Source organism: Streptomyces soli (assembly GCF_003999195.1).
Classification (GTDB): Bacteria; Actinomycetota; Actinomycetes; order Streptomycetales; family Streptomycetaceae; genus Actinacidiphila; species Actinacidiphila soli.
In genome coordinates, this window is record NZ_RJVR01000266.1 from 1 (window position 1) to 54939 (window position 54939).

Consider the following 54939-nt stretch of genomic DNA (forward strand, 5'->3'; position numbering starts at 1 on the left):
CATCGCCGATCGGGCAGCCGCCGAGGAAGTGCGCGGTGAGCGGGGTGCCCATCAACTCACCGACATTGCTGCCCGCGAAGCCGTTGATCTCCTCGGCGAGGAGGCGGGCGGCCTCGGCGCCCTCGGGGATGAAGGCGGGGTTGGGCGCGCCGTGGCCCTGGCGGGCGGTGAGCAGGCCCTTCCCGAGGCCCTTCTCCTTGCGGTAGGTGGTCAGGGAGTTGTCCAGGGACTGCATGACCAGGCCGATGATCGAGCGCTCGGACCAGCGGTAGTTGGACATCGAGCGCATCGTCAGCACCGGATGGCGGGCGGAGTTGACCAGGAAGGCCAGGCCGCGCGGCAGGCGTCCGCCGTGCGGGACCTGGAGGATGGCCAGGCCGCCCATCGCGTTGGAGCCCTTGCCGTAGCGGACGGGCTCGATGTGGGTGTTGTCGTTGGGGTGGATCGAGGACGTGATGGCCACGCCCTTGGTGAAGTCCGCCCGCTTCTGCCCGGTGCGCTTGCGGTAGCGGCGGTCGATGGTCTGCGCACCGACCAGTGCCTCGGAGTTCGTACGCGTCAGTTCGCCGAGGCGGGCCGAGATGCCGGGGAGGCGGCCCGCGTCGCGCATGGCGTGCAGCAGAGTCTGTGTGCCGTAGGTCCCGGCGGCGACGACGACGTACTGGGCGCGCAGGACGTGCGGCCTGGCCTTCTTCTTACGGTCGGTGGGGACGGTCGCGACGTCGTAGCCGCCCTCCGGATTCTCCGAGAGGCCGGTGACGGTCGTCATGGGGTGGATGACCGCGCCGGCCTTCTCGGCGAGGTGGAGATAGTTCTCGTTCAGCGTGTTCTTCGCCCCGTGCCGGCAGCCCGTCATGCACTCCCCGCACTCGGTGCAGGCCTTGCGGGACGGCCCCGCGCCGCCGAAGTACGGGTCCGGGACCTCGCCACCGGGGGCGGCCTTCGCGTCCCCCTCGGCGTCCTTCCCGTCACCGAAGAAGACGCCGACCGGTGCGAGGTGGAAGGAATCGCCGACGCCCATCTTCTCGGCGGTGGCTTTGAGGTGGACGTCGGAGGGGGTCATGGTCGGGTTGAGCCGGACGCCCAGCATCCGCTGCGCCTGGTCGTAGTAGGGCTTCAACTCCTCCTGCCAGTCGGTGATGTGGCCCCACTGTCGGTCCTCGAAGAAGGCCTTGGGCGGTACGTAGAGGGTGTTGGCGTAGTTGAGCGAGCCGCCGCCGACGCCCGCGCCGGCCAGGATCATCACGTTGTTGAGCAGGTGGATGCGCTGGATGCCGTACAGGCCAAGGGCCGGTGCCCAGAGGTAGTTGCGGATGTCCCAGGAGTTCTTGGGGAGGGTCTCGCGGGTGAAGCGACGGCCCGCCTCCAGGACGCCGACCTTGTAGCCCTTCTCGGTCAGGCGCAGAGCGCTCACGGCTCCGCCGAACCCGGATCCGATCACGATCACGTCAAAGTCGTACTCGTGTGACACCGGCTTGTTCCTTTCAGCGGAGGCGCAGGGCCTTCATCACGCGGAGACTGCGGCTCATGAAGGCCGCGTACTGCTCGTCGGTCATGCCCAGCGAGGGCGCCATCGGCAGCAGCCGCTGGGTGGCGACGGTCTGGGCCTCGGTGTACTTGAGGATGCCCTCGGAACCGTTGCGGCGGCCGATGCCGGACTCGCCCATGCCGCCCAACGGGGCCTGGACGCTGCCGTAGGCGGAGGCGTAGCCCTCGTTGACGTTGACGGTGCCGGAGTGCAGGCGGGCGGCGACCTGGGCGCCGCGCCGGGTGTCCTTAGTCCAGACGGCTGCGTTGAGGCCGTACGGGGTCGCGTTGGCGCGCTCGACCGCTTCGTCCTCGTCGGTGAAGCGGTAGATGGAAACGACCGGGCCGAAGGTCTCCTCGGCGCAGACGGCCATCGGGGACTCGACGCCGTCAAGGATGGTCGGCTCGTAGAAGTACGGGCCGACGTCCGGGCGGGGGCGGCCGCCGGCGAGCACCGTGGCGCCCTTGTCCACCGCCTCGTCGACATGGCGGGTGACGGTCTCCAGCTGCCGGGTGCCGGCCAGCGAGCCCATTCCGGCGCCGTACGCGAGGCCGGTGCCGAGCTTGAGGGCCTTGGTGCGGGCGACGAAGCGCTCCAGGAAGGCTTCGGCGACCGATTCGTGGACGTACATCCGCTCCATGGACTCGCACAGCTGCCCGGCGGAGGCGAAGCAGGCCCGTACGGCGCCTTCGGCGGCCTTGTCGAGGTCGGCGTCCTTGAGGACGAGCATGGCGTTCTTGCCGCCGAGCTCGAGGGAGAAACCGACGAGTCGGTCGGCGGCCCGCTTCGCCACGTCGCGGCCGGTGCGGCTGGAGCCGGTGAAGGAGACGTAGTCCGCGTGCTCGACGACGGCAGGGCCGACGACCGGGCCCTCGCCGATCACGATCTGCCAGACGTCCTCCGGCAGCCCGGCCTCGATGAGCTGTTCCCGGGCCCACAGCAGCGTCAGGGCGGTCTGGGTGTCCGGCTTCATGACGACCGCGTTGCCCGCGGCGAAGGCGGGTAGCGCGTCGCCCGCGCCCAGCGCGAAGGGGTAGTTCCACGGCACGATGAAGCCGACCGTGCCCTTGGGCTGGCGCAACTCGGCGACCTTCGTCAGGACCGGGATGGCGCCGGTGTGGCGGCGCCGACGGAGGTAGGCGGGGGCCTTGCGGCCGTAGTGGCGGGCGGTGACGGCGACCAGTTGCACCTCTTCGTGCGCGTGCATCCTGGTCTTGCCGGTCTCCAGCTGGATCAGGTCCAGGATTTCCGCCTGCCGGGCGAGGAGCAGGTCGTGGAAGCGCAGCAGCACGGCGGCCCGCTGCCGCGCGGGCGTCGCCGCCCACGCCTTCCGGGCCTCCCTGGCCCTCTCGTACGCGGCGGCCACGTCCTGCGGCGTCGACTCCGGCAGGTCCGCCAGCTTCTCCCCGGTCAGCGGGCTCTGGTTCGCCGTCCGGCCGCTGCCCGGGATCCCACGCGTGAGCCGCGCTACCAGCTCCGGGGTCACCACATCGGCCGCGGTCCGCGTGCCCGCTGGGGCTACCGGGTTACCGCCAGTAGTTGTGTCCGTCATAGCGCGAGGTTACGGCTGACAGCCGCCTTCTGCATACCCACCGTTGACGTCCTCCCCCTCGTGAACGAACGAGGGGGATTTGCTCCCTGGCGTCCGCCGTGGCGGCTCGCCTTGAGATGGGTTCCTGTTTCATCGGGGCTTGCCTTCCGCTAGGCGGCAGGGCTTACGGCCCCTCCGCAGGCGTTTACGGTCTCCGCCCGTCCGGCGGCGACCTTGTGTCCTTCGGTCCTGATGTTGAGTGCGGCGTTGATGTCGCGGTCATGGACCGTCCCGCAGTTGGCGCATGTCCACTCGCGTACTGCCAGGGGCTTGTGGCCGTCCTTGAAGCCGCATGCTGAGCAGAGTTGCGAGGAGGGGAAGAACCGGTCCACCTTCGCGAAGGTGCGCCCGTACCGGGCTGCCTTGTACTCCAGCATGCTCACGAACGCGGACCATCCGGCGTCGTGCACGGACTTGGCGAGGCGGGTGCGGGCGAGTCCCTTCACGCACAAGTCCTCCACGCTGATCGCTTGGTTCTCGCGGATCAGCTGGGTGGAGAGCTGGTGGTGGAACTCGCGGCGCGCGTCGGCGACCCGCGCGTGTGCGCGGGCGACCTTGAGGCGGGCCTTGGCCCGGTTCGCGGAGCCCTTCTGCTTGCGGGAGAGGGCCTGCTGTGTGCGCTTGAGCTTCTTCTCGGCCCGGCGCAGAAACCGGGGCGAGCTGATCTTCCGGCCATCGGACATGACCGCGAAGTGGGTGAGGCCGAGATCGATGCCTATCTCGCCCGCCATGTCCGGCAATGCCTCGTCGGGGCCGGTCTCCACGACGAACGACGCGAAGTACCGCCCCGCACTGTCCTTGACCACCGTCACCGTGGACGGCCGCGAGGGCAGGGCACGCGACCACTTCACCGACACATCGCCGATCTTCGGCAGGGACAGCTTCCCGCCCGGCGTGATCTTCCAGCGGGCATTCGCGGTGAACCGGACCGACTGCCGCGTGTCCCGCTTGGACATGAAACGGGGCGCGCCCATGCGCGGGCGCCTGCCCTTCAGGCCGTCGAAGAAGTTCCGATACGCGGTGTCCAGGTCCCGGAGGGACTGCTGGAGCACGACGGACGACACCTCGCCCAGCCATGCCCGCTCCGGGGTGTTCTTCGCCTCGGTGATCAGGGTCTTGGACAGGTCCCCGGTCTTCGGGAACGGCAGCCCCTCGGAGCGGGCGGTCTCCCGCGCCCTGAGGGCGTCGTTGTAGACCACCCGCGCACACCCGAACGCCCTCGCCAACGACGAACGCTGACCGGCGCTCGGGTAGAGGCGGAAGCTGTACCGAAGCTGCACGCCGACCATGATACACAGTTGGTTTATGGGTATCGATGAGAACGTTCGTACAGGTCGTCACTGTGACTTCCGCCTTCACGTCCACTTGGTTTTCGTGACGAAGTACCGGCACTCCGTCTTCGCCGACCGGCACCTGACGCGGTGCGAGGAGATCATGCGCAGCGTGTGCGAGGACTTCGAGGCCGAGCTGGTCGAGTTCAACGGCGAGGCCAACCACGTCCACCTGCTCGTGAACTTCCCCCCGAAGGTCGCCGTCTCCAAGCTGGTGAACTCCCTCAAGGGCGTCAGCTCGCGCAGGCTCCGCCAGGAGTTCCCCGACCTCGTCCGCCACTACTGGCGGGCACAACGCCTATGGTCCGGCTCCTACTTCGCCGGATCCGTCGGCGGCGCCCCGCTCAGCATCGTCAAGCAGTACATCGAGCAGCAGAACCAGCCGCTCTGACACGGGCTGAGGCCAACAGTGCGGATCTGCGCCCACAGCTGAGGACAGAGCAGTCTTGAGATTCGCTTCACCACCGGGCTGAAGATATCCAGGGAAGACTCGCCGCATCGCGGCTCGCACGCAGGTCGGGGTGCTGATGACATCGCACCAACGAACGACCGCCTTCGTGCGTGCGGCCTGCTGGCCTGCGGCTTTCTCGTTGATGAGGGTTGCTCACCGAATGGCATCTACGAGGCCGACGCCCCTCGTTGTTGACGTTGATGAGGCCCGTTGCCGTCCCGGTGATAACTGAAGCCCGGTGCACTGCGAATAGACCCGGTAGCCGGTTTTCACCTCACGAGCACAATCGTGCCAGTGCGCACTGGCATGCTGCGCGTTGCCGCATCTCAGTTCTGGTTCTGGTCCGGCTGGAAGGTGTCGCGGGCGGAGTCGAAGTACTCCCGCCCCAGTTCCGCCTTCGCGACCGGCGACGACACCCACACGTCGTACTGCCGGCCGCCCTCGGTCCAGCACAGGTCGTACGTGCGGCGGGCGCCGCCGCCGTCCCCGAAGCCGTCCCAGGTGAACTCCCACAACGCGGCCGGATTGCCCGCCCGGGTGGTCTCGGTGACGAATCCGTCGCGATACCCCTTGAACGTGCCGGGGCCGTCCACGTGCTGGGCCTTCATGACGGCGAGCGGGCCGCCGTGACCCGGGGCGGCCGTGCGGATGCCGATGCGGAATACCTCGCCCGGCGAGAAGTAGAAGACCCGCGGCGGCTGGTAGGACCGCGTGAAGCCGTCGGGCACCGCGAGCGAGAAACCCTTGGTGTCGACGACGAGCCGATAGCCCGCCGGGACGGGCTTCGCGGTGGAACCGGCAGTCGCCGTGGCCGGGCTCCGGCTGGGGCTTGGGCTTGGGTTGGTGGTCTTCGCCGTCGCACCGGCGGCGCGGCCCGGGGCCGTCGCGGCCAGGGCGGGGCTGTTGCCCGCGTTGTGGTGCTGTACGAGCGCCACGGCGCCGAGAGCACCCACCACGAGGATGCTCAGCGCGGCGAGGATCAGCGGCGTACGGCGACGCGGCTTCGTGGGCACGGCAGGCGCGGTCGGCGGGGGTTTCGTTGGCGCGGGTATGTCGTTCGGCAGGGTCGACACGTTCGACGGGTCCGCGTAGCCGCGCAGCCGTTCCTCCGCCTCCGGTGCGCTCATCCGGCGCTCCGGGTCGCGCTCCAACAGGGCGGTCACCACGGGCAGCAGAGGTCCCAACTCCACGGGCGGCCGGATCTCGTCGAACACGACCGCGTGCAGGACCCCGCCCAGGGAGTCGCGGCGGAACGGCGACTGGCCCCGTACGGCCGCGCACAGCAGCACCCCCAGCGACCACATGTCGGACGCCGGGCCCGCCGATTGCCCCGACATCCGTTCCGGCGCGGTGTACTCGGGCGAGCCGACGAAGGCGCCCGCCTCGGTCAGGGTCGTACTGCCCAGCACGCGGGCGATGCCGAAGTCGGTGAGTACGACCCGGCCGGTGCCGTTCTCGATCAGGACGTTGGCGGGCTTGATGTCCCGGTGCAGCACGCCGTGCGCGTGGGCGGCATGCAGCGCGCCGGTGACCGCGGCCCCGATCCTGGCGGCCTCGCGCGGCGGGACGGGACCGTCCTTCGCCAGGATCTCGGCGAGCGAACGGCCGTCGACCAGCTCCATGACGATCCACGGGCTGCCGTCCTGCTCCACGACGTCGTGCAGCACGATCACATGCGGATGCTTGATCCGTGCCGCCGTCCGCGCCTCGCGCAGCGCGCGCTCCCTGCGCCCCCGCCGCTCGTCGTCCGGCATGCCGTCGTCCAGGAGCAGTTCCTTCACGGCGACCTGACGGCCCAGCAGTTCGTCCTCAGCCCGCCATACGGTGCCCATCCCGCCACGGCCGAGCCGACCCGTGATGCGGTAGCGGCCGACGATCACCCCGGGTGGGGAAGGGTCCGGAAAGGCCGCGTATCCCCCGTCGCTTGCCATGCGCCCATCATGCCGTAAGGCCGGGCCCGGGGCTCAGGACGAAGTGCTGTACGTCTCGGCGGCCTTGTCGAAGTAGCGCTTGAGCTCGGCGGTGTGGGCGGTGGGGCCGACGAAGAGGACGACGTGGTAGCCGCTGCCGCGGAGCATGACGAGGTTGGTGGCGTAGACCTCGCGGTTGGAGGAGTCGCGGTAGGTGTACTCGCCTTCGGCGGCGGAGACGCCGTTGAGGTCGAGGCTGCGGGCGCCGAAGGCGGAGGACCAGGCGGAGGAGCGGAAGGCGTCGAGTTCGGCTTCGCCGTCGGACTGGTAGGCGAGGGGGTCGCTGCCGAAGTCGGCGACGGAGTCGCGGCCGGGGACGACGATGAGCTCCATGTCGCCGCCGGTGTAGCGGACCTGGCCCTTGGAGTTCTTGCCCTGCCGCTGCCAGCCGGTGGGGACGGCGACGGTGAAGCCGGCCGAGTCGGTGCGGAGCTTGAAGTCGCTGCCGAGATCGCTCGCCGTCACGGTCGTGGACGGGACTGAGGGCGTGGCCGACGGTGAGGGTGAGTGGGAGGGCGCCTTGCTGGTGGCCGGGGCCGTCGACGGCTTCGGTTTGCCGTCGGAGACCTGCGCGGGCACCGTCTGCGAGGTGTCGGCGGAGCCGTTCGTACTGCCGTTGCGCGGCATGAAGAGCACGGCATACGCCACGGTCGCCACGAGCAGCAGGACGACGGCCAGGAGCAGCGTGAGGCCGAGGCTGCGCGGTGCCCGGGACCGTTTCTTGGCCTTGGCGCGCTTGTGGCGGCCGTGCGAGGGGTGGAGCGGCACCGGGTCGGCGGCTTGCCTGCGCTTGCGAACGAGCTCGCCGCGGCGCCGTACGATCGGCAGCTTGTGCGGGTCGTCCGCAGGGACGCGCACGGTCTGCAGCCCGAGGTCGGGTTCGGGCGCGGATCGGACCAGGGACCGCAGCCAGCCGCGCAGCTCCTCGACGTCGGGGCGCTCGGAGGGGTCCTGGCGGAGCAGGGACTCGACGATGGGCCGCAGGGCCCCGCATTCCTCGGCGTAGGCGGGCGGTTCGGCGCAGACGAGCTGGACGAGCTCGGCGGTGCTCTCCTCGGGGAAGGGCGGGTGGCCCTGGACGCTGCGGAAGAGTAGGGAGCCGAGCGCCCAGAGGTCGACGGTGGGACCGACCGGCGGGGCCAGTTGCCAGTTCTCGTGCACCGGCGTGGCCTGCTCGGGCGCCCAGCGCTCGGTGACCGGCCCGACGAGGTGCATCCGGGCCTGCCGGGCGCGCTCCAGCTCCAGCGCGGAGTCGGGCCCTTCCCAGCTCCCGCTGCCCCCGGACCCGCCCGCCAGGGCCCGTACCGGCACCGGGTTGTAGCCGGCCAGCGCCTCCTGCGCGGCCCCGGCGGCGAGCCCGGAGAGCATGGCGCGGCCGTCGTCGCAGACCAGCACGGTGCCGGCGGTGACATTGCGGTGGGTCCAGCCGTGGGCGTGCAGCGCGAGCAGCGCGGTGAGTACGTCGGAGGCGATCTCGGCGGCGCGGTAGGGGCTGAGCCGCTTGTCGGCGAGGAGCGCGGCGAGCGGACGGGCGGGGACCAGCTCACTGACGATCCAGAGGCTGCCACCGTCGGTGAATATGTCGAAGACCTGCACCAGGCGTGGGTGATCGGGTATTGCCCCTGCCGCACGCGCCGCTTCGAGCGCCCGGCTCGCGCTGTCGCTGCCCGGCCCCGGGTCGTCACCACCGTCGCCCGGTTCGGCGCTCACCACCTCCGGCAGGAGGATCTGCCGTACGAGCACTTCCTGTCCGCTGTACGTGTCGAAGGCGCGCGTCTCGACCAGCTCGTACTCATCGGCGGGCGGCCGGGGCAGGCGGTAGCGCTCGGCGAGCACACGTCCCGCGTAGTCGTCCACGACGCCTCCCCAAAGCGTCAGATCCGGTCCTCAACCGGAGCTTTCTGTCCGCAAGGACTCACGATACGTGCTGGTGCTGTGTCAGCTTGCCGGTTTGAACGTCTTGAAGAAGGTCTGCAACGTCGCCTTGGAGGTGGCACCGTCCCAGTCCGCGTCGCGGGCGGTGTACATGATTCCGTAACCGAGCTTGCTGTTGACCACCGTGCCCCGGTCGACGGTGTGGAAACGGGTGCCGCCATCGGTGTACGTGAACTCCCAGTCGGCGGTGTCCCAGCCCCGGTAGGTGACGGCCCTTATGTGCACCCGCTGGTAGTTGGCGCGGATCATGCTCTTCTCGAGGTTCTTCCAGTCGGCGACCGGGTCGTCCTTCGGAGCGGTCGTCCAACCAACCAGCAGCTTCTGGCCGTTGGGGCCGGTGAAGCGGGCTCCGGCGGTGTCGGTCTTGGAGTACGTCCAGCCCTTGGGCAGGCCGATGGAGAAGCCCTGGGCGGCCCTGTACGTCGTCGTGTCGACGGTGCCGCTGTTCGATGCGGAGGCGGTGACGGAAGCAGCGTCGGTTGCGGAACCGGTCCCGGACGGGCTTCGGGACGACTTGGTCCGGTCCTGCTCGGCGCCGGTCGAGCCACTCGAACTCGGGCTGACCGACTGGCTGTTCTTCGAGTCCGTCGGCTTCTTCGAGCCGTCGTTGTTGTCGCCGTTGTGGGCGGCGGTGTAGAAGCCGATGACCGTGCCCAGTATGGCCAGCGCGATCCCGGTCGCCACGATGATCAGCACCCGCTTGCGCCGCCCGTCCTCCCCGGCGGGGACCGGCGCGGCCGTGGTGGGCTCCGCCACCGGCGACGCGGGGGCCGACTTCACCTTCCGGACGCTGCTCAGCGCTCGGCGCAGCCGGGCCTGGTCGGCGGCGGCCTTGCGGGTGGCGGGCGGGGCGTCGGTGGGGGTGGGCTGCGGGTCGGCGGGAAGCGGCATGGTGCGGGTGGCGTCGGAGGCCGGGGCGACGGGGGCGTCCGGGGCGTTGACGACCTCGGTCAACAGGGGGCGTACGGATTCGTCGTCGAGCCGCTGGTCCGGGTTCTTGATGAGCAGGCCGTGGATGGCATCGGCCAGCGGACCTGCGTTGGCCGGGGTCTTAAGCGGCTCGGTCATGACGGCGGTGAGGGTGGCGATGGCCGAGCCCTTGTCGTACGGCGGACGGCCCTCGACGCAGGCGTACAGCAGCGCCCCCAGCGACCAGAGGTCGGCGGGCGGGCCGGGCTTCTGGCCACGGGCACGCTCGGGCGAGATGTACGAGGGAGCGCCGACGAGCATGCCGGTGGAGGTGACGGAGGGGTCGCCGTCGATCTGGGCGATGCCGAAGTCGCTGAGCACGGCGCGGCCGTCGTCGGCGATGAGGACGTTGGACGGCTTGACGTCGCGGTGGAGGATGCCCTCCTTGTGGGCCGCCCTGAGGACATCGAGGACGGTCAGGCCCACCTCGGCGGCGCGCTTGGGGGTGAGGGGACCGTCCTCGCGTATCGCGTCGGACAGCGAGCGGCCCTCGACCAGCTCCATCACGATCCAGGGCCGGTCGTCCTCCTCGACGACGTCGAAGACGGTGACGGCACCGGTGTTGCGGATCCGGGCGGTCGCCTTGGCCTCGCGGAGAGTGCGGGTGACGAGGCGTCGCTTGTCGTCCTCGTCGATGTTGTGCGGGAAGCGCAGCTCCTTCACCGCGACGGTGCGGCCGAGGGTCTCGTCCAGCCCCCGCCACACCGTGCCCATGCCGCCCTTGCCGAGGACCTCACCGAGCCGGTACCGGCCGGCGAGCAGACGTCCATCGGTGCGGTCGGTGTCGCCGGTACCGCCGCCGGTGCCGCCGCCCGTGCCTTGCGCCTGGCCCATGAAATCCCTCTGCAGTCACTGAAGATGGTGCGACCGGCAAGGGGCTCAGCCGCTACCTGGCCCCCGCTGTTCTCGATGAGGCACCATCATCCCTGACTCCAACGCGCGATCTTGCGCACCCCCTGCCCGGCGCGTTACCCGGCGAGCCGGAATCCGGCGACGGCGTTGTCGAAGACCGGTTTGTATGTGGTCCATTGCTCGTCCGGCGCCGAGAGGTAGATCGCGTACTCGGTGCCACCCTCCTGGCCGAAGCTCAGATCGATGGCGTGCCACGCGCGGGCCTTGCCCTGGAAGGTGAACTCCCAGACGGCGGCGGGCTGTGCGCGCCAGAGGGTGCTGTTCATCCGCAGCCGCTTGTAGGTGGCGCCGACTTGTCCTGCGGTCTCGGGCTCGAGTTCCTTCCAGTGCTGGAGGGGGCTGGAGCCGGCGAAGTCGAGGTTGCTGACCTTGAGGTCGACCTTTTTGGTGGGGTCGATGAAGTCGATGTCGTGGCCGTTGGCGTTGACCTGGCGGGTCCAGCCGTCGGGGACGGGGACGGAGTAGCCACGGTCGGTCTCGTCGGAGAGCGCGTAGCCCTCCGGAACGGGTGCGGCGGCGGCCTTCGACGCGGGGGGCGACGGCGTGGGGGGCGACGGCGTGGGATGGGGATGCCTCGTCGGCCGGATGTTGCTCTGCACGGACGGGCCGCTCCCGGCGGTGTGGGTGCGGGTCGCCAGATACGTCCCGCCTCCCGCGACCGCCAGGACGACGGCCGCCGCGGTGAGCCAGACCGCGGTGCGGCGGCGCTTGGGCTTCGCCCCGGGTCCGGACCTGCGCAGCGGGGTGGTGAACTCCGTCGAGGCGGGCGCCCGGGGCGGTACGGCTCCCGCGGCCGCCAGGTCGCGCCGGTCCGCCAGGTCGCGCCGGTCCGCCAGGTCGCGCCGGTCCACCAGGTCACGCCGGTCCACCCGGGCCGTCTCCGGCTCCGCCGCCGGGCCCCGCATCAGCCGCTCCGCCGCCTCCGCGGACAGCCGCTCCTGCGGATCCCGCGCCATCAGCCCGGCGATCACCGGCGCCAACGGCCCGGCGTTGGGGGCCTCGGGCACCTCGTCCGTCGCGATCGCGTACGCCGTCTCGATCGCGGTGTCCCGGCGGAACGGCGACTTTCCCTCCACCGCCTGGTACAGCGTCGCGCCCAGCGCCCACAGGTCCGCCTCAGGGCCGGGGGCGCGGCCGGTCAGGCGTTCGGGGGCGAGGAAGTCGATCGAGCCGATCAGTTCACCCGTCCGGGTGAGTGTGGACGTGCCGGACGCCTGTGCGATACCGAAGTCGGTGAGCACGACACGGCCTCCCCCGGACTCCGTCCGGGAGGTGCCCCCGGCCCCGAGCAGTACGTTTCCGGGCTTGACGTCCCGGTGCAGGACGCCTGCGGCGTGCGCGGCTCGCAGGGCGGCGATCATCCCGCGCCCGATGCGGGCGGCCTCTGCGGGGGCGACCGGGCCGTTCTTCTTGATCAGCTCCGCGAGGGTCGTCGACGGCACGTACTCCATGACGATCGTCGGCAGGCCCTCGTCCTCCAGGACATCGTGCACCACGATCACATTCGGGTGGCTGATCCGCGCCGCCGCCCGGGCCTCCCGTCGCGTCCGCTCGAACAGCGTCGCCAGCTCATCCTCATGCAGGTGCGCCTGCGGCGGATGCAGCCTCTTCACCGCCACCTCGCGGCCCAGCAGCTCGTCCTCCGCCCGCCACACCGTGCCCATCCCGCCGCGGCCTATCCGCTCCACGAGCCGGTACCTCCCGGCCACCAGCCGTCCCTCGTCCGCCACGGTCCGCCCCTTTCCCTCGTGCCGCAAACGATATCCGGCCACCGCTTGGGCCCTTCAGCCCGTCCGGCGTTTGAGGACCTGGGGGTAACCCCTCTGAGGGAGGGTCAGGGGCTCCGCCCCCTGGTCTCAGGAAGGGGCGGGGTGGGGGAGGATCCGCCCCGGCTGGTCAGAGGGGGACGATGTCGGGGGCGCCCAGGCGGGCGGCGTCGGCGGTGAGGTCGTCGGGTTGGCGCTGGGATTCGCGTTCGGCTTCGACCCGCTTCTCGTAGTGCTCGACCTCCTTCTCGATGTGCTCCTTGTCCCAGCCGAGGACGGGCGCCATGAGCTCCGCCGCCTCCCGCGCACTGCGCGTGCCCCGGTCGAAGGTCTCGATCGAGATGCGGGTCCGCCGCGTGAGGACGTCGTCCAGGTGCCGGGCACCTTCGTGGCTCGCGCCGTAGACGATCTCGGCCCGCAGATAGTCGTCGGCGGCGGCGAGCGGCTCGCCGAGCGACGCATCGGCGCGGATGAGCTGGAGGATCTCGTCGGTGAGGGCGCCGTAGCGGTTGAGGAGGTGCTCGATGCGGACCACGTGGAGGCCGGCGTCGGCGGCGAGGTGGGCGCGGGCGTTCCAGAGGGCGTGGTAGCCCTCGGCTCCGACGAGGGGGACCTCCTCGGTGACGCAGTCGGCGACGCGGTGGGCGAGGCCGTGGACGGCCTCGTCGACGGCGTCCTTGGCCATGACGCGGTACGTGGTGTATTTGCCGCCGGCGACAACCACGAGCCCCGGCACCGGATGCGCGACCGTGTGTTCACGGGAGAGCTTGCTGGTGGCTTCGCTCTCGCCCGCCAGCAGGGGCCGCAGGCCGGCGTAGACGCCTTCTACGTCGTCCCGGGTCAGCGGGACGGCCAGCACCGAGTTGACGTGCTCGAGCAGGTAGTCGATGTCGGCGCTGGATGCCGCCGGGTGGGCCTTGTCGAGGTCCCAGTCGGTGTCCGTGGTGCCGATGATCCAGTGCCGGCCCCAGGGGATGACGAACAGGACGCTCTTCTCCGTACGGAGGATGAGGCCGCTGGTGGAGTGGATGCGGTCCCTGGGGACGACCAGGTGGATGCCCTTGGAGGCCCGCACATGGAACTGGCCGCGCTCGCCGATGAGGGCCTGGGTGTCGTCGGTCCAGACGCCGGTTGCGTTGACGATCTGCTTGGCATGGACCTCGTACTCCCCGCCGCCCTCTACATCCCGCACCCGCGCGCCGACGACCCGCTCGCCCTCCCGCAGGAAGCCGACGACCCGGGCCCGGTTCGCGGCCAGAGCGCCGTACGCCGCCGCCGTCTTGACCAGCGTGGCGACGTACCGGGCGTCGTCCACCTGGGCGTCGTAGTACTGCAGGGCGCCGACCAGGGCGTCCTTCTTCAGGCTGGGCGCGATCCGCAGCGCGTGCCGACGCGAGAGGTGCCGGTGGTGCGGGAGGCCGCGGCCGTGCCCGGAGGAGATGGCCATGGCGTCGTAGAGGGCGACGCCGGAGCCCGTGTAGAGCCGCTCCCAGCCGCGGTGCTGCAAGGGATACAGAAAAGGCACCGGCTTCACCAGATGCGGGGCGAGCCGCTGCGTGAGCAGGCCGCGTTCCTTGAGCGCCTCGCGTACGAGGCCGAAGTCGAGCATCTCCAGGTAGCGCAGGCCGCCGTGGATGAGCTTGCTGGAACGGCTGGAGGTACCGGAGGCCCAGTCGCGGGCCTCGACGATTCCGGTGGACAGGCCTCGGGTCGCCGCGTCCAGCGCGGTGCCGGCACCGACGACGCCGCCGCCCACGACGAGGATGTCGAGTTCCTTCTCCGCCATTCCCGCGAGCGCGGCGGTCCGCTCCGCCGGTCCGAGTGTCGCCGTACGCATTCGTTGCCTCCCGTGGTGGGGGTCCCCGTCCATCCAGGGTCACCCGTCAGCGGTCGGACGGCCAGCCTTGCCTGTCCGGCATATCGCTATATCGGCGCGGCGAGCAGTCATATCACCTATCTGTCTGGTTAGCCTGTTTTGGAGCCATTCGGCTCGCGTACGAACGTACGGGAACGTACGGAGAGGGACCGCCCCATGCCCGCAGACCTCGCTGTCATCGGACTCGGCCACACCGGACTCCCCCTCGCGCAGGCGGCCACCGCCGCCGGGCTCGCCGTGATCGGCCACGACACCGACGAGCGCACCGTCGCCGCCGTCAACGCCGGCCGCGTCCCCTCCGGCGCCCTGCCCGCCGCCGACGTACGCCGCATGCTGGCCGGCGGCTTCCGCGCCACCGCCGACCCGGTGGCGCTGGGCCGGGTCCGTACCGCCGTGATCTGCGCGCCGGCGCCGCTGGGCGAGGACGGCGTGCTGGACCTGTCGGCGGTCGGGGCCGCCGCCCGTACGCTCGCCGCGCAGCTGCGCCCGCACACCACCGTCGTCCTGGAGTCGGCGGTCTACCCAGGCACCACGGAGGAATTCCTGCAGCCGATCCTGGAGGAGGGCTCCGGACTGCGGGCGGGCCGCGACTTCCACCTCGCCTACTCCCCCGGCCGCGCCGACCCCGGCAACCGGGACTTCACCCTCGCCAACACCCCCAAGGTGATCGGCGGCCTCACCTCCACCTGCACCGAGGCCGCCGCCGCCTTCTACGGCCGCTTCACCGAGCGCGTCGTACGGGCCCGCGGACTGCGCGAGGCCGAGACCGTCAAGCTCCTGGAGTCCAACTTCCGGCACGTCAACATCGCGCTCGCCAATGAGATGGCCGTCTTCTGCCACGACGTCGGCGTCGACATCTGGGACGTCATCCGCTGCGCCGAGACCAAGCCCTTCGGCTTCCACGCCTTCCGCCCCGGCCCCGGCGTCGGCGGCCACGGGGTGCCGCTCGACCCCAACTACCTCTCCTACCAGGGCCGCGTCCTCGGCCACCCGCTGCGCATGGTCGAGCTGGCCCAGGAGGTCAACACCCGCATGCCCCGCTACGTCGTCCAGCGCGCCGCCGCCCTGCTCAACGAACACGGCAAGTCCCTGCGCGGCGCCCGCGTCCTGCTGCTCGGCGTCACCTACAAAGCCGACCTCGCGGACCAGCAGGGCGCTCCGGCCCGCGAGATCGCCACCCGGCTCATCGAGCTGGGCGCCCAGATCGGCTACCACGACCCCTACGCCCCCGAGTGGCGCGTCCTGGACCGCCCGGTGCCGCGCGCCGACTCACTGTGGGAGGCGGCGGCCGACGCCGATCTGACGGTGCTGCTGCAGCATCACCGTACGTACGATCTCCAGGGCCTGGCGGTGAAGGCCCAGCTGCTGCTGGACACCCGCGGCGCGACGCCCGTGGGCGCGGCGGCGCGGCTGTAGGTGTGTTGTCCGGGGACGTTGGTGCCGGGCCCCGCAGACGCGGGGCGGGCGGGACACCTGTCGGCGCCCCGCCCGCTTGCGTTCCGTTCCCGGACCCGGCTCAGCCGGTCCAGTAACCGAGCACCACGCCGAACACCGCGACGCTCTTCGACCCGTTGTTACGCAGGTCGATCCTGCCGTTCGAGGTCAGCGGAACCACGGCCAGGTTCGTGGTAAGACGGCCGCCGACGTTCCAGTACACGCTGGCCGGGGAGGGCTGGCTCGATCCGTCCGTCCATGCGGTCAGCGAGCCGCCACCGCTGCTGGACACGGTCCCCAGCTCGACCAGCACCGCCGTCGCTCCCTTGGGGACGACGCCCTTGCCCGCCACCTGCAGCTTCAGGACGCCGTGACTGGCCAGGGGTGACGTGCCACTGCGCCCGATCCCGGAGCGGGTGTCCAGGACGGTGGACGAAGCCGTGGCGACGAATGACTTGCCCGTCGTGGTGGCGTAGTAGCCCACCGCGCTGGCCAGCACATTCACGCTGCCGCTGCCCGAGTTGTAGAAGTCGACCCGCCCGGTACTGCCGATGGGAACCGTCACCAGGTTCGACATCCGGTCCCCGTGCGCGTCCCAGGTGAGCACCGACGACCCGGGACGAGTCGCTCCATGCGCCCAGACTGTGAGGCCGCCCTTGGTGCCCGGGCTCCCGATCGCGAGATTGAGCACCACCGAGGTGGCGTTGGTCGGCACCCCGGCCTTGCCGCGCACCAGCACGCTGACTGTCTTCTTGGCCCCGAGCGCGGCCTTCGTGGACTGACCCACGCCCTGAGCGGTGTTCAGCACATAAGCCGGGCGGACCGACTTGAGCAGCTTCCCGGTCTTCGGCGCGTAGTAGCCCAGCACGTCCACATACGTGGGCGCGCTCTTGGAGCTGCTGTTGTAGACGTCCAGCGCGCCCTTGCTGAGCCGCACCACAGCGGAGTGCACCACGGACTGGGTCGAGGTGTTCCAGTAGACGGTCCCGTACTTGGGCACAGCCGAGCCGTGCGGCTCGACCATCACGCTGCCCTTGCTCGCCTTGGTCCCGTTGACCCCGACATCGACCAGCACCGAGGTGGCATTGGCCGGGATCTTGTTGTGGCCGGCCAGCGTGACGCTGACCTTGCCGTGCGCCGCGATCGAGCGCGTCGCAAGGACCCGTGCCGGCCCGACCGGCGTGTAACCGGTCCAGGTCGGGGTCGGCGTCGGGGTCGGCGTCGGGGTCGGGGTCGGCGTCGGGGTCGGGGTCGGCGTCGGCGTCGGGGTGACCGGCGGCGAGGGGTCGGAGGTCGCTACGCCGCTGATGACCAGGCCGCTCACCGTATGCGCGTCACCACCCCCGCCCGTCGCCGCGGAGAAGGCCACCAGCGCGTTGGTCGTCAACGTGGGTGTGGCGTCCAGTTCCTGCGTCCCGTCGACCCAGACATAGACATGGCCGCCGGCCACCTGGACATCCACCTGGTGCGTGCCCTGGCGCAGGGAGGTGCTGAGTTTGGCCACCGACTGGTAGTCGATCGTCGACGAGCCGGAAGTGCTGTAGCCGACACCGACGAAGTTCTGCATCTGAAGTGTGCTGTTATAGCCGGTGTTGAGGGCGACCACCACGCCCGGCTGCCCCGCGATACCTAGGCTGCCCCCCTGCGCCAGCGCCGAGGCAGAGTTCTGTGCCGGGTCCAGCAGCGAAAGGGTCAAGCCGTTGCCGCTGGCCCCGGGACCGAACTGCGCGGTGAAGGTCGCCCGCAAGCCGTCGGTGCTGAGCGGCTTGGTGTAGACCGCCGTGCCCGCCCGGTAACTGGCGGCCGGGGTCAGCTGGATGCTGCCGTCGTCAGCCAGCACCGTCGTGCCGTTGGCCTGCCACAGCCCGTCCTTCGCGGAGGTAGTCGTCGCCGTGCCGGTGCCGGTTCCCGTAATAGGCACGTACATGGCGCCCTGGGCGCTGCCGTCCGCGTTGACCCCGGTGCCACTGACCTCGTAGAAAGCGCTCGAATCCACAGCCGAACGCGGAGTGAACGTCACGCTCTGCACGGCGGTCTGGTCCGGACCGATGGTCAAGCCCTCGGACAGCTGCACCGGGCTGTTGAAGTCACCCGTCGGCGCCTTGGCCTTGGTTACCGTCACGGGGATGTTGCCGGTGTTCGTGATGGTGAACGAGAGCGACTTCGAGCTGCCAATCGGGACCGAGCCGAAGTCCAGCGAGCTCGTGGAGAACGCCAGGTGCCCTTGGCCGGTGATGGCCGTGCCGCTGACCAGCACGTTCAGGGTGTGCGAGCCGCCTCCGCTGCTGCTGGTGATCACCAGTGAGTTGCTGTCTGCCTGGCTGCCGACCGGCGTATACGTAACCGAGGCCACGAACGAACCACCAACGGGCACGACCGTGCCCGCAGCCGGCAGCCCGGAGGCGACGAATGAACCGGAGGGCGGGGTGATGGAGTCGATTGTCTCCGCTTGAGTACCGGTGTTGGTGATCTGCAGGTTCAGCGTCGAGGTGGTGCCGGTGGACACTTCCCCGAAGTCCAGGGCGCCCGGCGCTGCCCCAAGACCGGGTTTGGTGCCCACGCCGTGGAGCGCGAACACCAGTTTCTGACCGTCCGAGAGATTCGCTGTCAGCGTCCCGTTGATGCCGCCGGTGGTCGTGGGAGTGAAGCTGATCGGTACATCCAGTGTGGCGTCCGTCGCCAGCGCCGTGGGCTGCCCGGCCGTGGGCATGGCGGACGCGGGCGTGGTGACCGAGAACGCGCCGGAGGCCGTGAGCCCGGTGATGCTGACGTCCTGCGTGGCCGTCAAAGTCATGCTGGCCGAGCCGCTGCTGCCGACGCCGACCTGGCCGAAGTCGAGGGATGCCGCGGTCAGGGCGGTCCTGGCCGGGCTGCCGAAGCCGTACAGCACGCCGTCCCGGGTGCCCACGTAGACCTTGCCGCCGCTAGCGGTCGGAGTGCTGAACTTGGTCGCGGTGCCGATCGGCGCGGACCACTGCAGTGGCAGCAGGCCGTTGCCGTCGGGAACGGGACTGTAGGCGCGCAGGGCGCCGTTGACCCCGGAGGAGCCACTCGCGGAGACCATCCACACCAGGGCACTGGACTCGTCCATGCCGTTGGATGTGACGAGGGGCGAGCCGCTGGTATAGCCGAAAGTGTCCTGGCTCTGGCCGGTGAGCGTGAGCGCGGGAGTGCCGCCGCTGCTCACGCCGTACTTCAGCGCGCGCAGCGGACCGTAGTTGCCGACGATATAGACATAGCCGCCGGCGCCGCCCCAGAACGCGGGGTGGCCCCATAGCCCCTGGTAGGGACCGGACACGTTCACCGCGGCGTCGCCGCCCGAGGCTCCCTGGCCCATGCCGCCCAGGTTGTCGCGGTCGAGGAGGAACACCCGGCCATCCTTGCCCTGCTGGACCAACAGGTGCGGGTGCGCGCTGGTGCCGAAGCCGTCGGGCAACGCCATCGGAGCGCCTGAGGAGATGTCCTGGTCGTTCACGTCCAGGGTGGCGGCGTTGCTCGGGCTGAAGAAGTCGGCCGTGCTCAGGCTCTTGTCCGCATTGACCTGTAGGCGGACCACGGACTCGGCCAGGGTGCCCTGCACGGCCTTGCCGGAGCCAGGAGCCGGGCTAATGCCGTTTCCGGTACTGAAGAAGATCCGGCCCGAACCGTCGGAGACCAGGCCGCCGCCCGCCTGCCAGATGCCGGCGCCGCTGACACTGGCACCTGTCTCGGTGGCCCACATCGAATTGATGCTGTGCTCGGTGGTGCTCACGCCGACTACGTAGCCGCGGTACGGCCACGCGTCGCAGTGACCGCCAAAGCCCGCGTAGACGACGCCGTCCATCAGCAGCAGGCCGGGGCGCTGCTGCTCGTAGTAGGCATCGAAACTGAGGCTCGGGTCATTACTTGGGCTGCCACTGATGGTGACCGGCCACCCGGGGAGCTCGGTCCCGGAGGTCGGGTCCACCGCGTGCATCAGCCACTGCGGGTGGCGGTGCGTGGACGTGCCGTCGTCGACCTTGGTGGTGAAGTAGAGGGCGTTGGTGGCGGAGTCGTAGACGGGGGTCGCGGTCGCCCCCACATTGGGCGTCAGGTCACCGCAGCCGATCGCCGAGGCAGGCCACGCGGATCCGTAGTTCTTGCTCCAATCGATCGCACCAGTGGTGCGGTTGAGGAGGTACACGGTGTTGCTCTCGGTGACCGCGATCACCTCGTCACCCACCACCAGCGGCTGGGCGTATATCTGCCCGTCGAGCTTGGTGGCGAAGAGCTGGCCAAAGGCGGAGGACTGGACGACCGCCGGGGAGAGCCCGGATTCGTTCTGGTCCCAGTTGGTGCGCAGGTTGTCCACGCCCTGGGTGCTCGCGTCGGCCTGGGCCAACGATCCCACCAGAGCGATCATCGTCCCGATCAGGGCCGCACTGGCCACGGCGGAGATGGCGGACAGCCGCGTACGCCTCCGGCGTTGCCCGTCGCGATGGCGGCCGAGACGTGAAGGCATGAAAAACCTGGCCAAGCCGGACCTCCCGAGATTCGGGCCCGGAAGGGTCACAGGCCGGCACAAGTCACGAAGTCGAAGGAGTTGTTCGTATCATCCGCTGACTTGTTCGCGCATCACTCGAACAGCCTTCGTTCCACGATCGTCATCTGACGGTGGGGGGTGCGGAGGGCGGACTTCGCGCCCCGCGGCTTCCGCGGTTCGGTCCGGGTGGCCGCCGGAGTCCGTGAAAACCCACGTACGGTAAGACCAGAAACGGAACAGTGTCGCGATACCGATGCCGACGAACTTGCACACGTTGTTGGCAAATGTGCTGTCCCAGCCGAATCCGTAGGTGGCCGCGTAGAGCACTGAGTTCTCGATCACCAGGCCGACCGCGCTGAAGAAGAGGAAAAGACCCATCTCCCGCTTGCCGTCATCCCGGCCGCGGTCCCGGTACGCGAAATGGCGCAGGCCGAGATAATTGCCCATGATGGCGCAGACCGTCGCCAGCACACTTGCCCTGACCGTCTGCCAGTGGGCAACGTTTCTCATCAGGTTGAAGACCGCGAGATTGACCACGAATCCCGAGAGCCCCACCACACCGAACTTCGCGATTTCGCTATACACATTTCCCAGCCGCGAAGGAAGGGCGTGCCGTCCGCTCATGGTGAAGTCACGTTCCTTTTCTCGGCGGCCTCAGGGCTCAGGGATCCATTCGTCGCGCCGCCGTCCCTGCCACCGGCCGGACGGGGTGCAGGTTCCACCTGGCCGTCTCGGGCCGGGTGGGGACGGCTTGCGGAAGGCGGTCAGCCGCGGCGGTTGCGCAGCCGCAGCCTCAGTGGCACCAGCGCCGACTCCATCTGCGTCGCAAGGGTCATCTTCGACACGCCTTCGGTGCGCTCCTCGAAACGGATCGGGATCTCCACCCCGTTGTGACCCTTGCGCGCCGCCAGGAACTTCAGCTCCACCTGGAAGCTGTAGCCGGCACTGTCCAGCGTCCTGAGGTCCACGTCGAGCAACGTGCTCGCCCGCCAGAGGTTGAAGCCGGCGGTGATGTCACGGATCTTGGTGTCCAGGACGGCACGCGCGTAGCGGTTGGCGAAGCGCGAGAGCAACTGCCGGTGCTTCCCCCATTCCTCGTCCAGGGACCCCCCGTCCACGTACCTGCTGCCCACGACGAAACCCGCCCCCGTGGCCAGCGCGGTTCCCAGCATCTGCGGGATGACATGGGCCGGGTGGCTGCCGTCGGCGTCCATCTGGACCACGAATTCGGCGCCTTCGTCGAGCGCGGCGGACATGCCCGCCGCGTAGGCGCGACCAAGGCCGTCCTTGGCGGTGCGGTGCAGGACGCTCATGCGGTTGCGGCCGCCGGTGTTGGCCTTCTCGGCGAGCTCCTCGGCGATGCGGCCGGTGCCGTCGGGGCTGTTGTCGTCGACGATCTTCAGGTGCAGGCCCGGGAGCGGGAGGGCGAGCACGATCTCGGCGATGCGCGGCAGATTGGCCGCTTCGTTGTAGGTCGGCATGACGACCGTGACCGGTACGTCCCCCCAGGGCGCGTAGATCCGCGCCGCCGTGTCCGGTGTGTTCACTGTCTCTCCTCGGTTCGAGGGGCCGGCGTATGCGGGCGGCCCAGTGCGTGGAAGGACCAGCCGGCGGCCGTCCAGCGCTTCTCGTCGAGGGCCCCCCGGCCGTCGACGATCCGCTGCCGGGCGGTGCTGTGGGCCAGCTCCGCCGGGTCCAGGTCCCGGAATTCCTGCCATTCGGTCAGGTGCAGTACGACATCGGCCCCGTGCACCGCGTCCTTCGCGGATGCCGCGTACCCGAGCACCGGGTACGCCTTGCGGGCGTTGTCCATGGCTTTGGGGTCGTACACCGCGACCTCGGCGCCCTCCAGATGGATGCGGGCGGCCACATCGAGGGCCGGCGAGTCCCGGATGTCGTCGGAGTCGGGCTTGAAGGCCGCGCCGAGCACCGCCACCCGCAGTCCGGCCAGCGATCCGCCGCACAGCTCCCGCGCCAGGTCGACGACCCGGTCCCGGCGCCGCAGGTTGATCGCGTCGACCTCGCGCAGGAAGGCCAACGACTCGCCGGCGCCCAGTTCCTCCGCCCGGGCGGCGAAGGCGCGGATGTCCTTGGGGAGGCAGCCCCCGCCGAAGCCGACCCCGGCCCGCAGGAAGCGGGCGCCGATGCGGTCGTCGTGGCCGATGGCGCGGGCCAGTACGGAGACGTCGCCGCCGGAGGCCTCGCAGACCTCCGCCATTGCGTTGATGAAGGAGATCTTGGTGGCCAGGAAGGCATTGGCGGCGGTCTTCACCAGCTCGGCGGTCGGGAAGTCCGCCGTCACCACCGGAGTCCCGGCCTCGATCACGGCCGCGTACACCTCGCGCAGAAGCGTTTCTGCAGACGCGCTCTCCAGCCCCAGCACCAGCCGGTCCGGGCTCAGCGTGTCCCGCACCGCGAACCCCTCCCGCAGAAACTCCGGGTTCCACGCCAGCTCCGCCCCCGCCGGCAGCCGCCCCGCCAGCCGCTGGGCCGTCCCCACCGGAACCGTCGACTTGCCGACCACCAGCGCGCCCTCGCCCAGATGCGCGGCGAGCGCCTCGACCGCCCCGTCCACGTAACTCATGTCCGCGGCACCGGAGTCGGTGTCCTTGCGCTGCGGCGTGCCGACGCACACGAAGTGCACCCGGCCGAAGGCCGCCGCCTCCTCGTACGAGGTGGTGAACCGCAGCCGCCCGGAAGCGGTGTGCCGGGCCAGCAGTTCCTCGAGCCCCGGCTCATGGAAGGGCACCCGCCCGGCGCCGAGCGCGGCGACCTTGTCGGGGTCGACGTCGACGCCGAGCACCTCGTGCCCGAGCTCCGCCATGCAGGCGGCGTGGGTGGCACCGAGGTAGCCGGTGCCGATGACTGTGAGCCGCATGGTGGCGGCACCTCCTAGCGGATGACAGGCGGGACTACTGCTTGACGTAGACCCGGTACGTCCCGGACCCGCCGGAGACGTGATAGGGGAGCTGGGCGATCAGCCGGTAACGGGCGCTGGAGCGGATGGCCGTGGTGAGAGCCGTCGTGACGGCCTTGTCCTCGGTGGCGGTCGGCCCGCTGTCGAGGACAATCAGGCCGAAGTAGCCCTTCTTGACGGCGGCGGCGGTGCCGGCCGCACCCAGGGCCCGGACCGAAGTCCACTGAGTGGGGGCGGTGACGTCGCGAAGGTAGTACTGCGGGACGCCTTCCACTTCGCTGAGGTAGTGGCCCTTTGCGCTGACATGAGCGCGCAGGACGCCGACCAGGGGGGTGGAGTCCGGCCAGCTCTCGAATCGCAGGGTCGACTGGGAAATGCCGAGAGCCAGCATCAGGACCCACACCAGGATGCCCAGCTGAGGCTGACGGAAGTGGGCACCGACCATTCGGGTGATGCCGACCCCGGCCAGGGGGGCGGCGAAGAGCAGACCGAGGCCGATGTGCCGGAACATCGCCGCCGACGTGTGCAGTTGGGCCTGGAGGAGCGGAACGAGCACCGCCGTCGCACACAGGGTCAGGCCCAGCGCGGCGCGGCGCAGCGGCGCGCTGTCGACGATCTTCGCGTCGACCACCTCGTACATGCGTGCACGCCGGAGATAAGCCACCGCCCCGCCGCAGGCGACCAATAGGAACAGGCCGCTCCACTGGGCGGAGGTGGTGAGGATGGCAAGGGCGCTCTCGGTCCCCTGGCCCCGCGCGAACGTGCCGTTCCGGATGCTGCTGAGGGCACCGGTCACCGTCAGCAGGCCGAGGGTTCCCGCACCCAGCAGGAGACCGCGCAACAAGCCCTTCGTAGGCAGCGGCCACGAGGTGAGCACGGCCAGGAGTAGGAGGGTCGGGAGTACGAGCACCGCTGCGTGCTCGACCGCCGCCGCGAGGGCGGCGACCGGCGCGGCGGCGAGCACGGCAGCCACCGGGGCACGGTTGGTGTACACGACGATCCACACCGCGAACGCGACCAGCAGGATCGCGAGTGCATCTGGGGACACGTAGTAGCCCACGACGACGGTGGACTGCAGGACGGCGTAGGCTCCGGCGCCGCAGATCGCCACACGTTCGTTGAACAGGCGGCGGGTCAGGGAGTAGACCAGCGCGGTTGCGGCCAGTGCGAAAAGCAGGCTGAGCAGCCGGGCCCCGGTCAGCCCGTAGACCTTCTCGGCGGCCCCGGCCAGCACTGGGTACAGCGAGGGCGAGCCGGGGTACCCATGGACCAGGTCGGTGGTGACCGCGAGCCCGTTGAGCAGGTGATCGAGTTCCTGGCGGCCGAGGACCAGCGAAGCCGCCTCGGCGAAATCCGCCGTATTGCCCAGACTCAGCGAAAGCGCCGCCTGAATGAGCAGCACGCCGGCGAGCACGATCCGGCCGATCCAGCGTCGCCGCCGGCTCGGGGCCCCGGACCATCCGGTCTCGGGCGTCTCGGGTATCTCGTACGCCGCCTTTTCCTCGGCCGGTTCGGCCTCGTACGGGTCGGGCAGGTACTGATCGGGCAGGTACTGATCCGGCTCGTAACGGTCGGGCACCACGGGAGGTGCGACCTGGACGTGGACCGGCGCTGGCGGGTAGTAAGGGACCGGACCGCCGTGCTCGTCGACCCATGCGGGCGGCGGGCTGGTCGGGCTGAACCAGGAGTCAGCTTCTCTGTTCATCACTGCTTCCTGATGTCGAAGCCGAAGCGGGAGTCGGCTGCGCGCTTCTTGAACTCCGCAAGGGCTATCGGGCTGATCTCGATGCGCCAGTCCGCGCGCTTCGGGATGTTGAACCAGATGAATCCGATGACGTCAGCGTGGTCGGTCACGCCGGTGAAGAGGCTGTCGACATCCGCGCTGCGGCGCTGCCCCTCCTGGGACGCGGTCTCGGCGATGAAGAACGGCTTCTTGGTGAAGGTACGGATCTGACGCATCGTCGGCCCGTAGAGGGTGTCGAATGTCTTCGCCCCGGTGAGGGTGTAGTAGCCGATCATCCCGGCCCAGTCCACGTAGGCGTCGCCGGGGTAGTACGGCTTGAGTTTGACGTTGGGCATCGGGTTGATGACGTTGGGGGACCACACCCAGATCACATTGCTCGCGCCGGCGTTCTCGAAGACGTCGTGGATATGGCGCCAGGCCCGTACATAATCGGCGGCGCTGTTCTTCGTGCGGCCCCAGGAGTACCAGTCACCGTTCATCTCGTGCCCGAAGCTGATGGCGATGGGGAGGTTGAGCGCGACGATGTCCTTCGCCATGGTTTTGATGTAGGCGTCGGACTTGCCGCTCGCGATGGACGCGAGGGAGGGCTTGAAGGGCTCCCAGGCCATGAACGGCAGCGCACCGGCGTTGTAGATGCGGCGGACGCCGCTGGTGTCGAAACCGTCGCCCCAGGCCGCGTAGTACTCCAGGACGTTGGGCTGCTTGCCGGTGTTGGCGGTGTACTTGCTGAGCGCCGCCAGGGACCGGGGCACGCCGGCCAGCGCGGCTCCCAGGTACTTGTGGCTCGGCTTGAGCAGCGGCGTGACGTCATAGGGGGTGACCGGGGCCGCCTCGCTCGCCCCGCCGGTCGAGGCCCCGTTGTGCGTCCCTCCTTCCGTGGCCGTACCGGAACTGCCGTCCAGACCACACGCGGTCAGCAGCATCAGGCAGGCCGACAGGAGTGCCAGCAGCGGAAGCGCGCGCCGGGAGACGACGCCGCGATGGTTTGTAGACAGGAGAATCACACAACTTCACTGTTACGCGGCTGAACGAGAACTCGCCCCACGACCACGGCGTAGAACAGACCGGAGGCGAGCACAAGGGCGAAGTCCAGCGGCTGCATGGTGAGCATCCGCCAGGTCGCGGCGCCCACCCAGACCGCGGCCGTGCCGCCGCTCCAGAAGATCATGCCGAGCCAGAAGCGCCTGGTCTTGTTCTTCTTGGCGCCGCTCGACCCGGTCGGCTGCCAGGCCATGCGGTTGCGGCGGAGGATGTCCCAGATGGCGAAGACGTGGGCCCAGCCGTACATCATCCGGGCCGCCCACGCCTCGAGACGGTACGGGTTGCGGTGCCAGAGAGGGAAGATCAGCGTCGTGTAGACCAGGCTGGGTATGACCAGTCCCATGTTCGCGATCTGCAGCTTGTCCGGCATCACCAGCAGAAGCACGATCGGGATGATAGGTGAGGCGAAGGTGAACAGCGCCGTGTGAATGTAGTAGAAGAATCCCGACATGTAGCACATCCGCGACTCCGGCCGGAGGTTGGCCTGCCAGAACTTCTTGCTACCCAGCAGACTCATCGACCCCGAGCACCAGCGGTACTGCTGATTGAAGAACGCCCCCGCGGTGTCCGGGCAGACGCCAGTGGACAGGGCCACGGGCACATAGCGCAGGTCCCACCCGAGTCCGCGCAGGTCGAATCCGGTGTGCACGTCCTCGGAGTGCTCGATCAGCGTGGTCCCACCGTTGGTCTCCAGGGCGGCCCGCCGGTAGACGGCGCAGCTACCCACGCAGATCGCACCGTCGTTGCTCTGCCGGGAAACCTGGACGGAGCGATAGAAGAGCTCCTGTACCGCTCCCGCGCCGCGCTCGATCCAGTTCTGGGAATCGAGAATCCGGAAGAACTGGGGGGATTGGACTATCCCGACATCCGGGTCTTTCTCCATATAGGGGAGCAGTTCCTCGAGGAGATCGTCCCGAGGGGCGAAGTCGGCGTCGAGGATGAGGATGTACTCACCGTCGGAGTTCTGGAATCCGAAGTGCAGGTTGCCGGCCTTCTTGAACCAACCCCGCTTGTGCCGACTGCCGTACACGAAGCCGAAATCCACGGCCATCGAGGCGAGTGCGGGGCTCGCCCCGTCGTCCAGGACATACGGCGTCACCACTCCGGGATACCGGTCCCGCAGCCGCGCGACATGGGTCCAGGTGTTGTGCAGCACCTCGATCGGCTCGCCACACACGGGCAGGAACACGTCGACTGTCGGGTAGCGCTCCGGGCGCCAAGCCCGCACCAGCGCGCGGTGCCCCTTCAGGTCGAAGTCCTTGGTGAAGCCGTTTACCTTGAGGGAAACCAGGTAGTACACCACCGTGAACAACAGGAACGGCATGTACACCCACAGCCAGGGACTCGACCCTGCGAGCGCGACCTGACTCACCAGCAAGCAGCAGAAGCTGACGATTGAGCAGAGGGTGAGAATCCACAGGTTGCGGCTTGTGTAGGAGTACTTCTCCGCGTTGTCAGGCGGCTGCGGCAGCAGTCCACGCCATGCGCGGACGGGCTGCCCCCGCTTCAGCTTGCGATGCGAGCTGGCATCTCTGCCTCCGCCCGTGACCGGAAGGCCATCGGTGACGGTCATGCTCTTTCCCCCCGGGAACCCGGACAAATGGATAGATACCCAGAGCGTGCCTGAGAATCCTAAGGACAGATGAGGATAGTACGTGAACGCTTTCGAGGGATTCTGAAACCAACCATGCATATATGGGCGCGTATCGGACATCGAATCATGCTCGAAATGCGATCGTGACTGGTCATATGGAGTGATCTACGCCTCATTGATATCGCACAGGAAAGAGCACATCGTGGTAACCGCGACCCCTCGGGGATCTCTGATCGGGTCAATACGGGCTATCCGGGCGGTGGTTGCCTGTAGCACCGTGATCGGCCTGCTCGGCGGCTGCTCGGACGCGGAGAGCCCGACGCCGACCAAAACCACATCGGCCTCGGCATCCGCATCCGGCCCTGTCGATGTGTGCACGTCGACGCGGCAGCCCTTCCCCCAGCGCCTGGTGGAAACGGGGAAGTTCAGCATCGAGCCGAACGCGTGGAACACCTCCGCCGGTAGCCTGTGCCTGGACACACCCGGCAGCACCGGCTTCACCGTCTCCGCAGTGCGCGGGCTCGTCGCGAAGAATCCGAAAGCCCCTGACGCCTATCCCAACATCGCCACCGTCCCCGGCACGTCCGGGCTGCCGGTGCGGGTCGGCGACCTGGGCGACGCGACCAGCGACTGGAGCGCTTGGGCCGCCGCCTCGGGTTCGTACAACATGGCCTACGACCTCTGGTACGGCCCGAGCGCCGGCAACTGCGACTCCGCCTCCAGCGCTGAGGTGATGATCTGGCTCGACGCCACCGACGACATTGCGCCCGCAGGGAGCCGCATTCCGGGGACAGTCACCCTGGGGGACGCCTCCTACGCGGTCTTCGCGGCCCCCATCACCGGTGCGCACAGCGTGATCAGCTACGTCAGGGCCGAGCCGACCCATACCGCCCGCCGACTCGACCTCCGGCTGTTCACCGCCGACGCACTCCAACGCGGCTACGTCCCGCCGGAGTCGTACCTGTGCAAGGTGGCGGCGGGCTTCGAGATCTGGAACGGCGGAGTCGGCCTGCGCACCTTCTCCTTCGCCTTCCACAACAGCGTCGGCCTGCCGGTCGGGGTCCTGCGATCCGGAGCCGCCGGGATCTGCCTGCGGGCGGACGGCCGCCCCGCTACCGGGTCTTGCGGAGGCGCCGGAGGAAAGACGACCTGGACAGTGGCCAACGACGGTTCGCTGCGGACAGGCGGGCGCTGCCTCCAGCCCGCGAAGAAGAGCGGTAGCGTCACGACGGCCGTGCTGGCCGCCTGCACCGGCGGCACCCCCCAGCGCTGGGCCACCGACCCGGGCCACCGCCTCGTAAACACCGCGTCCGGCCGCTGTCTGGACACCGCTGGCGGCTCGCTTGCGGTTGGCGTCACCGCCCAGCTGAAGCCCTGCCACAACGGAGCGTCGCAGCGCTGGCAGCTGCCCTACAACGGTCTGGCGTCATGACGATGGCTTATCATCCACACATCGTCCACACACTTGAGCGATAGACCGGCGGGGGGGCGTTCCGTCGGGTCAAGGCGCCGACTTCCGAGCGAGAAAGACCGCCTGATGACTGCAGATGGAACCTGGATCCGACCCGAGGGCGCCGGACCGCGAGCCGGCACAGGCACCAGACCTGCGCCTGGCCGCCCCGCCCCAGGCCCGGCCGACCCCGCCACCATGCCGCTGGGAACGGTTACCCAGGACGCAGCCGCCCGCCGCGCGGCTGACAGGAAAACACGCCGCCGGCCGCCGGCACCGGTCGTCAAGCCTCCCAAGGCCGTGTTCCGCACGGACTGGTTGCCGCTGCTCGTGGTGCTGCTGGTCCAGGGTGTGCTCTCCTTCCGCCTCACCGGCGCCAACACCGCGTTCGTCGACGAGGGCACGTACATCTACTCGGGATACCAGGAGCTCGCGCATCTGGTGCACGGGGACCCCGTCGCCTCGTACGAGAGCTTCTTCTCCGGCTCGCCGCTGCTGTACCCGGTCGTGGTGGCGCTCTCCGATATCGTCGGTGGCCTGCGCGGCACGCGGCTGCTGAGCCTGGTGTTCATGCTCTCCGCCACCCTCGCGGTCCACGCGGCGACGAGGCGGATGTACGGCTCGCTCGCCGCCTTCTTCGCGGCGGCGCTGTTCGCCGCCATGGGACCCACCCAGTTCCTGGGCGGATACTCCACCTATGACTCGATGGCGCTCGCGCTGGTCGCCTGCGCCGGCTACTTCACGGTGCGGCTGACGACCGGCGGCGGATACCCCAGCACGGTTGTCGCCGCCGTCGCCATGGCCCTGGCCGACTGGACTAAGTACGCCTCGCTGCTGTGGGCACCCGTGATCCTGGGCATCGCCGTATTCGCGGGCAGCGGAGGATCCCCTTGGGAGCGCGCCCGGTGGCGGCGGGGAATCGAACTCGCGGTCGTCTGGCTGATCGCCCTCGTCGTCCCCGCCGTCTCGGCGACGACCTACGTCGACGGGTTCAACCACACCACCCTGATGCGTACGCCGGGCACCGACTCCGCCTCGTATGTGGCGGAGGAGGCCGCGAAGTGGGTGGGCCCCCTGCTGGTCCTGACCCTCATCGGCGTGATTGTGACCCTGTTCTCCACCTCGCGCGGCAAGAACAACCGGGCCGAGTTCTGGCTCGCCCTGGTCCTGCTGGCGGGCGGTCTGCTCGCGCCGGTGAACCAGGTCCGCATCCACACCTGGCTGTCCCTGCAAAAGCACGTCGACTTCGGCGCCTGGTTCGCCTGCATCGTCGCCGGACTCCTGCTCGCCCGGATCTTCGCCGCCCTGCGGAGCAAGGTCCATGTCGTGGCGAGCGTCCTCGTCACCGCACTGGTCGTCGGCCCCCTCGGCTATGTGGGAGCGAGCCAGGCTTCGTACATGTTCAACGAGTGGCCGGACTCCACGGGCCTGGTGTCCGCGCTGAAGCCCTACGTCCACAAGGGCAAGGACGAGTATCTGGTCGAGAACTACGACGTCCCGGCCTACTACCTGCGCGAGTCCTCCAACTGGCAGCAGTGGCAGGACCTGGTGGGCAAGAGCTACACCGATCCCAAGACCAAGAAGACCCTCAGCGGGACCCCGGCCCTCCAGGCCGCCGTCAAGGACCACCTCTACTCGATCGTCGTGCTGGACTTCACCCAGACCGCCGGCATCGACACCGCGCTCCAGCCCACGCTCAAGCAGGCCGGATACCGCGTGCACAAGGTCATCGAGAGCAACCGGACCGGCAACGGCAAGTACACGATCTACTTCGCCCCGGGTTTCGGAAAGAAGAAGTGACGTAAAGAAGTGCCTTACGGACAGGGCCCGGACCGCGCGAGGAGCGCGGTCCGGGCCCTTGGTGCTGCCTACGTCGGCAGACGTCAGCGGTGGTGCGTGGGAGACACCGTCACCTCGACGCGCTGGAACTCCTTGAGGTCGCTGTAGCCCGTCGTGGCCATCGAACGGCGCAGGGCACCGAAGAAGTTCATCGAGCCGTCCGGTGCGTGGGACGGGCCGAGGAGGATCTCCTCCGTCGTGCCGGCGGTGCCGAGGTTCATGCGCTTGCCGCGCGGCAGTTCGGTGTTGACCGCTTCCATGCCCCAGTGGAAGCCGCGGCCCGGTGCGTCGGTGGCGCGGGCGAGCGGAGAGCCCATCATCACGGCGTCGGCGCCGCAGGCGATGGCCTTGGGGAGGTCGCCGCTGGCGCCGAAGCCGCCGTCGGCGATGACGTGGACGTAGCGGCCGCCCGACTCGTCCATGTAGTCGCGGCGGGCGGCCGCCACGTCGGCCACGGCGGTCGCCATCGGCACCTGGATGCCCAGCACGTTGCGGGTGGTGTGCGCGGCGCCGCCGCCGAAGCCGACGAGGACGCCGGCCGCGCCGGTACGCATCAGGTGCAGGGCGGCGGTGTAGGTGGCGCAGCCGCCGACGATGACCGGGACGTCGAGCTCGTAAATGAACTGCTTGAGGTTCAGCGGCTCGTGCGAGCCCGAGACGTGCTCGGCGGAGACGGTCGTGCCCCGGATGACGAACAGGTCGACGCCCGCGTCGACTACGGCCTTGGAGAACTGGGCGGTGCGCTGCGGGGAGAGTGCGGCGGCGGTGACCACACCCGCGTCGCGCACCTCCTTGATGCGCTGACCGATCAGTTCTTCCTTGATCGGCTCCCCGTAGATCTCCTGCAGCCGCTTGGTGGCCGCCGCGTCGTCCAGCTCGGCGATCTCGGCCAGCAGCGGCTCCGGGTCCTCGTACCGCGTCCACAGGCCCTCGAGGTTGAGCACCCCGAGCCCGCCGAGGTTGCCGATGCGGATCGCGGTCTCCGGGGAGACCACGGAGTCCATCGGCGCCGCGAGGAACGGCAGCTCGAAGCGGTAGGCGTCGATCTGCCAGGCGATCGAGACCTCCTTCGGGTCCCGGGTGCGCCGGCTCGGGACGACGGCGATGTCGTCGAATGCGTAGGCCCTGCGGCCCCGCTTGCCCCGCCCGATCTCGATCTCAGTCACGTGTGTGGCCTTTCCTTCGTGGCTTGCCAGGCCCATTATCCCAGGGCCGGCAGGCGAAAGCCCGCGGCCGTACGTACGGGGCCGCGGGCTGTGCCGTACGCGTCAGCGGGACTGGTAGTTCGGGGCTTCGACGGTCATCTGGATGTCGTGGGGGTGGCTCTCCTTGAGCCCGGCCGCGGTGATGCGGACGAAGCGGCCTTTGGACTCCATCTCGTCGATCGTCGCGGCGCCGACGTAGCCCATGGTCTGGCGGAGGCCGCCGACGAGCTGGTGCAGCACGGTGCCGAGCGGCCCGCGGTAGGGGACCTGGCCCTCGATGCCCTCGGGGATGAGCTTGTCGTCGGAGGAGATCTCGGCCTGGAAGTAGCGGTCCTTGGAGAAGGACTGGCCCTGGCCACGGGACTGCATCGCGCCGAGCGAGCCCATGCCCCGGTACGACTTGAACTGCTTGCCGTTGATGAACATCAGCTCGCCGGGCGACTCCTCGCAGCCCGCGAGCAGGCTGCCCAGCATGACGGTGCTGGCGCCGGCGGCGAGCGCCTTGCCGATGTCGCCGGAGTACTGCAGGCCGCCGTCGCCGATGATCGGGACCCCGGCGGCCTGGGCGGCGAGCGCGGCTTCGTAGATCGCGGTGACCTGGGGAGCGCCGACGCCGGCGACGACCCGGGTCGTACAGATGGAGCCGGGGCCGACACCGACCTTGACGCCGTCGACGCCGGCGTCGATGAGCGCCTGGGCGCCGTCGCGGGTGGCGATGTTGCCGCCGATGACGTCCACGGAGACGCTGGACTTGATCTTGGAGATCCAGCTCAGGACGTTGCTGTTATGGCCGTGCGAGGTGTCGACGATGATGAAGTCGACCCCGGCGCCGACCAGCGCCTGGGCGCGCTCCAGTGCCTCGGGGCTGGCGCCCACCGCGGCGCCGACGAGCAGGCGGCCCTCGGCGTCCTTGGCGGCGGTGGGGTATTTCTCGGCTTTGGTGAAGTCCTTGACGGTGATCAGGCCCTTGAGGCGGCCCTCGTCATCGACCAGCGGAAGCTTCTCGATCTTGTGCTTGCGCAGCAGACCCATCGCCTCGACGCCGGAGATGCCGACCTTGCCGGTGACCAGCGGCATCGGGGTCATGACCTCGCGGACCTGACGCGAGTGGTCGGTCTCGAAGGCCATGTCGCGGTTGGTGACGATGCCGAGGAGCTTGCCGCTGCCGTCGGTGACCGGGACGCCGCTGATCCGGAACTTCGCGCAGAGCGCGTCCGCGTCGGCGAGCGTGGCGTCCGGGTGGACGGTGATCGGGTCGGTGACCATGCCGGACTCGGAGCGCTTGACCAGGTCCACCTGGTTGACCTGGTCCTCGATGGACAGGTTGCGGTGGAGGACGCCGACGCCGCCCTGACGGGCCATGGCGATGGCCATCCGGGCCTCGGTGACCTTGTCCATGGCGGCGGACAGCAGCGGGATGTTGACCCTGACGTTGCGGGAGACCAGGGACGAGGTGTCGACCTGGTTCGGCAGCACCTCGGACGCGCCGGGCAGCAGCAGCACGTCGTCGTAGGTGAGTCCGAGCAGTCCGAATTTCTCGGCTACTCCGTCGGCGTTCAGCGTCATGACACCTTCTCCATGGTCTTGCCCGGCGAGATGTCCCATGGTACTGGGCTAGGAGTGTGCTGAAGATTTAGGCCGGGTCAGCGAGCGGCGTCCGGTGCGTGCAGCTGCACGGTGGACGGATTCCCGGATAGTGGTGTTCTATCCGGGAATCCGGCCAACGCAGCAGATGTGCGGGCAGGGCGTCGCGAGCCCGGCCTAGATCTTCAGTGCGCTCCCAGACGGGACACGCCGTCGGACGAGGGTCCTACGCGCTCAGGTCCTTCGGCCCGTCCACGTCGACCGGGGTGGCCTGCGTGGTCTCCTCAGCCAGCGCCCGCAGCCGGCTGAGCGCGCGGTGCTGCGCCACCCGTACGGCCCCGGGCGACATGCCGAGTTTCTGGCCGGTCTCCTCGGCACTCAGGCCGACCGCCACCCGCAGCAGGACTAGCTCGCGCTGGTGCTCGGGAAGATTGGCCAGCAGTTGCTTGGCCCATTCGGCGTCGCTGCTGAGCAGTGCCCGCTCCTCGGGGCCGAGGGAGTCGTCGGGCTGCTCGGGCATCTCCTCCGAGGGGACCGCCGTGCTGCCGGGGCCGCGCATCGCGGCCCGCTGCAGATCGGCGACCTTGTGGGCGGCGATACCGAAGACGAACGCCTCGAAGGGGCGGCCCTGGTCGCGGTAGCGCGGCAGCGCGCAGAGCACGGCGAGGCAGACCTCCTGTGCGAGGTCGTCCACGAAGTGACGCGCGCCGCCCGGCAATCGGGACAGCCGGGTGCGGCAGTAGCGCTCGGCCAGGGGGTGGACATGGGCCAGCAGATCGTGGGTGGCCTGCTCGTCGCCCTCCACGGCGCGACTGACGAGAGCGCCGATGCCTGTCTCGTTGCCTGCCGCCTCGTCGCGCATCCGTCCATAGTGCCTCCCCACCGGACGATCCGCCGCATCGCGCCCGGACATCTGCCCCGAAGCGTTATGAGAGACCGCGCCGGCCGCTGTCATGCCATGCACCGGCTCAGGCACTTGCTCATGCACTTGCTCCTGCATGTGCCGCCCCGCCCGCCCGTCCCCGATGAGTCCCATACCTCAAGCATGCGTCCTCGCTCCGGAAACCGGTACGAGCAGAGCGACCCCATAGCCGGTGCACAGCAAGCCCACGTCTTCAGCGGACCAGGCCCCAGCGGAAGCCGAGCGCGACGGCGTGCGCCCGGTCCGATGCGCCGAGCTTCTTGAAGAGCCGCCGTGCGTGCGTTTTCACCGTGTCCTCGGAGAGGAAGAGCTCACGGCCGATCTCCGCGTTGGAGCGGCCGTGGCTCATGCCCTCCAGCACCTGGATCTCACGCGCGGTCAGCGTGGGCGCAGCGCCCATCTCGGCCGAGCGCAGCCTGCGCGGGGCGAGCCGCCAGGTCGGGTCGGCGAGGGCCTGGGTCACCGTGGCCCGCAGTTCGGCGCGCGAGGCGTCCTTGTGCAGATAGCCGCGGGCGCCGGCCGCCACCGCTAGGGCGACCCCGTCCAGGTCCTCGGCGACGGTGAGCATGATGATGCGGGCACCGGGGTCGGCGGACAGGAGCCGCCGCACCGTTTCCACACCCCCGAGGCCGGGCATGCGCACGTCCATCAGAATGAGGTCCGAGCGGTCGGCGCCCCAGCGGCGGAGGACTTCCTCGCCGTTGGCCGCAGTCGTTACGCGCTCGACGCCGGGCACGGTCGCCACCGCGCGGCGCAGGGCCTCTCGGGCAAGCGGGGAGTCGTCGCAGACGAGGACGGAAGTCATGACCGTCCTCCGCAGCTGATCCGCGTCACGTTGAGCCTCCAGGCTGTACGAAATCGTCACCGGTGGGGCTGACGGCTTCGGGCGCCTGCCCGAATAGTTCGACCGCCAACCACTTCCGCACCTTCAACGACCCTCACTCGAAAGAGTTACGGAGTTTGGCGGGCATCTCCCGCACTCTCTGTGCGCGGGCGGACACGGATCAGCTACATCGCAGGTCACATGGGCACATCGGGGGACAAACCGCAGCGGCTCGCGCGCCCACTTGCCGGACACCCGAACCGCCGAGCGGGGCGCAATGTCAGATTTTGCCTGTTTGGCGGCTTTTTACCCGCATGGCGGGAGTTCATTGGCGTTTTTGTGATGAATCATATTTACATCTACTTCGATGGTAGATGTACGGTCGAAGGCACCGGCCCCAGAGAACTTGCTTCTGGAAGATGCCCCCCACCCACAGCCCACCTCTTGAGGAGATGAGCAATGGCAGACTTCTCCCGCCTCCCGGGCCCCAACGCCGACCTCTGGGACTGGCAGCTGATCGCCGCCTGCCGAGGCGTCGACAGTTCGCTGTTCTTCCACCCCGAGGGCGAGCGAGGGGCAGCGCGGAGCGCGCGCGAAGCGGCGGCCAAGGAGGTGTGCATGCGCTGCCCCGTGCGCGTCGAATGCGCGACGCATGCACTCGCGGTCCGAGAGCCCTACGGCGTGTGGGGCGGACTGACCGAGGACGAGCGCGAGGAGATGATGGGCCGGTCGCGAAACCGGATCATGAGCGCCCACATCCACTGAGGAAACGTTTCTCCTAGGCGGGCGGCACGGTCGCCCGCCGCGGGCGAAACGGTTTCGCCCGCGGCGGGTGGCACGTCGTCCGGTGATGCGCGTTGCCCGCCGCACTCTTCGCTTCCCCACTTCTGCGCGCCTCTCCGCGGCGACTACTCGCAATCACTCGCAATCACCCGAACGGAGCAACTCTGGACTTCGGGACCGGCCGGCCTCAGTCTCAGGAGACATGGAGATCCCCACAGAGCACTTCGAGGCAGTGGTCGGTGCCGAGTTCTCGCCCGCGCCCGGGACGACGTATCTGAACACCGCCTCGGCGGGTCTCGGCCCACGCAGCGCCGCAGAAGCCCTGCGGCGCGGGGTCGACGGGTGGGCCGACGGCTCGACCACCTTCACCGAGAACGAGGCCGCCGTCGCCGCGGCGCGAGGGGCTTACGCCCGGCTCACCGGGGTCGGGGCCGACCGGGTGGCCGTGGGCTCGGCCGTCGCGACCCACGTCGGGCTCATCGCGGCGGCGCTGCCGGCCGGCGCGGAGGTCGTCGTCGCCGGGGGCGACTTCTCCTCCCTGGTGAACCCCTTCGCGACCCGGACCGACGTCACGCTTCGCATCGTCCCCCTGGAGGGCGTCCCGGAGGCCGTCGGGCCGGGTACCGCGCTGGTCGCGGTCAGCGCCGTACAGTCCGCCGACGGGCGGGTCGCCGACCTCGCGGGCCTGCGGGCGGCTGCCGTGGAGCACGGGGCGCGGGTGCTGGTCGATGCCACGCAGGCGGCGGGGTGGCTTCCGCTGAGCGGGGGCGCGTACGACTACGTGGTGTGCGGTGCCTACAAGTGGCTGCTCTGCCCGCGCGGGGTCTCCTTCCTGACCGTTCGTGAGCGCGCCGAGGACTGGGTCTCCCCGCACTTCGCCGGGTGGTACGCCGCCGAGGATCCCTGGGGTGAGTGCTACGGCCCCGTCCAGGTGATCGCGTCGTCGGCGCGGCGCTACGACGTCATGCCGCCCTTTCTGCCGTATGTGGCGGCGGCCGAATCGCTGGCACTCGTGGAACGGCTCGGGGTCGACGCGATCGGCGCCCATGACCTCGCTCTCGCCGAGCGCTTCCGCGCCGGCCTCGCGGACCTCGGCCACAAGGCCGTCCCGGCCGGCGCCGCTGCGGGCTCCGCGATCGTGTCCGTGCCCGGGCTCGGCGACACGACCGGCCGGCTCAGCGACGCCGGCATCAAAGTCTCCGCCCGGGCGGGGCACTTGCGTGCGGCGTTCCATCTGTACAACACCACGGCCGACGTCGACCGGATGCTCGGCGTGATCGCGGGTGGGTAGGGGCACGTAGCGGTGGGTGCGGTCCGGGGCCTCCGGGGCTGGGGGTCCTCTGGACCGACATATTTACGTGCGTGACGGGCCTGGTGAAGTCGGCCCGGGGCCCTCCGCTGCCTCGCCCGGCATGCCGCACAGCTACTTCCATAAAACGCACGTGTGTGCGGGAGTGGGAGTCAGGCAGCCTTACGTTCTTGGACGGGTGGATCGAGCCATTCGTAGGGTTGGGTCGCCCAGGGGCGCTGGGTGTGGCTTTCAGGCGGCTGCCGATCATGGCTGAACACGCTTCGCCGCCCGGCACCCCACGACGACCGGGCCGCTGATTGGGAAGTGCGAACAAGTCACTGTGTAAGGCAATGCCGGCGAGGTCGTCCGTGGTACGCACTGCAACGACGATCTTCTGGAGCACGATGAGCCAGATATGGGCCGGAGTCGACAGCGGCAAGACCCACCACCACTGCCTCGTTCTCGACGCCGACGCCACCAAGCTGCTGTCGCGGGGGGTGGCCAACGACGAGCCGGATCTCCTCCAGCTCCTCGCCGACGTCCTCGCCCTCGCGGACGAGGTGACCTGGGCGGTGGACATGGCCGACGGCGGGGCCGCACTGCCCGCAGGAGCTCGGCTTCGGTTCCGGGATGACCTGCTGGCGGCGACTGCGGGACTGGAACGAGGCCGGCGTGTGGCAGAAACTGCACGAACTCCTGCTCGCCGAACTGCGCGCCGGCGACGTGCTTGACCTGTCCCGCGCCTCTGTTGACGGCTCCCACCTGCGGGCCTTGAAGGGCGGGGACGCTACCGGGCGCTCGCCGGTGGACCGTGGCAAGACGGGCAGCAAGCACCACGTCATCGTCGACGCCCACGGCATCCCGCTGGCCGCCACCGTGACCGGCGGCAATCGCAACGACGTCACCCAGCTCCTGCCCCTGATCCACGCCGTGCCGCCGATCCGCGGCAAGCGCGGACGGCCGCGTCGGCGCCCCGGCGTGCTCTACGCCGACCGGGGCTACGACCACGACATCTACCGCCGCCAGGTCCGCGAGCTGGGCATCCGCCCGCTCATCGCCCGCCGCGGCACCGAGCACGGCAGCGGCCTGGGCAAGAACCGCTGGGTCGTGGAAGCTGCCTTCGCCCTCCTGCTCTGGTTCCGCCGACTGCGCATCCGCTGGGAGATCCGCGCCGACATCCACCAAGTTTTCCTCACCCTCGGCTGCGCGATCATCTGCTGGCGACGCCTGAAAGCCTCTTTTTGATCTGAGTCCTAAGACCAGGGGGCCGACCGGGCTGAACGCGGGCAGGCAGCAGGCTGCCCGGTCGCCGGTGAGCGTATGGCCCCCTGTTCTCTCGCCCCATGGCAGCTCCCGCCCAAAGGCCTCACAGCGCCGGCCGCGTGCCCACACCGCGCCACGAAGGCACCGCGCCCCGGACACGACATAAGGCCCCGGCCATCCGCACCGGGGGAGATGCGGATAACCGGGGCCGATCGAACCCGCCCCGACCAGGCGGCAAGACGGAGCCCAGTCGGGGCAGGAGCTTCAGGGGTTGGGGAGGGCCAGGGTCACCCCGACGACGAAGCCGATCGAGCCCGACACCGCGACGATGAACAGCGGGCCCGCGAACCGGCAGACGAACGCGCCTAACCGCATCACTGCCCCTCGCCCCCGCCCGCTGCCACTTCAAGGTACGGGTTGCCCGGGGCCGGATCGACCCGCCAGAAGCCGAGGATCTTCGGCTGATACTGACGATGCATCGGGTTCAGGCCCGTGTGCTTGATCGCCCACACCTCCACCGGCAACCGGTCGTCATCCACGCACGGCGACTCCACACCACACGCGATGCACAGGACGCCGAAGATCCCTCGCGGAGCACCCTCCGCCGTCTCCTCGCTCAGCGTCCACTCCGCCGCCTTGATGACCGCCCGGACGCTCATCAGCACCCCCGCCCACGGCTACGCCGGTTCGCCTCAGCCACCCGGACACTCAACGACTCTGCCGCACTGAGCGGCTGAACATCCTCCGGACGCGCGTCCCACTCCAGACCACCGTCCTGCGGGCGCATCTGCACATACGGGCCAACGTGGCCCCGAACCTCTCCGATCTTGTCCCGCCGGGTATCCACGGCCAGCATCCCCACGGCCAACGGCTCATCACGGAGCGGAGGCTCCCCGGTAGCCCTCACTGCGCTACCTCCCCGCTGTAGATCCAGCGTGGGCCCAGCGCCACTACTGATCCGAACCGGTGGGCGATAAAGTCCTGCACGTCGACCTGCTTTCCTCAGGTTGGCCACGCCCCGGGACCGTTCACGCGGTCGCCGGGGTCTCGTTGCTTGTCCCGATCGTGACGGCCCACACGGGACGTATGAGCCATGCACAAGCGACAGTTGGAGCGTTCAGGCGGTACCGTGAAGAACGCCCAAACGTCCGCTGGGGGAGCCTTGAATACATCTCTACGGTCAGCTATGCAGTCGGCTGGGCTGTCACCGCGCCAACTCGCCCTACAGGTAGGGGTGTCCGTAAAGACCGTGGAGCGCTGGATGGCGGACGCCGAGCTGATTCCTCACGCCAGAAACCGGGAAGACGCCTCGCGGGCGTTGGGAGTTGACACTGAAATGCTGTGGCCGAAAGCAGTCACGGACAGGGTGAAGACCGGAACCGACCGAGAGATCGTCCACAGCTACCCTTACCGATCCGCATGCCCGTCGACCCTATGGGCAGACTTGATCGCCGACTCCACGGGTGATCTATTCTTCGCTGGCTACACCAATTACTTCCTCTGGACTCAGCAACCAGCCTTCTCGGCCACGCTCCGGGCCAAAGCTGCGGCCGGGTGCCGCGTGCGCTTCCTGTTGGGCGACCCCGACTGTGACGTAACGCTCCAACGCCAGGAGATCGAAGACGTTCCTCTGACGGTTTCCACGCGTATCAAGATCACGCTCGGCGAGCTAGCCAAACTTGGCCCTGTAGAGGGAGTGGAGACGCGATTCTCTGGCGCGCAGGACGCAGCCTCACACATCGCTCTGTCCGTGTTCCGCTTCGATGACGAAGCCCTGGTGACGCCGCACCTTGCCCGACTCGTCGGGCATGACTCGCCCCTCCTCCACTTGCGACGGCACGGCGAGGGCGGAATGTTCGACCGCTTCGCGGAGCACGCCGAAGAGCTCTGGACTCGCGCCGCCGCTACTGAGTAAGTTTCCTTTAGAGGAAGTAGCCGCACACAAATACGAGGAGCGTCCAGAACCCCCACCCCTCCGAGCCCGGACCTCCCCGCCGCTGCTGCCTGCTCCTCTCTGCCTGCGGGTTGGGGGTAGGCCGTCCCCCTGGGGGTGCCCCCGGCCGAAGGCTGGGGAGGGACTGGGGCCGGCCCAACCCGGCCACCCGGCGAAGGCGCAGGCGGCGCCCCGGCGCGGCGGCGGGAGTCCGGCGCAGCCGTCCCGAAGCCGGCGAAGCGCCACAAACCCGATGCGGCAGGGGGAAGGCGCCCGTACGGTCGGGTTATGAAGCTGCTCTCTGTGAACGTCGGCAGGCCGCGGGCCAATCCTTGGAAGACCGGGCCCGAGCTCACCGGGATCGACAAGCAGCCGGTGGGGGGGCAGGTACGGGTGACGGCCCCTGGGCCGAAGGGCACGGGGGCGGTGGGGCTGGCGGGGGACCGGGTGTATGACGTGGCGCACCACGGGGGCACTGACCAGGCTGTCTATGCCTATGCTCGGGAGGATCTGGACGGGTGGGAGCGGGAGTTCGGACACCGGTTGGGGAATGGGGTGTTCGGCGAGAACCTTTCCACTGGAGGTCTGGATGTCAACGGTGCCCTGATCGGGGAGCGCTGGCGCATCGGCCAGGAGGTCGTGCTGGAGGTCTCCTGTGCCCGCATTCCCTGTGGGACTTTTCAGGGATGGCTCGACCGGGCCGGATGGATCAAGCGCTTCACGCAGGCGGCTGTTCCGGGCGCCTATTTGCGGGTGATCGCGCCGGGAGAGATCCGCGCCGGGGATCCGATCGAGGTCGTACACCGTCCGGACCACGACGTGACGGTGGCGCTGCAGTTCCGGGCGGTGACGACCGAGCCTGAGCTGCTCCCCCGGCTTCTCGTGGCCGACGCGTTGCCCGAGGAGGACAAGGCGCTGACCCGTAAGCGGCTGACGGGGCGTTAGCGTTGCCGGCATGACGACTTCACTGATCACGGGAGCCACAGCGGGCCTCGGGGCGGCATTCGCGCGCCGGCTGGCGGGCGACGGGCACGGGCTGGTGCTGGTCGCACGGAACGAGAAACGGCTGGAGGAGGCCGCGGGTGGGCTGCGGCAGAAGTACGGGGTGCCGGTGGAGGTGCTGCCGGCGGATCTGTCGACGGACAAGGGCATCGAGGCGGTGGAGACCCGGCTGCGCGATCGGGACCGGCCGGTGGGGCTGCTGGTGAACAACGCCGGGTTCGGCAATCGCGGGATTTTCGGGGACACCCCGATGGCGGACGAGCTGCGGATGGTCAAGCTGCACGTCGAGGCGGTGCTGCGGCTGACCGGTGCGGCGACGGAGGTCATGATGGAGCGCGGGCGCGGCCATGTGATCAATGTGGCCTCGATCGCGGCCTTCCTGCCGCGCGGGACGTACGGGGCGAGCAAGGCGTGGGTGGTGAGCTTTTCGCAGGGCGCGGACAAGGAGCTGGCCGGCACCGGCGTGCGGCTGATGGCGGTGTGCCCGGGATTCGTACGTACGGAGTTCCACCAGCGGGCCGGGATCGACGCCACGAAGATCCCGGCGTGGGCATGGCTGGACGCCGACAAGGTGGTCGCGACGGCCATCCGGGATCTGGCGCGCGGCAGGTCGCTGAGCGTCCCCGACGTCCGGTACAAGGCGGTGGCCGCGGCGGCGCGGCTGACGCCGAGCGGGGTGCTCGGCCGGTTCTCGACGAAGGCCGACCGGAGGTTCGGACCGGCGTACCCGAGGGATTAGACGGGGCATTCCGTCCTAAAATGGTGTGGGGGGATCGTTCATGGACCCTTGGAGGCACCATGACATTCGTCCAGATCATCGACTGCAAGACCAGTCGGTACGACGACATGAACCGGCTCATGGACACGTGGGTCGAGGCGACGCAGGGCAAGCGGACCGCCACTCACTCGCTCATCGGCAGGGACCACACCACGGACAACCACTACGTCGAGATCGTGGAGTTCCCGTCGTACGAGGAGGCGATGCGGAACTCGAAACTCCCGGAGACCGACCGGATCTTCCAGGAGATGGTGGCGCTCTGCGACGAGATGCCGACCTTCACGGACCTGGACGTGGTCCGTGACGAGCAGCTCAACAAGAACGCCGCACGGCGGCTGTTCGAGGACATCATCGGCACGGAGAACGCCGGGGCGTTCCACGAGCTGGTGGCGTCCGACTACATCGACCACGACGTCGCCGACGAGCAGGACACCCGGGGCGGCGACGCCTTCCTGGAGGAGACGCTCGGCTACCGCAGGGGTTTCCCGGACTTCGCGTTCACCGTCGAGGACCAGGTGGCCGAAGGCGACCGGGTGGCGACGCGCTGGAGCTGGCGCGGCACCAACACCGGAGAGATGCGGGGCATGCCGCCGACCGGGAAGACGGTCGAGATGGTGGGCACCACGACCTTCCGGTTCGAGGACGGCAAGATCAAGGAAGGCTGGTGGCACTGGGACGTCCTGGGCATGCTGCGTCAGCTGGGTGTGGTCACGCTGCCGTCGTAGCCTCCACCACGTACGAAGGCCCTTGTTCCCGGGCGGGAACAAGGGCCTTCGTCAGGCGTCAGCCTCAGTGGGAGTGGCCGTGACCGTGGCCGTGACCGGCCTCGGCGGGCTCCTCTTCCTTCTTCTCCACCACGAGGGTCTCGGTGGTGAGGAGGAGGGAGGCGATGGACGCGGCGTTCTCCAGGGCGGAGCGGGTGACCTTGACCGGGTCGATGACGCCGGCCTTCACCAGGTCGCCGTACTCGCCGGTCGCGGCGTTGAAGCCGTGGTTCTTCTCGAGCTCCGCGACCTTGGCGGTGATGACGTAGCCCTCGAGGCCGGCGTTCTCGGCGATCCAGCGCAGCGGCTCGACGGCGGCGCGGCGGACGACCGCGACACCGGTGGCCTCGTCGCCGGTCTTGCCGAGGTTGTCCTCGAGCACCTTGACGGCGTGGACGAGCGCGGAGCCACCACCGGAGACGATGCCCTCCTCGACCGCGGCGCGGGTCGCGGAGATGGCGTCCTCCAGACGGTGCTTCTTCTCCTTGAGCTCGACCTCGGTGGCCGCGCCGACACGGATGACGCACACGCCGCCGGCCAGCTTGGCGAGGCGCTCCTGGAGCTTCTCGCGGTCCCAGTCGGAGTCGGTGTTGGCGATCTCGGCCTTGATCTGGGCGATGCGGCCCTGGATCTCGGCCTTGTCGCCGGCACCGTCGACGATGACGGTGTCGTCCTTGGTGACGGTCACGCGGCGGGCGGTGCCGAGCAGGTCCAGACCGGCCTGGTCGAGCTTGAGGCCGACCTCCTCGGCGATGACGGTCGCACCGGTGAGGGTGGCGATGTCGCCGAGCATGGCCTTGCGGCGGTCACCGAAGCCGGGGGCCTTGACCGCGACCGCGTTGAAGGTGCCGCGGATCTTGTTGACGACGAGGGTGGAGAGGGCCTCGCCCTCGACGTCCTCGGCGATGATCAGCAGCGGCTTGGAGGTGCCGGACTGGATGATCTTCTCCAGCAGCGGGAGCAGCTCCTGGATGGAGCTGATCTTGCCCTGGGTGACCAGGATGTACGGGTCGTCCAGGACGGCCTCGAGGCGCTCCTGGTCGGTCACGAAGTACGGGGACAGGTAGCCCTTGTCGAAGGCCATGCCCTCGGTGAAGTCCAGCTCCAGGCCGAAGGTGTTGGACTCCTCGACGGTGATGACACCGTCCTTGCCGACCTTGTCGATCGCCTCGGCGATCAGCTCGCCGACCTGGTTGTCCTGGGCGGACAGCGCGGCGACGGCGGCGACGTCTTCCTTGCCCTCGATCGGGCGGGCGGTGCGCAGCAGCTCCTCCGAGACGGCCTTGACCGCCGCGTCGATGCCCTTCTTGAGCGAGGCCGGGGAGGCACCCGCCGCCACGTTCCGCAGGCCCTCGCGGACCAGCGCCTGGGCGAGGACGGTGGCGGTGGTGGTGCCGTCACCAGCGATGTCGTTGGTCTTGGTGGCCACCTCCTTCACCAGCTGCGCGCCGAGGTTCTCGTACGGGTCGTCGAGCTCCACCTCACGGGCGATGGTGACACCGTCGTTGGTGATGGTCGGAGCGCCGAACTTCTTGTCGATGACGACATTGCGGCCCTTGGGGCCGATGGTCACCTTCACGGTGTCGGCGAGCTTGTTCACGCCGCGCTCAAGGGCGCGACGGGCGTCCTCGTCGAACTTCAGGGTCTTGGCCATACCGGCTCGGGTTCCTCGTCTTCAGTCTTCGTCAAAGACCACACCCCGGGCCCCCGGGTCGGATGACACGGTATGCCCGGGGCGTGGTCACTGCTGTTCCGGCTGGTGGTACCGGATTACTTCTCGACGATCGCGAGGACGTCGCGAGCCGAGAGGACGAGGTACTCCTCGCCGTTGTACTTGACCTCGGTGCCGCCGTACTTGCTGTACAGGACGACGTCGCCGACGGCGACGTCGAGCGGCAGACGCTTGCCGTCCTCGAACCGGCCCGGGCCCACGGCAAGGACGGTGCCCTCCTGGGGCTTCTCCTTGGCGGTGTCCGGAATGACCAGGCCGGAGGCCGTGGTCTGCTCGGCGTCGAGCGGCTGGACCACAATGCGGTCCTCAAGCGGCTTGATGGCAACCTTGGTGCTGGCGGTCGTCACGATCCGACCTCCCCCTTCAAAGGGCTCACGGGAGTGTCTGTATGGGTGGCGACCTGGTAGGCCCGTCGTCGCGGGTGCCGGACCTGCCCGTCGCTGTGTGGTTGGCACTCGGCAGTGCTGAGTGCCAGGTCCGAGACTAGGACGGACTTAGCACTCGGTCAAGCGGAGTGCCAATGCCGCGCCGAGAGCCTTCAGGGGCGCAAGTCCAGCGGCGCGCGGCAGGCAGGACAATGGGCACCGTGGATCTTGACGCGTTCTCTGCACTGCTGACCGACGAGGGGCAGGCCCTGCTGGCCTCGCTGCGGGAGTTCGACCCCGGCCAGGAGCTGGCGACTGCCACCCGGCTGCGGCGGGAGCACCCCGCCGGGCTGGTGTCGGCGGCGCTGGGGATGGCGCGGCTGCGGCAGCGGGCGGCGGCGAAGTTCGGCGAGGACGCGTACCGGATGTACTTCACGCCGAACGGCGTCGAGCAGGCGACCCGGAAGCCGGTCGCCGACTACCGCGCGGACCGCTTCCGGGCGTTGGGGGTGCGGCGGCTGGCGGACCTGTGCTGCGGCATCGGTGGCGACGCGATCGCGCCGGCGCGGGCCGGGATCGAGGTGCTGGCCGTCGACCGCGATCCGCTGACCTGTGCGGTGGCCAGGGCCAATGCGGAGGCGCTCGGGCTCGGGGCGCTCATCGAGGTGCGGTGCGCGGATGTCACGGAGGTCGACACGGGGGCGTACGACGCGGTCTTCGTGGACCCGGCCAGGCGCGGCGGCCGGGGCAGGATCTTCGACCCCGAGGCGTATTCGCCACCGCTGTCGTGGGCGATCGGGGCGGCCCGCAAGGCTCCGTACGCGGCGCTGAAGATCGCACCCGGCGTGCCGCACGAGGCCGTGCCGGACGAGGCCGAGGCGGAGTGGATCTCGGACCACGGGGACGTCAAGGAGGCCGTGCTGTGGTTCGGCACCGGCGCCGCGCCGGGGGCCCGGCGCGCGACGCTGCTGCCCGGCGGGGCCTCCATGGTGGGGCGCGGGCTGCCGGATCCGGCGGTGCGGGCGGTGTCGCGCTACCTGTACGAGCCCGACGGCGCCGTGATCCGTGCGCACCTGGTGGCGGAGGTCGCGGAGGCCCTGGACGGCGGCCTGATCGACGAGACGATCGCCTATGTGACGGCGGACGAGCTGCGGCCGGTGCCGTACGCGACCGCGTACGAGATCACCGATGTGCTGCCCTTCAACCTCAAGCGGCTCAAGGCACTGGTGCGCGAGCGGGAGATCGGCGTGCTGACGGTCAAGAAGCGCGGCTCGGCCGTCGAGCCGGAGGAACTGCGCCGGAAGGTGAAGCCGCAGGGGCCCGGCTCCGCGACGGTCTTCCTGACCCGGGTCGCGGGTGCCCCGAGCATGCTGCTGGGGCGGCCTGCCGTCGCTACAGCAGGCCCAGGCCGGTGACCAGCATCGCGAGCAGCACGACCAGCGTCCACCCGAGCACATGCTCGAGCACCTTCATGCCGTCGTCGCCCGAGGGACCACCGGTACGCGCGCGGGGCGCCGCCATCTCCGTCATGCCAGCAAAGCTAAGCGCCCGATCACCCTATTACGGGCGAAGGTGACCTTTTTCACCTCTGAGTCACGAGACGTCCAGCGACTCGAAGCGCCAGCGGTGGACGGCCCTGCGTACGAGGTCGGGCCCCGGCTCGGGCAGCTCCGGGAGGTCGGCGTCGTACGGGGCCTCCCACCAGGTGATGACCAGGACGCGGTCGCCGGGGGCGGAGAGGGTCTCGCGGCGCAGCGGGGTGCCCGGCAGGGGGCGCGTGCGGGCCCAGTCCAGGAGTTCGGGCCCGCGGCCTTCGAGGGCGCGGGCCTCCCACATCAGGGCGACCGCCATCAGTGGGTGTGCCCGGGGACGGAGACCTCGGTGACCTGGAGCGAGGAGTCGGCGGGCAGGTCGAGGGTGGAGGCGGGACGGCCGCGGGCGACCATCTCCGCGCCCAGGGCCGCCACCATGGCGCCGTTGTCGGTGCACAGCTTGGGGCGGGGGACGCGCAGGACGATGCCGGCGTCCTCGCAGCGTTCCTTGGCGAGGGAGCGCAGCCGGGAGTTGGCCGCGACGCCGCCGCCGATCATGAGGTGGTCGACGCCGTTGTCCTTGCAGGCGCGGATCGCCTTGCGGGTGAGGACGTCGACGACCGCTTCCTGGAAGGAGGCCGCGACATCGGCGACCGGCACGTCCGCGCCCTCGCGGCGCTTGCCCTCGACCCAGCGGGCGACGGCCGTCTTGAGCCCGGAGAAGGAGAAGTCGTAGATCGGGTCCCGGCCGCCGGTGAGCCCGCGCGGGAAGCGGATCGCGGCGGGGTCGCCCTCGCGCGAGTACCGGTCGATGGCGGGGCCGCCGGGGAAGCCGAGGCCGAGGACCCGGGCGACCTTGTCGAAGGCCTCGCCGGCCGCGTCGTCGATGGTGGAGCCCAGGGGGCGTACGTCGCCGGTGATGTCCGGCGCGAGCAGCAACGAGGAGTGGCCGCCGGACACCAGCAGGGCCATCGTCGGCTCGGGCAGCGGGCCGTGTTCGAGCTGGTCGACGCAGATGTGCGAGGCGAGGTGGTTGACGCCGTAGAGCGGCTTGCCGAGCGCGTACGCGTACGCCTTGGCGGCCGACACGCCGACCAGCAGCGCCCCGGCGAGCCCGGGGCCGGCCGTGACCGCGATGCCGTCGAGGTCGGTGGCGCTGACCCCGGCCTCCTTCAGGGCGCGCTGGATGGTCGGGACCATCGCCTCCAGGTGCGCGCGGCTGGCGACCTCGGGGACGACGCCGCCGAAGCGGGCGTGCTCGTCCACGCTGGACGCGATCGCGTCGGCGAGCAGCGTGTGGCCGCGGACGATGCCGACGCCCGTCTCGTCGCAGGAGGTCTCGATGCCGAGCACGAGCGGCTCGTCAGCCATGGGTGTCGTTTCCTTTCGGGCTTTCCGGCTCAGAGCCTGTCGGGTGACCTTCGATCGGAGAGCGGACGCGGTCTGGTGCGTGCGATTCCAAGGCGCCGGGATGTCCTCGTAGCGGAGCTACTAGGGCATTTCGGCAACGCGGGAAGCGTGCGTGCCAGGGCGTGGCCGCCCGATCAGAGGTCATCCGACAGGCTCACAGCGCCGCATGACGAGGGCGTCGACATTGCCCGGCTGGTAGTAGGCCTTGCGGAAGCCGATCGGCTCGAAGCCGAAGCGTTCGTAGAGGCGTTGGGCGCGCTTGTTGTCGACGCGCACTTCGAGCAGCACCTCGTGGCACTCGAAGGCGGTGGCCTGGTGCAGCAGTTCGCCCAGCAGACGGGCGCCGAGGCCGGTGCCCCAGTGGTCGTGGGCGGCCGCGATGGTCTGTACGTCACCGGTGCCGGCGACCGCCGCGAGGCCGGCGTAGCCGACGATCCGGGAGCCGGCCTCGGCCACGACGTAGTGCCGGGTGGCCGCCGGGTGCCGGGCGTCGGCCAGTTCGGACCAGAACATCCCGCGCGACCAGGCGTCCTCGGGGAAGAGCTCGTGCTCCAACTCCATCACCGGGTCGAGATCCCACCAGCGCATCTCGCGCAACTGGACTGAGCTTGCGGTCACTTCGGCAGGACCGCCTTGTACCCGGCGGGGACCTGGGCGTCCGGCCGGCGCAGATACAGCGGCAGCGGGGGGAGGAAGTCCTCGCCCGCCTCCAGCTTTACGACGGCGAGTGCGACCAGCGCGGCGGCCGACTGGTGGACGGGGGCGGCGGGGTCCGTACGTACGCCGGTGAAGACCTCGGGGTAGAGCACAGCGCCCTGGCCGACGGCCGGCACCCCTGTGACCTGCTCCGCGATGTCGGCGGGCCGGTCGACGGCGGGGCCGGTGACGCGGGAGCGGGGGCTGTCGTAGCGCGCCCAGTAGACCTCTTTGCGGCGGGCGTCGGTGGCGACGACGAACGGCCCCTCCGCCAGGCCGGCCTGCCCGGCGGCGTACGCGATGCCGTCCAGCGTGCAGATGCCGTGCACCGGGATGCCGAGGGCGTCGCCGAAGGCCGCGGCGGTGACCAGCCCGACCCGCAGCCCGGTGTACGGGCCGGGGCCGACGCCGACCACGATGCCGGTCACGGCGTCGAGCTTGGTGCCGGCCTCGCGCAGCACCCGGTCGACGGCGGGCATCAGCAGTTCGCCATGGCGGCGGGCGTCGACCTCCGTGGACTCGGCGAGCACGCTCCGGCCGTCGTGGAGCGCGGCGGTGACGGCGGGGGTGGCGGTGTCGAAGGCGAGGAGCAGCACGGTGACAAGCGTACGGCTCGCGCCGACTGCTAACGTCGGCACCGTTACCGCATGACGAGGAGCGCACACCGTGGCAAGGATCGGTTCGGGGACCATCGTGGCCGGTCTCACCGCGGGAGCCCTCGCCGTGATCTCGGTCCTGGCCGTGCAGGCCTCGGGCACCCCGGCCGGCGCCACCGCCGGCCGCCCGGGCGCTTCCGCGTCGGCCGCCGCCTCGGCGTCCGCGTCGCCCTCGCAGACCCAGCAGTCCTACCCGCTGCCCGCCCACTCCGGCAGCGGCCTGCGCGTCGTCTACTCGCTGGGGGCGGACCGGGTCTGGCTGGTCGGCGACACCGGCAAGGTGACGCGTACGTTCACCGTGGCGCCCGGCACGGTCGACCCCGCCTCGGGTACGTACACCGTGACCTCGCGCACCGCCAGCGGCACGGGGGGCGACGGCGTCGCCATCGAGCACGTGGTGCGCTTCGCGACCTCCGGTGGTGTGATCATCGGCTTCAGCGCGGCCCGCGACGGCTCCAAGCCCTCACCCGACCCCTCCCAGCGCACCGGCGGCATCCGCGAGCGGCGGGCCGACGGCGCGGCGCTCTGGGAGCTCGCGATCATCGACACGAAGGTCATCGTGGTGGCGTAACCGCCCCCTGTCACTCCCTCGCGAATTCCTCCGAAAGAGTGAAGGCGCGCTAGGGCCGGACAGGCCCTAGGCCGCGTCCCGCTCGTCCCCGTCGGCGCCCGCGTCAACGTCCTCCGAGGACTCTGCCTCGCCGTCCGGCGGCGTACTGATCGCGTTCGCGGCGGGGCCGGCCGCGAGCAGGTCCCGCATGGAATAGGAACCCGGCGCCGTCGGGGCGCCGTCTGCGTCCGTGGTGCCTTGGGCCGACATGCGTGCCTCCTGGGGCAGACGTGGTTAGGTAGCCCTAACCAGTTCTCTGATTCCAGCAGAACACGTGAGGGGCGCCGTACGCAACATCTTCCCGACAAGTTGTCGGGACGGTCGTAAACCCGTCTGCCCGGTCATCCCGCCAGCGCGACCGACAGGTCGCACCCCGACCAGCGCGGACCGACGCCCGTCACCGTCACCTCGCGCACGTCGTGGTCGTCGACCGCCGGGTCGGCCTCGCCGACGGCGCGGTGGATGACGACCTGCAGCCGGGCCTCCGCCAGCTCCTCGACCTTGCCCTCGCCCCACTCCACGACGACCACCGACCCGGGGAGGGAGACATCGAGATCCAGGTCCTCCATCTCTTCCAGGCCGCCGCCGAGCCGGTACGCGTCCACGTGCAACAGGGCCGGGCCGCCGACCAGCGACGGATGCACCCGGGCGATCACGAACGTCGGCGATGTGACCGCGCCACGCACCCCCAGGCCCTCCCCCAGCCCGCGCGTCAGCGTCGTCTTGCCGGCCCCCAGTTCGCCGCTGAGCAGGACGAGGTCGCCGGGCGCCAGCAGACCGGCGAGCCGACGGCCCAGGTCCTTCATCTGCTCGGGGGTCTTGACAGTGATGCGTGCTTCCATGTCTCTCCTTGCGTGGGAATCCCGGCCTTCAGGCATGGCGGGAAACGCATCCTGAGTGCCGGAGCTGCGAAGCGGCGTACTATGCTGCGCATCTGCCTCGGCAGCGGTCAGGGCTTGGCCGTCACGAAACTCCTTGGAGTCGAGTGAGAAGCCCCCTTGTTTACGAGGGGGAGGAGTCACGTGCCCGAATGCTACGCGCCGAGGGCGCTGCCTCCGGCGGTCCTGTCCGTGGCGGCCAGCTCGCGCAGGGCCTCCGGAAGCGGGGCGCGGGCGGCGTCGGCCGCCTCGGTCAGCAGCGCGGCCAGATGCCCCGTGACGAGGTCCGGGTACTCCAGCATGACCAGGTGCCCGGCGTTCTCGACGACGACCAGTTCGGTGTCGGGCAACCGCTCCGCGATCGCGCGACTGTGCTCGCTCGGGGTCAGCAGGTCCTTGTCACCGGCCAGCACCAGCCCGGGCAGGCTGTCCAGCACGTCCAGCGCCTCGTCCTTCTCGTGCTCGGTGAAGGCCGGGTAGAACTCCGCCACGACATCGATCGGCGTCGACTCGATCAGCCGCTCGGCGAACCGCGCCACCGCCGGGTCCACGTCGTCCGACCCGAACGAGTACCGCTTCACGATCCCCGCGAACAGATCCGCCGTCGCCCGCCGCCCCCGCTCCACCAGGTCCACCTGGGTGCCCAGCACCCGCAGCAGGCCCGGCGCCAGCGCGCGCAGCGCCCGCGCACCGGCGGCCGGCAGGCCCAGCGTCACCGAGGCAAGCTTTCCGGAGGACGTACCGACGAAGGCGAACCCAGCCACCCGCTCGTGGATCAACTCGGGGAACTGCTCCGCCAGCGCCATGATCGTCATACCGCCCATGGAGTGCCCTATGAGCACCAGCGGCCCGTCCGGCGCGGCGGCCTCGATGACCTTCTTCAGATCCCGGCCGAGCTGATCGATCGTCGCCGGCCCGCCCGCCACCTGGTCCCGGCCGCGCTCGGACCGGCCGTGACTGCGCTGGTCCCAGTAGACGGCCCGTACGCTGCCGCGCAGTGCGGCCCGCTGGAAGTGCCAGGAGTCCTGGTTGAGGCAGTAGCCGTGGCTGAAGACCAGGGTGAGCGGCGCGGCGGCGCCATTGCGCCGGAAGAGCCCGCCCCAGCGGCGTGTGGGGGCCGGTGCGGTGTGCGTCACCGCGGGGTCGACGTCCTCGACCTCGTAGTAGAGCTCGGTGCCGTCCTCGGCCGCCACCCGGCCGGGCGTGCCGCGCAGGCTGCCGTACGGGCCGGACGCGTCCAGCGCGAGCCGCGCCTTCCTGCGTATGTCCCGGCCGACGGTGGCCCGTTCCAGCGCGACACCGGCGGCGGCGCCCGCGGCGACCACGCCGATGGCGGCGCCGACGAAGCCGGCCTTGGTCCAGCGGCTGCCCGCCTCGACCACGGCTTCCGCAGCCTCCTGTACCGCTCTCCCCGTTGTCGTACCCGTACCGCTGTCGCTCATGGTCGTGTCGCTGCTCCCTTTGGCTACGCGCTACTTACCCCACGTAGACGCGCGGCACCCGGGGCCCGATCCGAGTGACGATCTCGTACGCGATGGTGCCCGCCGCCCGCGCCCAGTCCTCGGCGGTCGGCTCCCCCTGATCACCCGGACCGAACAGTAGCGCCTCATCCCCGACCTTCGCCGCGTCCCCTCCCAGGTCCACCACGAACTGGTCCATCGCCACCCGACCGGCCACCGTCCGCCACTTCCCCGCCACCAGCACCGGGCCGGTGTTCGACGCGTGGCGCGGAATCCCGTCGGCGTAGCCCAGCGGGACCAGCGCGAGCGTCGTCTCGCCCGGCGTCACGTAGTGGTGCCCGTACGACACCCCGTGGCCGCCCGGCGCGGTCTTCACCAGCGCGAGGCGCGCGCCCAGGGTCATGACGGGCCGCAGCCCGAAGTCCGCGGGGCCGCCGACCTGCGGCACCGGCGAGATCCCGTACATCGCGATGCCGGTGCGGACGAGGTCGTAGTGCGCCTCGGGGATCGTCAGCGTCGCCGGGGAGTTCGCGATGTGCCGCACCTCGGGGCGGAGCCCGGCGGCTTCGGCGGTGGCGAGGCTGTCGCGGTAGGCGGTGAGCTGGGCCGCGTTGGAAGGGTGCCCCGGCTCGTCCGCGCAGGCCAAGTGCGACCAGATGCCGGTGACGCGGATCAGGCCCTCGCGCTCGGCGGCACGGGCGGCGGCCGTCAACTCCGGCCAGTCGGCGGGTTGGGCGCCGTTCCGGCCGAGCCCGGTGTCGGCCTTGAGGTGGACGCGGGCGGTGCGCTTCGCCGCGCGGGCCGCCTCGGTCACCGCGCGCAGCGCCCACATCCCGCTCACGGAGACGTCAACGTCCGCCTCGATCGCCTCACTCCACGGCCCGCCGGGCGTCCACAGCCAGCACAGCGTGGGCGCCGTGATCCCGGCCGCCCGCAGCGCCAGCGCCTCGTCGGGCGTCGCCGTGCCCAGCCACGTCGCGCCCGCCTCCAGCGCCGCGCGGGCGCACGGGACCGCGCCGTGGCCGTACGCGTCCGCCTTCACGACCGCCATCAGCGCGGCGCGCGGCGCACGGGCGCGAAGGGCCTCGACGTTCGCCCGGAGGGCGTTGAGGTCGATGCCTGCCCACGCGCGCAGGGTGCTGGTGCTTCCGCTGTCACTTTCCATCGGCATCATTCTCTCAGGGCGCCGCGCGGGAGAGGCCGCCCGCCTTCAGCCCCGCACGTCGCGCCACGCGTCCGGCACCGCGAAGGCCACGTCCAGCGCCGAGACCGGCGCACCCGCCGCGCCGGATGCGATGCGCGCCGCCAGGCCGTGCAGATACGCCCCGACCGACGCCGCGTCGCGCCCTGCGAGGCCCGCCGCGAGCAACGAACCCGTGAGCCCGGACAGGATGTCGCCGCTGCCCGCCGTGGCCAGCCAGGGCGTACCCGTCGGGTTCACCCGCACCGGGCCGGAGGACGAGGCGACCAGCGTGGTGGACCCCTTCAGTAGCGCCGTGGCGCCGAACCGCTCCGCGAGGGCCCGTACGCAGGACAGCCGGGCGCCCTCGACCTCCGCACGGGACACGCCGAGGAGCGCGGCGGCCTCACCGGCGTGCGGGGTCAGGACAGTCTCGGCGGCCCGGGACCGTACGAGATCGCGGTCCAGCAACCGCAGGCCATCCGCGTCCACCAGCACCGGCACGTCGGACGCGAGGACGTCGTCCACGGCCTGCCGGGCGTCCGCGCCGTCGCCCAGCCCCGGGCCGACGACCCAGGCCTGGACCCGCCCGGCCTTCCTCGGCGGCCCGACCGACACCAGCGTCTCCGGGAAGCGCGCCAGCACCGCCTCCGCGCCGAGGCCGACGTACCGTACGGCCCCGGCGCCGCCCCGCAGCGCGCCCGCGACCGCCAGCACGGCGGCGCCGGGATAACGCTCGGAGCCGGCGACGACCCCGATCACGCCGCGCCGGTACTTGTCGCTCTCCCCGGTGGGCTGTGGCAGCAGCGCGGCCACGTCGGCGTGTTGCAGCGCCTCCAGCTCCGCCTCCGGCGGGACCGTCGCGCCGAGCCCGATGTCGATGAGTCTCAGGGCGCCCGCGTATTCGGCGGCCGGATCGATGAGCAGCCCCGGCTTGTACGCGCCGAACGTCACCGTCATGTCCGCCCGCACCGCCGCGCCGCGCACCTCGCCGGTGTCGGCGTCGATCCCGCTCGGCAGGTCGACCGCCACCACGATCGCGTCCGACTCCTGCGCCGCCTCCGCCAAGGGCACCGCCTCCGGGCGCAGTCCGCCCTTGCCGCCGATGCCCACGATGCCGTCCAGCACCAGGTCCGCCCGCCCGATCGCCGGCCCCGCCCCGTCCGGGGCGACCGTCCGCCCCCCGGCGGCCCTCAGCGCGGCCAGCCCGCCCCGGTGCGCCC

General features: G+C 70.1%; 44 protein-coding genes and 2 pseudogenes. 14 read left to right on the forward strand and 32 right to left on the reverse strand.

All coding sequences use genetic code 11. The annotated features are described in order from the left end of the window. From EFK10_RS28410 to EFK10_RS28420, 3 genes are all read right to left on the reverse strand, one after another. The coding region (locus EFK10_RS28410) for a GMC family oxidoreductase N-terminal domain-containing protein (protein WP_164836178.1) at positions 1–1471 on the reverse strand (1471 nt) is incomplete at its 3' end. Positions 1472–1484: 13 nt separating this feature from the next. After that, the gene (locus EFK10_RS28415; protein ID WP_127358515.1) at positions 1485–3080 is read right to left on the reverse strand and encodes a succinic semialdehyde dehydrogenase; all 1596 of its coding nucleotides are present in this window, start codon (positions 3078–3080) and stop codon (positions 1485–1487) included. Between the two features lie 149 nt (positions 3081–3229). Further along, entirely contained in the window at positions 3230–4399 is a 1170-nt protein-coding gene (locus EFK10_RS28420; protein ID WP_127358516.1) for an RNA-guided endonuclease InsQ/TnpB family protein, read from the reverse strand. Between the two features lie 25 nt (positions 4400–4424). Between EFK10_RS28420 and tnpA the strand changes: the two genes are divergently transcribed. Next, the gene (gene tnpA, locus EFK10_RS28425; protein WP_127358517.1) at positions 4425–4841 is read left to right on the forward strand and encodes an IS200/IS605 family transposase; all 417 of its coding nucleotides are present in this window, start codon (positions 4425–4427) and stop codon (positions 4839–4841) included. 386 nt (positions 4842–5227) lie between these two features. Here the strand turns inward: tnpA and EFK10_RS28430 are convergent, their stop codons facing one another. The 5 genes from EFK10_RS28430 to EFK10_RS28450 all read right to left on the reverse strand — a co-directional run bounded on the left by EFK10_RS28430 (position 5228) and on the right by EFK10_RS28450 (position 14290). Beyond that, positions 5228–6832, reverse strand: coding sequence for a serine/threonine-protein kinase (locus EFK10_RS28430; protein WP_127358518.1), 1605 nt, complete (start codon positions 6830–6832; stop codon positions 5228–5230). Between the two features lie 33 nt (positions 6833–6865). Next, a complete protein-coding gene (locus EFK10_RS28435) occupies positions 6866–8728 on the reverse strand; it encodes a serine/threonine protein kinase (RefSeq protein ID WP_127358519.1) in 1863 nt (620 codons plus the stop codon). Between the two features lie 81 nt (positions 8729–8809). Continuing rightward, a complete protein-coding gene (locus EFK10_RS28440; RefSeq protein WP_127358520.1) occupies positions 8810–10609 on the reverse strand; it encodes a serine/threonine-protein kinase in 1800 nt (599 codons plus the stop codon). A gap of 134 nt (positions 10610–10743) precedes the next feature. After that, positions 10744–12417 (reverse strand): serine/threonine-protein kinase, encoded by a 1674-nt coding sequence (locus EFK10_RS28445; RefSeq protein ID WP_127358521.1) that lies wholly within the window; start codon positions 12415–12417, stop codon positions 10744–10746. A 166-nt stretch (positions 12418–12583) separates the two neighbouring features. Next, the gene (locus EFK10_RS28450; protein ID WP_127358522.1) at positions 12584–14290 is read right to left on the reverse strand and encodes a glycerol-3-phosphate dehydrogenase/oxidase; all 1707 of its coding nucleotides are present in this window, start codon (positions 14288–14290) and stop codon (positions 12584–12586) included. Between the two features lie 195 nt (positions 14291–14485). On the opposite strand from EFK10_RS28450, the gene EFK10_RS28455 reads away from it, so the two are divergent. Then, complete coding sequence (locus EFK10_RS28455) at positions 14486–15745, forward strand: nucleotide sugar dehydrogenase (protein WP_127358523.1); 1260 nt, start codon at positions 14486–14488, stop codon at positions 15743–15745. A gap of 100 nt (positions 15746–15845) precedes the next feature. On the opposite strand, the gene EFK10_RS28460 is transcribed toward EFK10_RS28455, so the two are convergent. The 7 genes from EFK10_RS28460 to EFK10_RS28490 all read right to left on the reverse strand — a co-directional run bounded on the left by EFK10_RS28460 (position 15846) and on the right by EFK10_RS28490 (position 27539). Then, positions 15846–20243 (reverse strand): Ig-like domain-containing protein, encoded by a 4398-nt coding sequence (locus EFK10_RS28460; protein ID WP_240677522.1) that lies wholly within the window; start codon positions 20241–20243, stop codon positions 15846–15848. A 90-nt stretch (positions 20244–20333) separates the two neighbouring features. Continuing rightward, on the reverse strand, positions 20334–20888 hold the full coding sequence (locus EFK10_RS28465; protein ID WP_127358524.1) for a GtrA family protein: 555 nt from the start codon (positions 20886–20888) through the stop codon (positions 20334–20336). Positions 20889–21028: 140 nt separating this feature from the next. Beyond that, a complete protein-coding gene (locus EFK10_RS28470) occupies positions 21029–21745 on the reverse strand; it encodes a polyprenol monophosphomannose synthase (RefSeq protein WP_127358549.1) in 717 nt (238 codons plus the stop codon). Positions 21746–21807: 62 nt separating this feature from the next. Continuing rightward, entirely contained in the window at positions 21808–23142 is a 1335-nt protein-coding gene (locus tag EFK10_RS28475; RefSeq protein ID WP_127358525.1) for a UDP-glucose dehydrogenase family protein, read from the reverse strand. A gap of 34 nt (positions 23143–23176) precedes the next feature. Further along, on the reverse strand, positions 23177–24886 hold the full coding sequence (locus EFK10_RS28480) for a glycosyltransferase family 39 protein (RefSeq protein WP_127358526.1): 1710 nt from the start codon (positions 24884–24886) through the stop codon (positions 23177–23179). Further along, entirely contained in the window at positions 24886–25929 is a 1044-nt protein-coding gene (locus tag EFK10_RS28485) for a glycoside hydrolase family 26 protein (RefSeq protein WP_240677523.1), read from the reverse strand. The genes EFK10_RS28480 and EFK10_RS28485 overlap by 1 nt, the downstream gene beginning before the upstream one ends. Then, entirely contained in the window at positions 25926–27539 is a 1614-nt protein-coding gene (locus EFK10_RS28490) for a glycosyltransferase family 2 protein (protein WP_206305618.1), read from the reverse strand. Before EFK10_RS28490 ends, EFK10_RS28485 begins: the two co-directional genes overlap by 4 nt. Before the next feature lie 391 nt (positions 27540–27930). Between EFK10_RS28490 and EFK10_RS28495 the strand changes: the two genes are divergently transcribed. Both EFK10_RS28495 and EFK10_RS28500 read left to right on the forward strand, forming a co-directional pair. Next, entirely contained in the window at positions 27931–28992 is a 1062-nt protein-coding gene (locus EFK10_RS28495; RefSeq protein WP_127358527.1) for a GH12 family glycosyl hydrolase domain-containing protein, read from the forward strand. A 318-nt stretch (positions 28993–29310) separates the two neighbouring features. Continuing rightward, the gene (locus EFK10_RS28500; protein WP_127358528.1) at positions 29311–30810 is read left to right on the forward strand and encodes a hypothetical protein; all 1500 of its coding nucleotides are present in this window, start codon (positions 29311–29313) and stop codon (positions 30808–30810) included. A gap of 83 nt (positions 30811–30893) precedes the next feature. Here the strand turns inward: EFK10_RS28500 and EFK10_RS28505 are convergent, their stop codons facing one another. From EFK10_RS28505 to EFK10_RS28520, 4 genes are all read right to left on the reverse strand, one after another. Then, the gene (locus EFK10_RS28505; protein ID WP_127358529.1) at positions 30894–32015 is read right to left on the reverse strand and encodes a GuaB3 family IMP dehydrogenase-related protein; all 1122 of its coding nucleotides are present in this window, start codon (positions 32013–32015) and stop codon (positions 30894–30896) included. Between the two features lie 102 nt (positions 32016–32117). Next, a complete protein-coding gene (gene guaB / locus EFK10_RS28510; protein WP_127358530.1) occupies positions 32118–33620 on the reverse strand; it encodes an IMP dehydrogenase in 1503 nt (500 codons plus the stop codon). Between the two features lie 244 nt (positions 33621–33864). Beyond that, a complete protein-coding gene (locus tag EFK10_RS28515) occupies positions 33865–34500 on the reverse strand; it encodes a sigma-70 family RNA polymerase sigma factor (RefSeq protein WP_206305619.1) in 636 nt (211 codons plus the stop codon). 253 nt (positions 34501–34753) lie between these two features. Then, on the reverse strand, positions 34754–35365 hold the full coding sequence (locus EFK10_RS28520) for a response regulator transcription factor (RefSeq protein WP_003948568.1): 612 nt from the start codon (positions 35363–35365) through the stop codon (positions 34754–34756). A 477-nt stretch (positions 35366–35842) separates the two neighbouring features. On the opposite strand from EFK10_RS28520, the gene EFK10_RS28525 reads away from it, so the two are divergent. The 4 genes and pseudogenes from EFK10_RS28525 to EFK10_RS28540 form a co-directional block, all read left to right on the forward strand. Then, positions 35843–36148 carry a WhiB family transcriptional regulator gene (locus EFK10_RS28525; RefSeq protein WP_127358531.1) on the forward strand — a complete coding sequence of 102 codons (306 nt, stop codon included), beginning with the start codon at positions 35843–35845 and terminating at the stop codon, positions 36146–36148. Between the two features lie 220 nt (positions 36149–36368). Continuing rightward, on the forward strand, positions 36369–37457 hold the full coding sequence (locus EFK10_RS28530) for an aminotransferase class V-fold PLP-dependent enzyme (RefSeq protein ID WP_127358532.1): 1089 nt from the start codon (positions 36369–36371) through the stop codon (positions 37455–37457). 404 nt (positions 37458–37861) lie between these two features. Continuing rightward, a pseudogene (locus EFK10_RS28535) lies at positions 37862–38059 on the forward strand (IS110 family transposase); the annotation flags it as partial. A 1-nt stretch (position 38060) separates the two neighbouring features. Then, positions 38061–38702 (forward strand): annotated as a pseudogene (locus tag EFK10_RS28540) (IS5 family transposase); the annotation flags it as partial. Between the two features lie 392 nt (positions 38703–39094). Here the strand turns inward: EFK10_RS28540 and EFK10_RS28545 are convergent. Beyond that, on the reverse strand, positions 39095–39379 hold the full coding sequence (locus EFK10_RS28545; protein WP_456318736.1) for a DUF7848 domain-containing protein: 285 nt from the start codon (positions 39377–39379) through the stop codon (positions 39095–39097). A gap of 602 nt (positions 39380–39981) precedes the next feature. On the opposite strand from EFK10_RS28545, the gene EFK10_RS28555 reads away from it, so the two are divergent. The 4 genes from EFK10_RS28555 to EFK10_RS28570 all read left to right on the forward strand — a co-directional run bounded on the left by EFK10_RS28555 (position 39982) and on the right by EFK10_RS28570 (position 43158). Further along, a complete protein-coding gene (locus EFK10_RS28555) occupies positions 39982–40635 on the forward strand; it encodes an XRE family transcriptional regulator (protein ID WP_322973423.1) in 654 nt (217 codons plus the stop codon). A 306-nt stretch (positions 40636–40941) separates the two neighbouring features. Next, positions 40942–41598 (forward strand): MOSC domain-containing protein, encoded by a 657-nt coding sequence (locus EFK10_RS28560; protein ID WP_127358534.1) that lies wholly within the window; start codon positions 40942–40944, stop codon positions 41596–41598. A 10-nt stretch (positions 41599–41608) separates the two neighbouring features. Continuing rightward, positions 41609–42394 (forward strand): SDR family NAD(P)-dependent oxidoreductase, encoded by a 786-nt coding sequence (locus EFK10_RS28565; RefSeq protein WP_127358535.1) that lies wholly within the window; start codon positions 41609–41611, stop codon positions 42392–42394. 59 nt (positions 42395–42453) lie between these two features. Then, positions 42454–43158, forward strand: a complete 705-nt coding sequence (locus EFK10_RS28570; RefSeq protein ID WP_127358536.1) for an ester cyclase — start codon at positions 42454–42456, stop codon at positions 43156–43158. Between the two features lie 64 nt (positions 43159–43222). Here the strand turns inward: EFK10_RS28570 and groL are convergent, their stop codons facing one another. Next, a complete protein-coding gene (groL, locus tag EFK10_RS28575) occupies positions 43223–44851 on the reverse strand; it encodes a chaperonin GroEL (RefSeq protein ID WP_127358537.1) in 1629 nt (542 codons plus the stop codon). Between the two features lie 116 nt (positions 44852–44967). Next, positions 44968–45276, reverse strand: coding sequence for a co-chaperone GroES (gene groES / locus EFK10_RS28580; protein WP_127358538.1), 309 nt, complete (start codon positions 45274–45276; stop codon positions 44968–44970). A gap of 230 nt (positions 45277–45506) precedes the next feature. On the opposite strand from groES, the gene EFK10_RS28585 reads away from it, so the two are divergent. Further along, positions 45507–46709 carry a class I SAM-dependent methyltransferase gene (locus tag EFK10_RS28585; RefSeq protein WP_206305620.1) on the forward strand — a complete coding sequence of 401 codons (1203 nt, stop codon included), beginning with the start codon at positions 45507–45509 and terminating at the stop codon, positions 46707–46709. Here the strand turns inward: EFK10_RS28585 and EFK10_RS28590 are convergent. The 5 genes from EFK10_RS28590 to tsaB form a co-directional block, all read right to left on the reverse strand. After that, the gene (locus tag EFK10_RS28590; RefSeq protein WP_127358540.1) at positions 46687–46824 is read right to left on the reverse strand and encodes an SCO1431 family membrane protein; all 138 of its coding nucleotides are present in this window, start codon (positions 46822–46824) and stop codon (positions 46687–46689) included. The two genes, EFK10_RS28585 and EFK10_RS28590, sit on opposite strands and share 23 nt — an antisense overlap. Before the next feature lie 63 nt (positions 46825–46887). Then, positions 46888–47145, reverse strand: a complete 258-nt coding sequence (locus EFK10_RS28595; RefSeq protein WP_127358541.1) for a hypothetical protein — start codon at positions 47143–47145, stop codon at positions 46888–46890. Beyond that, complete coding sequence (gene tsaD, locus EFK10_RS28600; protein ID WP_127358542.1) at positions 47145–48197, reverse strand: tRNA (adenosine(37)-N6)-threonylcarbamoyltransferase complex transferase subunit TsaD; 1053 nt, start codon at positions 48195–48197, stop codon at positions 47145–47147. Before tsaD ends, EFK10_RS28595 begins: the two co-directional genes overlap by 1 nt. A 180-nt stretch (positions 48198–48377) precedes the next feature. Then, the gene (rimI, locus tag EFK10_RS28605; RefSeq protein WP_206305621.1) at positions 48378–48824 is read right to left on the reverse strand and encodes a ribosomal protein S18-alanine N-acetyltransferase; all 447 of its coding nucleotides are present in this window, start codon (positions 48822–48824) and stop codon (positions 48378–48380) included. Positions 48825–48850: 26 nt separating this feature from the next. Next, positions 48851–49528, reverse strand: coding sequence for a tRNA (adenosine(37)-N6)-threonylcarbamoyltransferase complex dimerization subunit type 1 TsaB (gene tsaB / locus EFK10_RS28610; RefSeq protein ID WP_127358555.1), 678 nt, complete (start codon positions 49526–49528; stop codon positions 48851–48853). Positions 49529–49598: 70 nt separating this feature from the next. Here tsaB and EFK10_RS28615 point away from each other — a divergent pair, with 70 nt between their 5' ends. Then, positions 49599–50159, forward strand: a complete 561-nt coding sequence (locus EFK10_RS28615) for a hypothetical protein (RefSeq protein WP_240677524.1) — start codon at positions 49599–49601, stop codon at positions 50157–50159. Positions 50160–50225: 66 nt separating this feature from the next. On the opposite strand, the gene EFK10_RS28620 is transcribed toward EFK10_RS28615, so the two are convergent. The 5 genes from EFK10_RS28620 to EFK10_RS28640 all read right to left on the reverse strand — a co-directional run. Continuing rightward, positions 50226–50408 (reverse strand): hypothetical protein, encoded by a 183-nt coding sequence (locus tag EFK10_RS28620; RefSeq protein WP_127358544.1) that lies wholly within the window; start codon positions 50406–50408, stop codon positions 50226–50228. Positions 50409–50539: 131 nt separating this feature from the next. Further along, complete coding sequence (gene tsaE / locus EFK10_RS28625) at positions 50540–51040, reverse strand: tRNA (adenosine(37)-N6)-threonylcarbamoyltransferase complex ATPase subunit type 1 TsaE (protein ID WP_240677525.1); 501 nt, start codon at positions 51038–51040, stop codon at positions 50540–50542. Positions 51041–51231: 191 nt separating this feature from the next. Next, the gene (locus EFK10_RS28630; protein WP_127358546.1) at positions 51232–52518 is read right to left on the reverse strand and encodes an alpha/beta fold hydrolase; all 1287 of its coding nucleotides are present in this window, start codon (positions 52516–52518) and stop codon (positions 51232–51234) included. A gap of 34 nt (positions 52519–52552) precedes the next feature. Continuing rightward, positions 52553–53701: an alanine racemase gene (gene alr, locus EFK10_RS28635; RefSeq protein WP_127358547.1), complete on the reverse strand. Its 1149-nt coding sequence runs from the start codon at positions 53699–53701 to the stop codon at positions 52553–52555. A 45-nt stretch (positions 53702–53746) separates the two neighbouring features. Then, positions 53747–54939, reverse strand: a 1193-nt coding sequence (locus EFK10_RS28640; RefSeq protein WP_127358548.1) for an NAD(P)H-hydrate dehydratase, incomplete at its 5' end; no start/stop codon positions are given.

Coding starts and splice junctions, on each gene's coding strand:
- EFK10_RS28415 (WP_127358515.1), bottom strand. CDS start 3,080: ATGACGGACACAACTACTGGCGGTAACCCGGTAGCCCCAGCGGGCACG.
- tnpA (WP_127358517.1), top strand. CDS start 4,425: ATGGGTATCGATGAGAACGTTCGTACAGGTCGTCACTGTGACTTCCGC.
- EFK10_RS28430 (WP_127358518.1), bottom strand. CDS start 6,832: ATGGCAAGCGACGGGGGATACGCGGCCTTTCCGGACCCTTCCCCACCC.
- EFK10_RS28440 (WP_127358520.1), bottom strand. CDS start 10,609: ATGGGCCAGGCGCAAGGCACGGGCGGCGGCACCGGCGGCGGTACCGGC.
- EFK10_RS28450 (WP_127358522.1), bottom strand. CDS start 14,290: ATGCGTACGGCGACACTCGGACCGGCGGAGCGGACCGCCGCGCTCGCG.
- EFK10_RS28455 (WP_127358523.1), top strand. CDS start 14,486: ATGCCCGCAGACCTCGCTGTCATCGGACTCGGCCACACCGGACTCCCC.
- EFK10_RS28460 (WP_240677522.1), bottom strand. CDS start 20,243: ATGCCTTCACGTCTCGGCCGCCATCGCGACGGGCAACGCCGGAGGCGT.
- EFK10_RS28465 (WP_127358524.1), bottom strand. CDS start 20,888: ATGAGCGGACGGCACGCCCTTCCTTCGCGGCTGGGAAATGTGTATAGC.
- EFK10_RS28470 (WP_127358549.1), bottom strand. CDS start 21,745: ATGCCGACCTACAACGAAGCGGCCAATCTGCCGCGCATCGCCGAGATC.
- EFK10_RS28475 (WP_127358525.1), bottom strand. CDS start 23,142: ATGCGGCTCACAGTCATCGGCACCGGCTACCTCGGTGCCACCCACGCC.
- EFK10_RS28480 (WP_127358526.1), bottom strand. CDS start 24,886: ATGAACAGAGAAGCTGACTCCTGGTTCAGCCCGACCAGCCCGCCGCCC.
- EFK10_RS28490 (WP_206305618.1), bottom strand. CDS start 27,539: ATGACCGTCACCGATGGCCTTCCGGTCACGGGCGGAGGCAGAGATGCC.
- guaB (WP_127358530.1), bottom strand. CDS start 33,620: ATGACGCTGAACGCCGACGGAGTAGCCGAGAAATTCGGACTGCTCGGA.
- EFK10_RS28515 (WP_206305619.1), bottom strand. CDS start 34,500: ATGCGCGACGAGGCGGCAGGCAACGAGACAGGCATCGGCGCTCTCGTC.
- EFK10_RS28520 (WP_003948568.1), bottom strand. CDS start 35,365: ATGACTTCCGTCCTCGTCTGCGACGACTCCCCGCTTGCCCGAGAGGCC.
- EFK10_RS28525 (WP_127358531.1), top strand. CDS start 35,843: ATGGCAGACTTCTCCCGCCTCCCGGGCCCCAACGCCGACCTCTGGGAC.
- EFK10_RS28530 (WP_127358532.1), top strand. CDS start 36,369: ATGGAGATCCCCACAGAGCACTTCGAGGCAGTGGTCGGTGCCGAGTTC.
- EFK10_RS28545 (WP_456318736.1), bottom strand. CDS start 39,379: ATGAGCGTCCGGGCGGTCATCAAGGCGGCGGAGTGGACGCTGAGCGAG.
- EFK10_RS28555 (WP_322973423.1), top strand. CDS start 39,982: ATGGCGGACGCCGAGCTGATTCCTCACGCCAGAAACCGGGAAGACGCC.
- EFK10_RS28560 (WP_127358534.1), top strand. CDS start 40,942: ATGAAGCTGCTCTCTGTGAACGTCGGCAGGCCGCGGGCCAATCCTTGG.
- EFK10_RS28565 (WP_127358535.1), top strand. CDS start 41,609: ATGACGACTTCACTGATCACGGGAGCCACAGCGGGCCTCGGGGCGGCA.
- EFK10_RS28570 (WP_127358536.1), top strand. CDS start 42,454: ATGACATTCGTCCAGATCATCGACTGCAAGACCAGTCGGTACGACGAC.
- groL (WP_127358537.1), bottom strand. CDS start 44,851: ATGGCCAAGACCCTGAAGTTCGACGAGGACGCCCGTCGCGCCCTTGAG.
- EFK10_RS28585 (WP_206305620.1), top strand. CDS start 45,507: ATGGGCACCGTGGATCTTGACGCGTTCTCTGCACTGCTGACCGACGAG.
- EFK10_RS28590 (WP_127358540.1), bottom strand. CDS start 46,824: ATGACGGAGATGGCGGCGCCCCGCGCGCGTACCGGTGGTCCCTCGGGC.
- EFK10_RS28595 (WP_127358541.1), bottom strand. CDS start 47,145: ATGGCGGTCGCCCTGATGTGGGAGGCCCGCGCCCTCGAAGGCCGCGGG.
- tsaD (WP_127358542.1), bottom strand. CDS start 48,197: ATGGCTGACGAGCCGCTCGTGCTCGGCATCGAGACCTCCTGCGACGAG.
- rimI (WP_206305621.1), bottom strand. CDS start 48,824: ATGCGCTGGTGGGATCTCGACCCGGTGATGGAGTTGGAGCACGAGCTC.
- EFK10_RS28620 (WP_127358544.1), bottom strand. CDS start 50,408: ATGTCGGCCCAAGGCACCACGGACGCAGACGGCGCCCCGACGGCGCCG.
- tsaE (WP_240677525.1), bottom strand. CDS start 51,040: ATGGAAGCACGCATCACTGTCAAGACCCCCGAGCAGATGAAGGACCTG.
- EFK10_RS28630 (WP_127358546.1), bottom strand. CDS start 52,518: ATGAGCGACAGCGGTACGGGTACGACAACGGGGAGAGCGGTACAGGAG.
- alr (WP_127358547.1), bottom strand. CDS start 53,701: ATGGAAAGTGACAGCGGAAGCACCAGCACCCTGCGCGCGTGGGCAGGC.